This is a genomic window from Corynebacterium frankenforstense, from assembly GCF_030211955.1.
In the GTDB taxonomy this organism is placed as follows: domain Bacteria; phylum Actinomycetota; class Actinomycetes; order Mycobacteriales; family Mycobacteriaceae; genus Corynebacterium; species Corynebacterium frankenforstense_A.
In genome coordinates this window covers 1-56,047 of record NZ_JASODI010000012.1, presented here as the reverse complement: position 1 = coordinate 56,047, position 56,047 = coordinate 1, and the positions used below count along the sequence as shown (strand labels likewise).

Sequence of the window (56,047 nt, the reverse complement as noted above, 5' to 3'; positions counted from 1 at the left end):
GCTGCTCCCCGCTGGGCACGTTCTTCCGCGTGGTCATGCCGATGCTCAAGCCCACGGCAATCACGGTGGCCATCCTGAACGCGATGTGGGTGTGGAACGACTACCTGCTGCCGTACCTGGTGGTGGGCCTGTCCACGCCGTACCGCACCATCCCGGTGGTCATCCAGCAGTTCATCGGTTCCCAGGGCGACCGCGACCTCGGGGCGATGATGGCGATGCTGGTGCTCGCGATCATCCCGATCGTCATCTTCTACGCGGCCACCCAGAAGCACATCGTCGAGGGCGTCGCCGCCGGCGCCGTGAAGGGCTGAGCGGCGCGCCGTGCGACTGTTCAACCCGGACTCGCGGTTCATGGCCGTCTTCAGCCTGTTCGCCGACCTCGTCGTGGTCAACATGCTGATGGTGCTCAGCGCGTTGCCGGTGCTCACCGCCGGTGCGGCGCTGCGCGCCGGCAACGTCGTGATCGGCCAGATGGTCCGCGGTGTCGGCTCCGGTTACGGCGTGCGCTTCGTGCGCGAGCTGCCGCGGCGCTTCGCCGCCGTGACGGGGTACTGGCTGCTCGCGCTCCTGTTGGCCGCGGTGCTGGTCTACCAGCAGTGGGTGCTCTTCCGCGCCGGCGTCGAGGGGCCCGCGTTGACGGCCCTCCAGGTCCTCGCCCTGTCCGGCGCGCTTCTGATCGCCGGCGTCGCCGTGTGGTTTTTCGCCCTCGGCGCCGCCTCGCGGCGCGCGCTCGCCGACGCCGTCGTGCTCGCCGTGGCGCACCTGCCGTGCACGGTGGCGGCGCTGGCGCTGTGCCTGGGGGCCGTCGCCTGCGTGGTGTACCTGCCGGTGGCCTGGTCGGTGCCGCTGGTGTTCTTCCTCCTGCCGGCCTTCACCGTCTATCTGGTGCGCCTGGTGCTCGCCGGAGCGCTCGGGGAGCGCCTCGCCGCCGATTGACCGCTTCGTCGGGGGTGCCGCGGGCTGGGCGGTGGCGCAGGTCAGCGGGGCCTCGGGGGTGGCGTTCGTATTGGCTGTGAAGCTGTCTGTCCATTCACTATTCATAACGGCTGTGAACCGGGTAACTTCTAGCGGGCAAGCGTGGCGTGCGGCCCGGCGATCCGGGTCCTGGTGCCCCACCTGACGTCCACGCGCTGAGCTGACCACGCCGTGGGACCGGGTCCCCTCCGACGCGAGCCCGCGGCGCGACACAGAGAGGACACCCGCCATGAGCACCGCAGAGCCCACGGCCGTCGCGGAGCGCCCGGTACGCCGGGAACCGACGGCCGAAGACTTCCGAGAGGTACGCGCCGGAGCCCAGTTCCAGGAGCTGCGCAGCCGGTACCGCTCCTTCAACTTCCCGATGTCCGTCGCCTTCTTCCTCTGGTACGTCGCCTACGTCGTCGCGGCGACGTTCTTCCCCGAGCTGATGGCCCTCAACGTCTTCGGCAGCGTCAACCTGGGCATCGTGCTCGGCGTGCTCCAGTTCGTCACGACGTTCATCATCACCTGGGTGTACGTGCGCTACGCCAACAAGAACATCGAGCCGCGCGCGGCCGCGATCCGCACCAAGATGGAAGGGTAGGCCCCACCTCATGGACCCGTTGAACACCACCCATGTCCTGGCCCAGGAGTCGGGAGCTGACGTGGGCAACCCGATCCTGAACATCTCGGTCTTCGTCGCCTTCATCGTCGTGACCATGGCGATCGTCATGCGCGCCGGCAAGACCACCAAGGAGGCCTCGGACTTCTACACCGGCGGCGCCTCCTTCTCCGGCGCCCAGAACGGCCTGGCCATCTCGGGCGACTACCTGTCGGCCGCGTCGTTCCTCGGCATCGTCGGCGCCATCGCGCTGAGCGGCTACGACGGCTTCCTCTACTCGATCGGCTTCTTCGTCGCCTGGCTGGTGGCGCTGCTGCTGGTCGCCGAACCGATGCGTAACGTCGGCCGTTTCACCATGGCGGACGTGCTCTCCTTCCGCCTGCGCCAGAAGCCGGTGCGTACCGCGGCCGCCTTCGGCACGCTGTTCGTCTCGCTGTTCTACCTCATCGCCCAGATGGCCGGCGCCGGCTCGCTGGTCTCGGTGCTGCTGAACATCCACGACACCACCGTCCAGGCCGGCGTCGTCGGCGTGGTCGGCCTGGTCATGATCGCCTACGTTCTCATCGGCGGCATGAAGGGCACCACATACGTGCAGATGATCAAGGCCGTGCTGCTCATCGGCGCGGTGGTCATCATGACCGTGCTGGTCTTCGTCGCCGTGCGCGGCGGGGCCTCCGAGCTCTTCGACCGCGCCGTCGAGATGCACCGCGGCTCCGAGGCGCGCGCCGAGGCCGGCTACGCCGCCGAGGACGTGATGAAGCCGGGCCTGAAGTACGGCGCCGACGTCGTCAGCCAACTCGACTTCCTCTCCCTGGGCCTCTCGCTGGTCCTGGGTGTCGGCGGCCTGCCGCACGTGCTGATGCGCTTCTACACCGTGCCCACCGCCACCGAGGCGCGCAAGTCCGTGACCTGGGCGATCGTGCTGATCGGCTCCTTCTACCTGATCACCTTGATCCTGGGCTACGGCGCTGCCGCGCTCGTCGGCCCGGACAAGGTGCTCGCCGCGCCGGGCGGGGCGAACTCCGCCGCGCCGCTGCTGGCCCTGGAGCTGGCCGGCCCGCTGTTCATGGCCGTCGTCTCCGCGGTCGCCTTTGCCACGGTGCTCGCGGTGGTCGCGGGCCTGGCGATCACGGCCTCGGCCTCGATCGCGCACGACATCTACCATGCGGTCATCCGCGACGGTCAGGCCACCGAGGAGGAGCAGGTCCGCGTCTCGCGCATCACGGTGGTGGTGCTCGGCATCGTCGCGATCGTCCTGGGCATCCTGGCGATGCAGCAGAACGTCGCGTTCCTGGTCTCGCTGGCCTTCGCCATCGCGGCGAGCGCGAACCTGCCGACGATCCTGTTCTCGCTGTACTGGCGCCGCTTCAACACCACCGGCGCGGTCGCCTCGATGTACACCGGCCTGGGCAGCGCCCTGCTGCTGATCTTCTTCTCGCCGGCGGTCTCGGGCACCGAGACCTCGATGTTCTCGGGCGTCGACTTCTCCTGGTTCCCGCTGACCAGCCCCGGCCTGGTCTCGATCCCGCTGGGCTTCCTGGCCGCGATCATCGGCACCTACCTGGGCAAGCCGGACAACCTCGACGACCTCGCCGACGAAATGGAGGTCCGCTCCCTGACCGGCGTCGGCGTGGAGGCCCCGGTCAGCCACTGACCCGCGCTGTGCACCGAGATTTCCGAGGCCCGCCCCATCACCCGGGGCGGGCGTCGCCCGTCGGGTGACCCCTCGCCGTCCTGCGGCGCCGCGTGCGCGGCGCCGGTACTAGGATCTTGCGCATGTCTGAATCCTCCGGCCGTGACGGGCTGGCCACGGTCAACCGGGTCCTCGTCGGAATCTGCGCGGTGCTCGGCGTGGCGGTGCTCGTGCTCGTCATCGCCTTCGTCAGCCTCTCCCGCTCCGGTGGCGGGGAGCACGCCACGGGCGAGGGCGTGGTCGGCGACGGGGGAGTGGTTCAGGACGGGTTGCACGGCGGGCCGGTGGAGAACGCCACGGCCGCGCAGGTCAGCGTGATCCGGTTGAGCGACGGCAAACGCCGCGGCACGGCCTCGGAGCGCTACGCGCGCCCGGCGCTGAGCCTGGCGAAGCTCTACATCGCGGACTACGTGCTCGACCACGGCACCGTCTCGCAGCGGTGGGAGGCGATCAACATGATCTCGGACTCCTCGGACGCCGCGGCCGAGGACCTCTACACCGCCTACCCGGACTCGATCGACGCGACGGCGGAGAAGTACGGCCTCGAGTCGACCCGCTCGGGGGAGGACTGGGGCTACGCGCTGACCTCGACCTATGACGTGGCGACCTTCGTCGCGCGGGTGCTCGACGACGCCCCGACCTCGCCGATCCTCGTCGCGATGGCCCGGGCGGCCGACGTGGCCGCCGACGGCTACGAGCAGGACTGGGGCACGGCGCTGCTGCCGGGCACGATCGGCACGAAGTGGGGCTGGTCGAATGACAGGGACCTGCACTCCTCGGTCTCCTTCAGCGGGGACTTCGTCGTCGCCGCCGCGGTGACCGGCTCGAGCGAGGACCTCACCGAGCTCGTCGAGGACCGGATCAAGGGCATGGGTGCCTGGATCGGCGACGACGCGGTCGACCGCATCGACGCGGACACGTCGGAGGACGGCTCGGAGGACAAATCCGAAGATAAGTCCGGGGAGGAGTCGACGGAGAAGTCCGGTGACAGGTCCTCCGGGGAGTCCGGGAAGAAGTCCGGCGACAAGTCGGACGACAAGATGACCGACGAAAAGAAGTCCGACTCGAAGAAGTCCGGGGACGACAAGAAGCCGGAGGAGAAGTCGAATGACAGGTCCTCCGGCCGGTCCGGGGAGAAGAAGTCCCCGGAGAAGTCCTCCGCCGAGCCCTCGGCGAAGAAGGACGGGAAGTAGCCGCCGGCGGGAAGCGGCCGCCGGCGTCAGCCGTTAGCTGGACAGCCGGGCGGCCTGCTCGGCGATGGAGCGCAGCTGCCCGCCGTTGACGGAGATGCCGCCGGGCAGGTTGATGGTCACCTTGTCCAGGCTCGGCAGGGTGAAGTTCCCGGAGCTGCCCAGCGGCAGCCCGCCGCCCTGACCACCGTTGCCGCGGGTGCCGTTCTGGCCACCGCCGTTACCACCGTTTCCGCCGTTACCGGTGCCGCCGCCGTTACCGGTGCCGCCGTTCCCGTTCCCGCCGTTTCCGCCCGTTGACTCGGTGGTCGGGGTGCTCGGCTGCAGTGCCGGCAGGGAGGTGGTGCCCGGGGTCCACTGGCCCCAGTCGCGGGTGTAGACGTCGTTGATGTCGACCTCGACGCCGCCGACGCGGGCGGTGACGCCGGGACGCTGGTAGACGTTGGCGCGCGGGTGGATCTTGCCGTTGGATCCCCAGCCGTGCTGCCAGAAGTACTCGCCCATGCCGTCGGCGATCAACCAGTCTATGGTCGGGTAGTTGGCGTAGACGCCGGTCTTGAGCCCGGCGGCGGCCAGCGCGGCCGAGAAGCCCTTGAGGTACGGCTTGATCAGCGTCTCGTACTCGTTGCGGGTGGGGTTGTCGTCGATGGCGACGTAGATCGGCTTGCCGGTAGGCCCACCCGCGGCGGCGTGCAGGGCGATGGCCTTCGGCGCGTGCTTGGCCGCGCCGGCGGCACCCTCGCGCCAGTCGGCGGTCCGGTCCTTGCCGTACTGATAGACGGAGGCGGTGGCCAGGCCCGCGGCGGCCATGGCCTTCGTCTCCTCGATCTTGACCGGCTTACCCTTCATCCAGGCCGCGCGCGGCTCGGAGACGTAGCGCACGGCGCCGAGGTGGCCGGCGTTCTTGATCGCCTGGGCGCTCGGCACGCCGCCGGAGTAGTCGAGGACGGTGCCGAGCGAGCGGCCCTGCGCGTCGGCCTGCGGCAGCACGGCCGCGCCGGCGCCGAGGGCGAGGGTCGCGCCGGCGACGCGAAAGAGGGACCGGCGGCTGAGCGGGGAGTTCAGGTTCATGTGCGCTCCTAGGGAAGGTGGGTGCGTCTGGTCTCCGCTTGCCGACGCCGTCGTGGCGGCCGTGGCGCGGAACTGCGGCGCGGGTGCCACCGCGGCGCAGCAATACTAACTTCAGTCACATTGGCAACATCGGTAACTATAACAGGCCCGTCCACCGGCGCAGGTCCGCCGAGCCTCAGAGACACGGAAAACCCGGGCCACCGGAGAGTCGGTGGCCCGGGTTTTCACCGGGTGCCCCAGAAAGGATTCGAACCTTCGACACCCGCTTTAGGAGAGCGGTGCTCTATCCCCTGAGCTACTGGGGCGGGTGCCCGCCTCGGCGGGCACCAGACTAGGGTACCGCACCGGCGCGGGCGCCCGTAAACCCTCCCGGTCCTGCCGGGCCACAGGCCGGAAGGCCCCGCCCCGCAGCCGCCGGCCCTCAGGCCAGGCGCTTGCGCTCGTAGCTGAGGAACCGGTAGCGCAGCGGCATCTCGCTGACGCCCACGGTCAGGCGCCCGCGCTCGGAGACCAGCCAGCCGCTGTCGGAGACCTGCGAGAAGTCGTCGGGCACGTCCGGCGCGGAGACCGCACGTTCGCGCAGCACGGGGAGCAGCACGGCGTCAACAAGCGTCACCTCGATGCGGTCGACCACCTCGACCGCACGCGCGTAGAGGCGCGCGCCGCCGATGATCCAGCCGTCGTGACCCTCGCGCTGCTCGTGGCCGACCAGGCCCTGGCGGCCGACGCGGCCGGGCAGGCCGGTGAAGCCGGTCAGGCCCGGCGGGGAGCTGACCACCTCGGCGCCGGCGGACCACTCGCCGGGCCCGCGCGAGGAGACGACGATGTTCTCCCGGCCCGGCAGCGGGCGGTTCTTCGCCGGCAGCGACTCCCAGGTGCGCCGCCCCATGATCACGGGGTAGCGCAGGGTGGTCTCCTTGAAGTGGGCCAGGTCCTCGGGCAGGTGCCAGGGCATCGTCTCGCCGTCGCCGATGACCCCGTCGACCGACTGCGCCCAGATCGCGCCGAGCATCAGACCGCCACCGGGGCCTTGATCGTCGGGTGCGGGTCGTAGCCGACCAGCTCGACGTCGTCGAAGCCGTAGTCGAAGAGCGAGGCGACCTTGTGCAGCTTCAGCTGCGGGTACGGCCGCGGGGTGCGCGAGAGCTGCTCGGCGACCTGCTCGCGGTGGTTGTCGTAGACGTGGCAGTCGCCGCCGGTCCAGATGAACTCGCCGACCTTCAGCCCGACCTGCTGGGCGACCATGTGGGCAAGCAGCGAGTAGGAGGCGATGTTGAACGGCACGCCGAGGAACATGTCCGCGCTGCGCTGGTAGAGCTGCAGGCTGAGTTTGCCGTCGGCGACGTAGAACTGGAAGAGCAGGTGGCACGGCGGCAGCGCCATGTTCTCCAGCTCGCCGACGTTCCAGGCGCTGACGATGTTGCGCCGGGAGTCGGGGTCCTCGCGCAGAAGGTCGAGGGCGCGCTGCATCTGGTCGATGTGACGCCCGTCCGGGGTGGGCCAGCTGCGCCACTGCACCCCGTAGATGGGCCCGAGCTCGCCGTCCTCGCCGGCCCACTCGTTCCAGATCCTGATCCGGTTGTCCTGCAGCCAGTGCACGTTGGAGTCGCCGCGCAGGAACCACAGCAGCTCGCCGACCACCCCGCGGAAGTAGACCTTCTTGGTGGTCAACAGGGGGAAGGACTCGGCGAGGTCGAAGCGCATCTGTGCGCCGAACAGGCTGGTCGTGCCCGTTCCGGTGCGGTCGTCCTTGTGCGCGCCGGTCTCGATGATCCGGCGCAGCAGGTCCTCGTAGGGGGTCTCAACCGGTGCTGCACTCATGGGCGTCACCCTACCGCGGGGCCGGGCCACCGGGCGTCACAGGTGGCCGGACGTCACAGGTAGCTGCCGTTCTCCTCGAGGAAGGTCGCGGCGTGTTCCATGATCTCGTCGGCCAGCTCGGGGCGGCAGATCAGGATGTCCGGTAGGTAGGTGTCCTTGTGGTTGTACGTGGGCTCGCTGCCGTCGAGACGCGAGCAGTGTAGCCCGGCCGCGCGGCAGACACCGATCGGGGCGGCGGAGTCCCACTCGTACTGGCCGCCGGCGTGGATGTAGGCGTCCGAGTCGCCGAGCAGTACGTTCATGGCCTTCGCGCCGGCCGAGCCCAGCGGCACGGTGGTGCGGCCCATCTTCTCGGCGATGTACTCGGTCACGGCCGGCGGGCGGTTGTGCGAGATGGCGATCTTCATCGAGTAGGGGCCGGTGACCGCGCGGACGTCGCCGGTGTGGAAGACCACGCCGAGGTCGGGCAGGCCGACGGCGGCGTGGGTCGGGCGGCCGTTCTCGACCAGCGCGATGTGCACGGCCCAGTCCTGGCGGCCCGTGGCGAACTCCTTGGTGCCGTCGAGCGGGTCGATGATCCAGACCCGGTCCTTGCCCAGGCGCTCCGGGTTGTCCGCGGCCTCCTCGGAGAGGAAGCCGTCGTCGGGGCGGTGCTGCTCGAGCACGCGGGCGATCCAGCTCTGCGCGAGCTCGTCGCCGGCGTCGCCGAGGTTTCGTCCGCGCAGCAGGCCGACGTTGCGCACGCCCTTGAGAATTTCACCGGTGCCCTGTGCCAGCCTCTTGGTGAGGCGGGCGTCGGAAAGCTCAGCTGTCATGGTGACCACTCTATCCGTTTGGTTAGATCGAGGCATGGCCTCCCGCATCGTCGACGACTTCCGCCCGCAAGTGGCGCAGTGGTTCCGGGAGGTCTACGAGAAGCCCACGAAAGTGCAGGAAGAGGCCTGGGCGACCATCTCGAAGGGCGAAAACGCCCTGGTCGTCGCGCCCACGGGCTCCGGCAAGACGCTCGCGGCCTTCCTCTGGGCGCTCGACTCGCTGGTCGAACCGGCGGGTCAGGGGGTGCTCACGGCCCCGGGCGAGGGCGCGTGCGAGATGAGCGCGGCGGAGAAGGGCCACGGGGTCAAGGTGCTCTACATCTCCCCGCTGAAGGCCCTGGGCGTGGACGTGGAGCGCAACCTGCGCGCCCCGCTGACCGGCATTGCCCGCGTCGCCGAGCGCACCGGGCAGGCGGTGCCGAACATCACCGTCGGCGTGCGCTCGGGAGATACGCCACAGGCCGAGCGTGCCCGTCAGCTGCGCCGCCCGCCGGACATCCTGATCACCACGCCCGAGTCGGCCTACCTGATGCTCACCTCGAAGGCCGCCGGGATCCTCAGGGACGTCGACACCGTCATCGTCGACGAGATCCACGCCCTGGCCGGCACCAAGCGCGGCGCGCACCTCGCGCTCTCGCTCGAGCGGCTCTCCCGGCTGACCGGCCGCGACCCGCAGCGCATCGGGCTGTCGGCGACCGTGCGACCGCTGGACGCCGTCGCCGACTTCCTCGGCGGCGACCGCCCGGTGGAGATCATCGCCCCGGCCGCCCCGAAGCGCTGGGGCCTCAAGGTCCACGTGCCGGTGGAGGACATGGCGGACCTGCCGGTGCCCGAGGAGGGCTCGACCATCGGCGCGGCCGTCGTCGACGACACCGTGGGTGTGACCGGCGGGGTGCCCGAGGAGTCCGCCCTGCCGGCGCAGAAGTCCATCTGGCCGTTCATCGAGCGCGAGCTCTACGCCGAGATCACCGCCGCGCGCTCCACGCTCGTCTTCGTCAACTCCCGGCGCACCGCCGAGCGGCTGACCAGCAGGCTCAACGAGCTGTGGGCCGCCGAGCACGACCCGGAGTCCCTGGCCGCGCCCACCCGGCGCGACCCCGCGCAGCTGATGAAGTCGGTCGACACCGCCGGCTCCGCCGCGCCCGTCATCGCCCGTGCCCACCACGGCTCGGTGTCCAAGGATGAGCGCGCCGTCACCGAGCGGATGCTCAAGGAGGGCACGCTCAAGGCCGTGGTGGCCACCTCCTCGCTGGAGCTGGGCATCGACATGGGCGCCATCGAGCTCGTCGTCCAGGTCGAGTCGCCGCCCTCGGTCGCCTCCGGCCTGCAGCGCGTGGGCCGCGCCGGGCACACCGTCGGCGCGGTCTCCCACGGCTCCTTCTACCCGAAGCACCGCGCGGACCTGGTGCAGACGGCCGTGACGGTCGAGCGGATGCGCACCGGCTCGATCGAGGAGCTCCACCCGCCGAAGAACCCGCTGGACGTGCTCACCCAGCAGACCGTGGCCGCCGTGGCGGCCGCCGACCTCGACGTCGAGGACTGGTTCGCCACCGTGCGCCGCGCCCACCCCTACCGCGAGCTGCCGCGGGAGGTCTTCGACGCCGTGCTCGACCTGGTCAGCGGCGTCTACCCCTCGGCCGACTTCGCCGAGCTGAAGCCGCGGGTGGTCTACGACCGCACCACCGGCGTGCTCTCCGCCCGCCCCGGGGCGCGCCGGGTGGCCGTCACCAGCGGCGGGACCATCCCGGACCGCGGCATGTTCGGCGTCTTCCTGGAGGGCGGCGGCGAGAACGGGGCCCCGCGGCGCGTCGGCGAGCTCGACGAGGAGATGGTCTACGAGTCGCGCGTGGGCGACGTGTTCACCCTGGGTGCGACGAGCTGGCGCATCGAGGACATCACCCGTGACCAGGTCCTGGTCACTCCGGCGCCCGGCCACACCGGCCGGCTGCCCTTCTGGAACGGCGGCGCGGTGGGCCGTCCCGCCGAGCTGGGCCGCGCGCTCGGCGCCTTCCGCCGCGAGATCCTCGCCGAGGCCGACTCCGCGGACCCCGGCGCGGGCGCGGGTGCCGGCGTCGGCGTGGGCGGCGCCGAGGAGCGTCTGCGCACCGCCGGGCTTGACGACGACGCGCGGGCCAACCTGGTCGCGTACCTGCGCGACCAGCGCGACGCGACCGGCGTGGTGCCCGACGAGCGCACTCTGGTCCTCGAGCGCTTCCGCGACGAGCTCGGCGACTGGCGCGTGGTGCTGCACTCGCCCTTCGGCAGGGGAGTCAACGCCGCCTGGGCCCTGGCCGTCGGCGCGGCCGTCGAAGAGAACCTCGGCATGGACGCCCAGGCCGTCGCCGGCGAAGACGGCATCGTGCTGCGCCTGCCGGACGCCGACGCCGAGCCCTCCGGTGCCCTGTTCGCCCTCGACCCCGACGAGGTCGGCGAGACCGTGGCTGCCCGCGTCGGCGACTCGGCGCTCTTCGCCTCCCGCTTCCGCGAGTGCGCCGCCCGAGCCCTGCTGCTGCCGCGGCGCAACCCCGGTCGGCGCGCCCCGCTGTGGCAGCAGCGCCAGCGCGCCGAGCAGCTTCTCGACGTCGCGCGGCGCTACCCGTCCTTCCCGATCATCCTGGAGACCGTCCGCGAGTGCCTCCAGGACGTCTACGACCTGCCCGCCTTAGAGGAGGTGCTGCGGGCGGTCGCGCTGCGCCGCGTGCGCATCGCCGAGGTCACCACCGAGCAGCCCAGCCCCTTCGCCTCCTCGCTGCTGTTCAACTACACCGGCGCCTTCATGTACGAGGGCGACACCCCGGCCGCCGAGAAGCGCGCCGCCGCCCTCGCCCTGGACCCGGCGCTGCTGGCCAAGCTGCTGGGCACCGTCGAGCTGCGCGAGCTGCTCGACCCCGAGATCATCGCCGAGACCCACGCCCAGCTGCAGCGCACCGCCGACGGTCGCCGCGCGCGCGGGCCCGAGGAGCTCGCCGACGTGCTGCGCCTGCTCGGCCCCGTCCCCGTCGAGGAGCTGGGGGACCACTGCGACTTCGCCGACCCGGCCGGCGTCGCGCGCGCCGAGCTTTCCGGGCGCGTGATGTCCGTGCGGTTCGCCGGGCGCGAGCACCTCGCCCAGATTCCCGACGCCGCGTTGCTGCGCGACGGCCTGGGCGTGCCCGTCCCGCCGGGCGTGCCGGCCCAGGTGGACACCGTCGTCGACGCCCTCGATCAGCTGGTGGCCCGCTGGGCGCGCACCCGCGGGCCCTTCACCCTGCGCGACCTGGCCGGCGCCTTCGGGCTGTCGGTCTCGGCGGCGCACTCCGTGCTCGATACCGCCGCGCGGGCCGGCAAGGTCGTCGAGGGCCGCTTCCGTCAGGGCGTGGAGACCGCCGAGTACTGCGACGCCGAGGTCCTCGGCGTGATCCGGCGGCGCTGCCTGGCCGCCGCGCGCCGGGAGTCCCGCCCGGTCAGCCAGTCCGCCTTCGGCCGCTTCCTGCCCGAGTGGCAGCAGGTCGCCGCCGTCGGCGAGCGGCCGGGCCTGCACGGCGTCGACGGGGTCTTCGCCGTCGTCGAGCAGCTCGCCGGGGTGCGGCTTCCGGCCTCGGCGTGGGAGTCGCTGGTGCTGCCGGCGCGCGTCGACGGCTACGAGCCGCGCTGGCTCGACGAGCTGACCACCTCCGGCGAGGTGCTCATCCGGGGCGCCGGCACCGCCGGGGCCCGCGACCCGTGGATCACGCTGCTGCCCGCCGACTACGCCGCGCAACTGGCCGATGGCACCGACTTCGTCGGTGCCACGAGGCAGAAGGAGGGTGGCGACGGCGAAGCCGTCGCCACGTTCAGCGGGCTGCAGGAGTCCGTGCTCGGCGTGCTCGGCAGGGGAGGGGCGTTCCTGTTCACCGACCTGCTCGCCGAGGTCACCGGCGAGGACCTCGGCCTGGTCACCGGTCAGGTCACGCCTGAGGAGCTGCGCGAGGCGATCTGGGGCCTGGTCGAAGCCGGCCGGGTCGCCCCCGAGAGCTTCGCCCCGCTGCGCGCCCGGTTGGCCGCCTCCGGGCCGGCCTCCGGTTCGGCGCACCGCGCCAAGCGCACCCCGGGGCGCACCCGCCTGCGCATGGGGCGCACCAGCTTCGCGCAGTCCCAGCGCGCCGGGGCCTTCGGCAACTCCGGCGGCAGCCGCGTCCCGCCGGACATGCGCGGGCGCTGGGCGCTCGCGGTCGCCCCGACCGAGGACGCGACCACCCGCTCGGTGGCCCTCGGCGAGGCCTGGCTGGACCGCTACGGCGTGCTCACCCGCGGCAGCGTCGTCGACGAGGGGGTGGCCGGCGGCTTCGCGCTGGCCTACAAGGTGCTCTCCAGATTCGAGGAGAACGGCCGGGCCCTGCGCGGCTACCTCGTCGAGGGCCTGGGCGCCGCGCAGTTCTCCGCCCCGGCGATCATCGACCGCCTGCGCGGCTACGCCGACACCCCGGACCTGGAGGGCTGGCCCTCGGGGACCCGCGAGCCGAAGGTCCACGTGCTGGCCGCCTGCGACCCGGCCAACCCCTACGGCGCGGCCCTTCCCTGGCCGCGCAAGGGACCGACCCGCTCGGCCGGCGCGCTCGTCGTCCTCGTCGACGGCCTGCTGCTGGCGCACGTCACCCGCGGCGGGCGCCGGCTGAGCCTGTTCACCGGCAGCCTCCCGGTCGGCCTCGGCGTCGGCGAGGAGGAGCTCGCCGGACTCGTCGTGCGCGCCCTGGCCGAGCTCGTCGCCTCCGGGCGCGCCCGCGGCTTCGTCATCGAGCACGTCGACGGCGAACCGGCGCTCACCCATCCGCTCGCAAGCGCCATGCGCGCCGCAGGCGCGCGCGTCACCCCGCGGGGGCTGCGCGTGACCGCGCACGCGGGAGGGGCGGGACGTCGTCAATCGAGGGGGAGTGATCCCCGCCCGGAACGCCCCGCGCACGGCGGGCGCAGCCTCGGCGAGGCGCTCGAGGAGCTCAGCTTCGACGACGACGAACTGCCCTGGGGCGGCGAGCCCGACCCCACCGTCTGGGAGGGCGGCGAGGAACAACCCCCGCGTGGGGGTGGCTTCGGCCGCCCGCGCCGTGGCGGCAGGGGCGGATGGGGCCTACGTGGCGGCGGTGGCGGACGACGTGGCCGCTGACACATCTGCCCACCGCGGTGGGCGTATGCGTACGGGGGAACTGATTCGACCCCACTTATAGTTCGTGGTGCAGCGGGGCGAGGATGCGCCACCAGGGGATCCAGCTCCGTCGCCGACGGGAGTCGAACCACCGCGAGTCGACCCCGACCGCACGCCGCGGGACGGGTCGCCAGGGGGGAGCGCCCGCGGCCGCCTCCGGGGGACAACGGGGAGGCGGCGGGGGCGCGGGCGCGGCGGTCTCACGGCCTCACGGCGACGGCGTGGACCCCACCGGTGGGAGGGTTCAGGAGGCCCGGCAAGGGACGCCGGCACCGCAGGAGGGCGCCGCGGCGCCGCGTAGCATGAAGGGGTCATGCCCGAGGGAGACTCCGTATTCCAGCTGGCCCGCCGCCTGCAGTTCATGACCGGACGCACGGTCACCGAATCCTCGCTGCGGGTGCCCCGGCACGCCCTGGCGGACTTCACCGGCACCACCTGCCGGCGCGTGTGGCCCTACGGCAAGCACCTGTTCATGCTCTTCGACGACGACGTGCTGCACACCCACCTGAAGATGGAGGGCACCTGGTCCGTGCACCGCGCCGGCGAGCGCTGGCGCAAACCCGGCCACACCGCGCGCGTGGTGCTGCGGCTTGTCGACACCCCGGGCAACCCCGACATCGAGGTCGTCGGCCACTCGCTCGGGCTGGTCGAGGTCTTCCCGGCCCGCGAGTGGTCCGCACGCATGGGGCACTTGGGCCCCGACGTGCTCGGCGCGGACTGGTCGCGCGGCGGAGCACAGGAGGCGCGCCGCCGCCTGCTCGCCCGGCCCGACCGTCCCGTGGGCACCGCGATCCTGGACCAGAGGAACCTCGCCGGGGTGGGAAATGAGTACCGCGCCGAGATCTGTTTCCTGCTCGGCGTGCACCCGGCCACGCCCGTGCGCGCGGTGGACGTGGACAGACTGCTCGCGCTGACCCACCGGCTCATGCGCGCCAACCGAGACTCGCCGATCCGGGTGACCACCGGCGTGCGCCGGGCGGGGCAGAGCTCCTACGTCTTCGGTCGGGCGGGAAAGCCCTGCCGGCGCTGCGGCACCCCGATCCGCTCCGGCTGGCTCGGCGGGCCGCCGGCACCCGCGGGCGCCCCGGGCGGCGGGCGCCGCGACGAGCGGGGGCGCACGCGCACCCCGGGCGACGCCACGGAGCTCGAGCGCGTGATCTGGTGGTGTCCGCACTGCCAGCTGATGCTCGGCGGCGCCGGCCCCGCTAGCCTGGGGTCATGAAGCTTCTGCTCAACCTGATCTGGTTCTTCCTCGGCGGGCTGTGGTTGGCGATCGGCTACTTCGTCTTCGGCGTCATCGCCTGCATCTTCATCATCACCATCCCCGCCGGCGTGGCCAGCTTCCGCATGGCCAACTACGCCCTGTGGCCCTTCGGTCGCACCGTGGTGCGCGAGACCGGGCGCGTGCGTGCCCTGTCCGGGGTCACCAACGTCATCTGGTTCCTCATCGCCGGGCTGTGGCTGGCGATCGGGCATCTGACCACCGCAGCCGCGCAGGCGATCACCGTCGTCGGCATCCCGCTGGCCATCGCCAACGTCAAGATGATCCCGGTGACCTGCTTCCCCTTCGGCAAGCGCGTCGTCGACAGCGACCACGTCCCGTTCGGCTGGGAGCCGATGGTCCGGATGTGAGCCGGCGGGCCGGGCGCGCCGGGCGAACGTCCCGGGTGCCCGCTCAGCGGCCCATGGACCAGGTGTGCACCGGCTCCTCGGTGGCCTGGTGCTCCAGGTAGAGCCGGAGCATCTCCCGGATCGCCGCGGCGCGCTCGGGGGTGTCCGGCTTGGCACCGCGCGGGCTGAGCGCGTCGAGGGTGCGTACCTGCCAGTGCGCCCCGTTCTGCCGGGTGCGCGCCCGGCCCTCGATGATGCCGAGGTAGTGGTCGATGACGTCGCGGTCCGCGCCCAGGCGCTCCAGGCCGGCGCGGGCCTCCGGGAGCAGGTGCTCGCGCACCAGGTGGGCGACGTCGACGGTGCCCAGCGTGGGCCAGTGCATCCGCGCGGTCAGCCCGTTGCGCGCGGCGTTCATGAAGTTCTCCTCCGCCTGCGGGAAGGTCAGCCGCGACCAGACCGGCCGGTTCTCCTCGGTGAGGTGGTTGACCATGCCGTAGTAGAACGCGGCGTCGGCGATCGTGTCCGCCACGGTCGGCCCGGCGGGCAGGAGCCGATTTTCGACGCGCAGGTGGGCGCGTGGTGACCCGGGCGCGTAGATGGGCCGGTTCCAGCGCCACACGGTGCCGTTGTGCAGGTTGAGGTAGTGCACGGCCGGGGTGTCGCCCTGCATCATCGGGGTGCCGGAGGCCTGGCGGTCCTCGGGCAGCAGCGGGGAGAAGTAGCGCACGTTCTCCTCGAAGAGGTCGAAGACGCTGGTGATCCAGCGCTCGCCGAACCAGACGCGCGGGCGCACGCCCTGCGCCTCGAGCTCCGGGGTGCGGGTGTCGATGGCCTGGCGGAAGACCGGGATGCGGGACTCGGGCCAGACCTTGCGCCCGCAGAACAGCGGGGAGTTCGCGCCCAGGGCGACCTGGACGCCGGCGATGGCCTGCGAGGCGTTCCAGGCGTCGGCGAAGCGGTTCGGCGGGACCTGCAGGTGCAGCTGGACCGAGGTGCACGTCGACTCCGGGGCGATGTCCGCGAAGTCGTGGCCGTAGTGCTCCCGGCCGGTGAGATCGATGCGAACCATCTCGCCGCGGCTGGACATGATCGCGTTGTTGAGGCCGCGGAAGCGGTTCTCCGGGGTCATCCAGCCCGGCGACTCGAGGAACTCGGTGGTCAGCGTCGGCAGCGTGCCGATCATCGCGACCTTCGCCCCGGCCTCGGCCGCGGCGTCGCGCACCCGGTCCAGACGGCCCAGCACGCTGCGCTCGAGGTCGCGCAGGCCCTGGCCGGTCAGGTCGACCGCCGGGTTGTTCAGCTCGACGTTGTAGGCGCCGAGCTCCGGCTGGTACTCGTCGTCGAGGTGGGCCAGCACCTCGCGGTTGCAGGTGACCGGGTCCATGTCCTCGTCGACGAGGTTGAGCTCGAGCTCGAGGCCGACGGTGCCGGCGTCCTCGAACTCCGCGTGCTGGAGGTGCCGGTCGAAGATCTCGAGGTCGTGTGCCAGGGCCCGGCGGTACTCGGTGCGCTGGCGGGGAGTGTAGGTGTCTGTGGAGACGGCTTCGCCCATGGGGAAAAGATTAGCCGCGCGCGATCCCCGGGGCGGGGGATTCGCGCGCGGCGCAGATCACGCTTCGCGGATCAGACGGAGCGCCGGCCGGGCCCGTCGGACCGACGGGTTCACCGGCTCAGCAAGACCGGCTCAGCCTCAGCGGCCTAACCGCGGTGGGTGCGGTACCAGCCGATCAGGGAGTCGGTGGAGGCGTCGCCGGTGTCCGGCTCGACCTCGCCGCTGACGGCCGGGGCCAGGTCGTTGGCCTGCTGCTTGCCCAGCTCCACGCCCCACTGGTCGAAGGAGTTGATGTCCCAGACGGCACCCTCGACGAAGGTGATGTGCTCGTAGAGGGCGATCAGCGCGCCGAGGACGGCCGGGGTGAGCTCCTCGGCCAGGATCGTGGTGGTCGGGCGGTTGCCCGGCATGACCTTGTGCGGCACGATCGCCGGGTCGACGCCCTCGGCGGCGATCTCCTCGGCGGTCTTGCCGAAGGCGAGCACCTTGGTCTGGGCGAAGAAGTTGCCCATCAGCAGGTCGTGCATCGAGCCCTCGCCGGTGGCGGTGGGCAGGTCCTCCTTGGGACGGGCGAAGCCGATGAAGTCCGCCGGGATCAGGCGGGTGCCCTGGTGAATCAGCTGGTAGAAGGCGTGCTGGCCGTTGGTGCCGGGCTCGCCCCAGAAGATCTCGCCGGTGGAGTAGTCGACGCGCTCGCCGTCGCGGCGGGTCGATTTGCCGTTGGACTCCATGGTCAGCTGCTGCAGGTAGGCCGGGAAGCGGGAGAGGTCCTGCGAGTAGGGCAGCACCGCGTGGGTCTGGGCGCCGTGGAAGTTGGAGTACCAGACGTTGAGCAGGCCCATGAGCACCGGGATGTTCTCCGCGAACTTGGCGGTGCGGAAGTGGACGTCCATCGCGTGGAAGCCCTCGAGGAAGCGCATGAAGTCCATCGGCCCGATCACGCACATCAGGGAAAGCCCGATGGCGGAGTCGACGGAGTAGCGGCCGCCGACCCAGTCCCAGAAGCCGAACATGTTGTCCGTGTCGATGCCGAACTCGGCGACCTTCTCGGCGTTGGTGGACACCGCGACGAAGTGCTTGGCGATCGCGGCCTCCTCGCCGTCGAAGCGCTCGAGCAGCCAGCGCTTAGCGGCGTGCGCGTTGGCCAGGGTCTCCTGGGTGGTGAAGGTCTTCGAGGAGATGATGAACAGCGTCGACTCGGGGTCGAGGCGGTCCAGGGTGGCGGCCATGTCGGCTGGGTCGACGTTGGAGACGAACTCGCCGCTGATGCCGGCGGTGGCGTAGGCGCGCAGCGCCAGGGTGGCCATCTTCGGGCCCAGGTCCGAGCCGCCGATGCCGATGTTGACGACCTTCTTGATGGTGTGGCCGGTGTGGCCGAGCCACTCGCCGGAGCGCAGCTTGGAGGCGAAGTCGCGCATGCGGCCGAGCACCTCGTGCACGTCGGCGGCGACGTCCTGGCCGTCGACCTTCAGCTGCTCCTCGGCGGGCAGGCGCAGGGCGGTGTGCAGCACCGCGCGGTCCTCGGTGTTGTTGATGTGCTCGCCGGAGAACATCGCCTCGACGCGGTCCTTCAGCCCGATCTCCTCGGCCAGGGCGACCAGGGCGTCGCGGGTCTCCTCGTCGAGGAGGTTCTTCGACAGGTCGACGTGCAGTCCGGCGGCGTCGAAGGAGAAGTTCCCGGCCCGGTCGGGATCGGCGGCGAACAGCTCGCGCAGCGTCACCTCCCGGGTCGCCTCGTAGCGGTCCTCGAGGTTCTTCCAGGCGGTGGTGGCCGTGATGTCGGCGGTCATCTGCGCTCCTTATCTGGGAGGTTCGGTGGTACTCCACCACGATAGTTCGGCCCGGCGCCCGGCGCCGCGCACGTGAGCGGGCGCACGGCCGGCCTGCCTGCCCCGCCACACGGCGGCGTGGCGTCCCCGGCACCCGCCCTGGACAGTGGCGGAGGCCACGTCGCCGGGGGCATAGTGGGGTCATGGCCGATAACACCGAGAAGAACACCGAAAACACCTCCGCCGGCACCGCGCAGGCGTCCTCCGTGGACCCGCGGGAGCTGATCGAGAGGACCCCGAAGGGGCTGTTCATCGACGGCGGGTTCGTCGCCGCCGAGGACGGGGAGACCTTCGAGGTCTTCAACCCGGCCGACGGCTCCGTGCTCACCGAGGTCGCCGCCGGCTCCGAGGCCGACGCCCGCCGCGCGCTCGACTCGATCTGCGCCGCCCAGGACTCCTGGGCCGCGACCGCCCCGCGCGAGCGCTCCGAGATCCTGCGCCGCGCCTTCGAGCTGCTCGGCGAGCGCTCCGAGGAGCTGGCCCTGCTGCAGACCCTCGAGCTGGGCCGCGCGCTGAAGGACTCCGCGGCCGAGGTCGGTTACGGCGCCGAGTTCTTCCGCTGGTTCGCCGAGGAGGCCGTGCGCCCGCGCGGCGAGTACCGCGTCAGCCCCGACGGCAAGTCCCGCATCCTCGTCGCCGAGCAGCCCGTGGGCCCCTGCCTGGCGATCACGCCGTGGAACTTCCCGCTGGCCATGGGCGCGCGCAAGATCGCCCCGGCGCTGGCGGCCGGCTGCACCATGCTGGTCAAGCCGGCGTCCAAGACTCCGTTGACGATGCTCTACCTCGCCCAGGTGCTCAAGGAGGCCGGGCTTCCCGACGGCGTGCTGGCCGTGGTCCCGGCCAAGAAGGCGTCGAACGTCTCCGCGTTGCTTGACGACGCTCGCGTGCGCAAGTTCACGTTCACGGGTTCCACCGCCGTGGGCCAGCAGCTCGCGGCGGAGGCCGCGGGCCACTCCATGAAGGTCTCGCTGGAGCTGGGCGGCAACGCGCCCTACATCGTCGCCGCCGACGCGGACCTCGACACCGCCGCCCAGGCCGTCGCCGTGGCCAAGATGCGCGGCGCCGGCCAGGTCTGCATCGCCGCCAACCGCTTCCTGGTCCACGAGTCCGTGGCCGAGGAGTTCACCGCGAAGGTCGCCGAGCTGATGGGCTCGCTGACGATCGGCCCGGGCAACGGCGCGGGCGTGGACTACGGCCCGCTCTCGGGCACCGACCAGGTCGAGACCGTCTCCGGGCTCGTCGACGACGCCCTGGACAAGGGCGCGCGCCGCATCGTCGGCGGGGAGCTTCCCGAGGGGCTTCCCGAGGGCGGCTACTACTACCCGGCCACCGTGCTGACCGACCTGCCGGCGGACGCGGAGATCCTGCACAATGAGATCTTCGGCCCCGTGGTCGCGGTGGACACCTTCGCCACCGACGACGAGGCCGTCGAGAAGGCCAACTCCACGCCCTTCGGGCTGGCCGCCTACGTCTTCTCGGAGAACCTCACCCACGCCCTGGCGCTGGCCGAGCGCGTCGAGGCCGGCATGGTCGCCCTGAACAAGGGCGGGCTCTCCGACCCGGCCGCCCCCTTCGGCGGGGTCAAGGAATCCGGCCTGGGCCGCGAGGGCGGCTTCCAGGGCATTCACGAGTACCTCGAGGAGAAGTTCATCTCGGTGCCCCGCTAGATCAGCCCCTCCGCTGATCCGGTTCCGCCTGCCCCGGTTCCGCGGCGTAGGCCGCGGAACCTAGCCGAGGCGGCCGCGCCCGAGGCGCAGCAGGATGGCGGCGAGCTCCGGGCCCTCCTCGCCGAGCTCCCCGCGGAACTGGTTGATGATGGCCACCTCGCGGGTGTGCACCAGGCGGGTGCCGCCCGAGCCCATGCGAGCCTTGCCCACCGCCCGGGAAATCTGCGTGCGCCGCTTGACGGCGGCGAGGATCTCCTCGTCGAGCCGGTTGATCTCCGCGCGGTACTCCTGGATCTGAGCGTCCGAGAGCGGATCGTCGGTGCCGGTGGGGGAGAGGTCGGGTGCCGGGGAGTCAGACATGTCCATCATCATGCCACGCCCGCAGGTGAGCGGCCCCTCCGGTCCCGCCCCGGCCACCGGGTAGGTTGGGATCCATCATGGACAACCCGCAGCCGCAGCAGCCCCGAGCCCACGCCGCCGACAACCCTTTCGCCCGCGCCCGCGGGCGCGCCGACGCCCCCGCGCCGACCCGCACGTCCGCGCCGACGCGCACGGACGCGACGTCGGCAAGCGGGGCGGACCTGGTCGAGGGGCTCAACCCCGCCCAGCGCGCCGCCGTGGAGCACGCCGGCGGGCCGCTGCTCATCGTGGCGGGCGCGGGCTCCGGCAAGACCGCCGTGCTCACCCGGCGCATCGCCTACCTGATGCGCGTGCGCGGGGTGAACCCCTGGCAGGTGCTGGCCATCACCTTCACCAACAAGGCGGCCGCCGAGATGCGCGAGCGCGTGGCCGACCTGGTCGGCCCCGTCGCCGAGCGGATGTGGGTGGCCACCTTCCACTCGGTGTGCGTGCGCATCCTGCGCGCCCAGGCGCAGCTGGTCGAGGGGCTGAACTCGAACTTCACCATCTACGACTCGGACGACTCTCGCCGGCTGTTGACCATGATCGCCAAGGACATGCGGCTGGACCTGAAGAAGTTCACCGCGCGCACCCTGGCCAACCAGATCTCGAACCTGAAGAACGAGCTGGTCGACCCCGCCCAGGCCATCGAGGACGCGGGCAACACCCGCAACCCCTTCGAGTCCACCGTCGCCGCCGTCTACGCCGAGTACCAGGCGCGCCTGCGCCGGGCCAACGCCGTCGACTTCGACGACCTGATCGGCGAGGTCGTGCGCGTCTTCCGCGAGCACCCCGAGGTCACCGAGTACTACCGGCGCCGCTTCCGCCACGTGCTCATCGACGAGTACCAGGACACCAACCACGCCCAGTACGAGCTCGTCTCCACCCTCGTCGGCCGCGGCGAGGACGCCGGCGAGCTGTGCGTGGTCGGCGACTCCGACCAGTCCATCTACGCCTTCCGCGGGGCGACCATCCGCAACATCGAGGAGTTCGAGCGCGACTTCCCGCAGGCCGAGACGATCCTGCTCGAGCAGAACTACCGCTCCACGCAGACGATCCTGGACGCGGCGAACTCCGTGATCTCGCGCAACGAGCACCGCCGCGAGAAGAAGCTGTGGACCGCGCTCGGCGAGGGCGAGCGGATCACCGGCTACGTCGCCGACAACGAGCACGACGAGGCGCGCTACATCGCCGCCGAGATCGACTCGCTGGCCGAGCGCGGCACCGCCTACTCCGACATCGCCGTGATGTACCGGACCAACAACGCCTCGCGCGCGCTCGAGGACATCTTCATCCGCTCCGGCATCCCCTACAAGGTCGTCGGCGGCACCCGGTTCTACGAGCGTCGCGAGATCCGCGACCTCGTGGCCTACCTGCGCGTGCTGGACAACCCGGACGACACGGTCAGCCTGCGGCGCATCGTCAACACCCCCAAGCGCGGCGTGGGCGACCGGGCGCAGTCCTTCGTCGCCCTGCACGCCGAGAACGCCGGGATCTCCTTCGGCGAGGCGCTGCGCGACGCCGCCGAGGGCAAGATCTCCATGCTCGGCTCGCGCGGGCGCAACGCCATCGGCCGCTTCGTCGAGCTGATGGACGGCCTGCGCGCCGAGGCCGAGCAGCTGGTCGACCCGGACACCGGGCTGCCGGCCATCGGCGACCTGGTCGCCCGCATCCTCGACGCCACCGGATACAAGGCGGAGCTGGAGGCCTCCAACGACCCGCAGGACGGCGCGCGCCTGGACAACCTCAACGAGCTGGTCTCCGTGGCCCGCGAGTTCTCCTCCCAGGCCGCCAACGAGGCCGCCTACCAGGCCATGGACGGCTCGGCCGCCCCGGAGCTCGAGGAGGACGAGCCCACCCCGGGCAGCCTGCAGGCCTTCCTCGAGCGGGTCTCCCTGGTCGCCGACGCCGACCAGATCCCCGACGACGAGCAGGGCGTGGTCACTCTGATGACCCTGCACACCGCCAAGGGCCTGGAGTTCCCCGTGGTCTTCCTGACCGGCTGGGAGGACGGGCAGTTCCCGCACCTGCGCGCCCTGGGCGACCCGAAGGAGCTCGCCGAGGAGCGCCGCCTGGCCTACGTCGGCATCACCCGTGCCCGCCGCCGCCTCTACATCACCCGCGCGCTGGTGCGCAGCTCCTGGGGCAACCCGATGACTAACCCGTCGAGCCGATTCCTCGGCGAGATCCCCGACGAGCTGATCGACTGGGTGCGCGAGGAGCCCTCCGGCGGCTGGACCGAGCCGTCCTGGGGTTCCTCGGGGCTCGGCTACTACGGCGGTTCGCGCTCCGGTGCCGGAGGCCCGGGCCCGCGGTCCGGGTCGGGCGCCGGCTCCGGATCGGGCTCGGGCGGGCGCGCGCGGCGCAACCGCGAGCGCCAGCAGTCGATGAAGAACAACCACCTCACCCTGGCGGTGGGCGACCGGGTCAACCACGCCAAGTACGGGCTGGGCACGGTCACCGCGGCCGACGGCAGCGGTCCGCGCGCGACGGTGACCATCGACTTCGGCTCGGCCGGCACGGTGCGCCTGATGCTCATCGGCGGCGTGCCGATGGAGAAGCTGTAGGCAGAGGGGGCGGGGCCGGGGATCGGCCCCCAGATACGAGAAGGCCCCCGTCCCGAAAAGGGGCGGGGGAGAGGCCGGGAGCGGGGCCCGGCGGTGAGACCTGCTTAGAGCGTGATGCCGCGCTCGGCGAGCCAGGGCAGCGGGTCGATCGGGCCGCCGCCGGCGGGGTGCACCTCGAAGTGGAGGTGGGAGCCGGTGGAGAAGCCCTCGGAGCCCATGCCGGCGATCTTGGTGCCGGCGGTGACCTGCTGGCCGACGGTCACGTCGATGGTGGACATGTGGCCGTAGACGGTGATGGTGCCGTCCTCGTGCTTGATGCGCACCCAGTTGCCGAAGCCGGAGGCCGGGCCCGCGTCGATGACGACGCCGTCCATGGCGGCCACGATCGGGGTGCCCAGGGCGTTGGCGATGTCCACGCCGTTGTGGACGGTGCCCCAGCGCGCGCCGAAGCCGGAGGTGAAGGAGCCCACGGCGGGCTTGATGATCTGCGGCATGCGCGCGGCGGCGTCGGCGGCCATGCGCTCGTCGTTGAAGGCGACGGCCTTGCCCAGCTGGTCCTGGATGTCGGAGGCCGGCTTGAACTCGGAGATGTTGAGGATCTGCGGGGCAGCCTCGGCGGCGGTCGCGTCGTCGATGGTGGCCGCGTCGGCGGCCAGCTCATAGGAGTGCGCGTCCTGCTCGGCCGGGTTCTGCATCGTCGCGGCGGCCGCACCGCCGATGCCGGCGGTGGAGACCGTGCCGGCGGTGGCGGCGACGAGCGCGATACGACCCTTGGTCGTCTGGGCCGAGGTGATCTTGCGGTGCCTACCCAACGTTCCTACTTCCGTCTCACGTTCTTTCCGACTGCAGGCCTGGGATGTATCACATTCCGTGACCGCGTCGTGACCTTCTCGTTATCTACGCCGGATAACAATAGCGTCTCGATTTGAGGGGGGCAAGCCCGCTCGGGGGCGTGTGCGGAGAAGACCTATCGCACGCACTCCGGGGAATGTTACAGGACGGTGACCGGAACTGTCCCGGACCACCGGAGAAGCCGTGGTGAACGCCTCGCGCGGGCGCGCGCCGCCGCCACGGGGGCGCCCGGGCGTGGCACAGTAAAGGAGATGAACCGTCAGTCCAACCGCACGCCGCGCACCGCCGCCGGCCCCTGGGGTGCCCGGGGCGGCCCCGACGTGCGCGCCACAGCCCGTTCCGGCCGCACCGGCCGGGGTCGCCAGCGGCCCCGGCGCCGTCCGCGCACCCAACCCGTGCAGGAGGGGCGCCCGCCGCGCTCGGCGGAACGGGTGGGCACGCGTGCCGACGTCGCGACGGACACCGCCCGCACCGTCAGCGAGCGCTCCTGGCGCCTGCCGGTGCGCCTGCGTCGCAAGCTGCCGACGGCGATCCTGCCGCACATCGTGGCGGTGCTGCTGATCGTCGTGATCGCCGCGGTCACCCTGCTGGTGACCTCGACGCCGCTCTCGGCCCTGCCGGCGAGCGTGGGCAGCGCCTGGCTGGTGCTCAACGCCGCGCCGATCTCGCTTGACGGGGTGGCCCTCGGCGTGGTGCCGCTGGTGCCGGCGATCCTCTTCGCGTGGGTGATCTCGCGCAGGGTGCACCGCGCGGTGAAAGACCGCGTGAGCCTGGCGGACCTGGGCGTGCTCACCGCCGGGGTGGTCGGGCTGCCGCTCGGGCTCACCCTGATCGCGCTGTTCATGGTCTACGACGCCGCCTCCGTCTACCCGGTCGACCTGCCCCCGGTGGGCCACGCCGTGCTCGCCACGTTGCTCGTCCACCTCGGCGCTCTGGTCACCGGCATGCGCGCCCGCCTGTGGCGGGCGCTGGCGCACCGCTTCGGCTCCCCGGACTGGCTTGTCGACGCCGCGCGCACCGCGGCGAAGTTCCTCGGCCTCACCGCGGGCGCGGGGCTCGTGGCCTGGCTGCTGGGCCTGGCCCTGCACGGCGGCGAGGTCGCCGAGATCTTCGCCTCCGCGCACGGCGTCGGCGAGGCGCTGCTGATCGTGCTGATCACCCTGCTGTACCTGCCCAACGCGGTCATCTCCGCCGGCGCGGTGCTGCTCGGCTCCGAGGTGCACGCGGGCGCGGCCTCGGTCTCGCTGTTCTCGGTGCACCTGGTGCCGCTGCCGCCGCTGCCGGTCTTCTCCGCGGTGCCCGCCGAGATGCCCGCCTGGGCGATGGTCTTCCTGCTGCTGCCGGCCCTGGCCGGTGCGTGGCTGGCCTACCGGCGTCTGCCCGACTGGCGTGAGGCGCTCGCCGGGGCCGCCTTCGCCGGGGTCTTCGCGTGGGCGGCCTGCTACCTCGCCGGCGGCGAGATGGGCGTCTACGGTCCCACGGGCCCGATGGCCTGGCTGGCAGGTCTGCTCGCCGCCGTGTGGCTCGGCGTGGTCGGGCTCGTGGCCGCGGGCCTGGCCGAGATCCGGCGCCGCCGCCTGGCCGACACGCTCTCCGCGGACGCCCTCGCCGCCGACGAGCGCGCGGCGCAGGATGAAGAGGACGGGGACGAGGACGCGGAGCCGGTCGACGGTGAGGTCGTCGACGAGGCCGATGACGACACCGACGCCGAGGCCGATGAGGTCGAGGACGTCGAGGCCGACACCAACGCGGACGACGCCGACCCGGACGGGGACCCCGAGGACACCGCCACCGACACCGACGCCGCCCCGCGCGGCGAGGCCGTCCCGGTCAGTGAGCTCCTCGACTCCGACGCCGACGCCGACGCCGACTCCGAAACCGGCGCCGACGCCGAGTCCACCCCGGACACCGCGCCCGCCGAACCCACCGAACCTGCCGAGCCCGATTTCGAGGGCTTCTACGAGGACTTCCAGGAGGACACTCCCGTCGACTCCGACGGCGCGGACGCGGGCGAGGACCCGCAGTCCCCGCAGCCGCGCGACTGAGCGCCTGACCCGGCCGGGGGAGGGGACAGGCCGACGCGCTAGGCTGTGAGCCGTGACATTCAGGGATCCGCTGAACATCGTCGTACTCGTCTCCGGAACCGGCACGCTGCTGCAGTCGCTGATCGACCACCAGGGCACCGCCTACCGGATCGTCCGCGTCGTCGCGGACAAGGACTGCCCCGCGCTTCAGCGCGCCGGGCGTGCGGGGATAGAGGCCCTGACCGTCCCGCTCGAGGGGGACCGGGACGCCTGGAACGGCCGGCTCGCAGACACCGTCGAGGCCGCCGCGCCCGACTACGTGGTCTCCGCCGGATTCATGAAGATCCTCGGTGCGCCCTTCCTCGACCGCTTCGGCGGGCGCACCGTCAACACCCACCCCGCGCTGCTGCCCTCCTTCCCGGGCGCCCACGCCGTGCGCGACGCGCTGGCCTACGGGGTGAAGGTGACCGGATCGACCGTGCACTTCGTCGACGCCGGTGTGGACACCGGCCCGATCATCGCCCAGAAGCCCGTCGAAGTCGTCGACGGGGAGGACGAGGCCGAGCTGCACGAGCGCATCAAGAAGGTCGAGCGCCGCCTCATCGTCTCCGTCCTCGAGGGCTTCCACCGCGCCGGGGCCAGCCCCGACTGACCCGCGTGAGCGAGACGACCCCCACCCGAACGACCCAAGGAAGTGTCTGCCCCATGACCGAAGACCGCAAGCCCATCAAGCGCGCACTGATCAGCGTCTACGAGAAGACCGGCCTGGAGGACCTCGCCCGCGGCTTGGCCGAGGCCGGCGTCGAGATCGTCTCGACCGGCTCGACCGCCGCCCGCATCGCCGACGCCGGTGTGGACGTCACCCGCGTCGAGGAGCTCACCGGCTTCCCCGAGTGCCTCGAGGGCCGCGTGAAGACCCTGCACCCGAAGGTGCACGCCGGCATCCTCGCCGACACCCGCAAGCCGGAGCACCTCGCCCAGCTCGAGGAGCTCGGCGTCGAGGCCTTCCAGCTCGTGGTGGTCAACCTCTACCCGTTCGCCGAGACCGTCGCCTCGGGCGCCGGCTTCGACGACTGCGTCGAGAAGATCGACATCGGAGGCCCGTCCATGGTGCGCGCCGCCGCGAAGAACCACCCGTCGGTGGCCGTGGTCGTCGATCCGGCCCGCTACGGCGACGCCGTCGAGGCCGCCAAGGCCGGCGGCTTCACCCTCGCCGAGCGCACGGAGCTGGCCGCCGCGGCCTTCCGCCACACCGCCGAGTACGACGTCGCCGTCGCCGGCTGGCTGTCCGAGCAGACCCGCGGCGAGGACCAGGCCTTCCCGGGCTGGCGCGGCCAGGCCCACGAGCTGGTCCGCGAGCTGCGCTACGGCGAGAACCCGCACCAGGCCGCCGCGCTCTACCGCGACCCGGCCGGCGGCGGGCTGGCCGGCGCGAAGCAGTACCACGGCAAGGAGATGAGCTACAACAACTACCAGGACGCCGACGCCGCGTGGCGCGCGGCCTGGGACCACGAGGACGCCTGCGTGGCGGTGATCAAGCACGCCAACCCGTGCGGCATCGCCATCTCGGACGTCTCCATCGCAGACGCCCACAAGAAGGCCCACGCCTGCGACCCGATGAGCGCCTACGGCGGAGTCATCGCCGCCAACCGCACGGTCACCCTCGAAATGGCCGAGCAGGTCAAGCCGGTCTTCACCGAGGTCATCGTCGCCCCCGGCTACGAGCCGGAGGCCCGCGAGCTGCTCGAGACCAAGAAGAACCTGCGCATCATCGAGGCCGAGGCGCCCGAGCGCGCCGGCTTCGAGGTCAAGCAGATCTCCGGCGGCGCGCTCGTCCAGGAGCGCGACATCCTGCACGCCGACGGCGACGACCCGGCCAACTGGACCCTGGCCGCAGGCGAGCCCGCCGACGAGGCGACCCTGAAGGACCTCGCCTTCGCCTGGCACGCCGTGCGCGCGGTGAAGTCCAACGCCATCCTGCTGGCCCACGACGGTGCGACCGTCGGCGCCGGCATGGGCCAGGTCAACCGCGTCGACTCGGCCAAGCTTGCCGTCGAGCGCGCCAACACCCTCGGCGGCGAGGGCAACGAGCGCGCCCGCGGCTCCGTCGGCGCCTCGGACGCCTTCTTCCCGTTCGCGGACGGCTTCGAGGTGCTGGCCAACGCCGGTGTGAAGGCCGTCGTCCAGCCGGGCGGCTCGATCCGTGACGATGAGGTCATCGCCGCGGCCGAGAAGGCCGGCGTGACGATGTACCTGACCGGCGCGCGCCACTTCGCGCACTAGCGCGCCAGCCGCCGGCGCTAGTCGCCGGCGAACCCCTTCAGGAGGGCCACGGTGCGGGGACCGCGGCCCTCCGGCAGCTCGGTGTGCAGCACGTCGAGCGCCGCGTCGGCGAGTGTGACCGCGATCTGCGGCAGCTCGTCGGCCCCGGCGTCGGCGGCGGGGGTGCCCATGTTGTCGCGCATCTCGATCGCGCTCATCGCCAGGTGGAAGGGGAGCGTCAGGCGGGGGTCGTCCTCGCCGACCAGCTCGGCGGCCAGCGTCCGGAAGGACTCCGCCAGCTCCGCGCGCTGGGCGTGGTACTCGGCGAACTCCTCGGAGGCGGCCACGGGCAGCTGGTAGAGCCGCCCGACGTTCCACCGGGTGACCAGAAGCAGCCGCGCCTCGGCGGCCACCATCGCCCACAGCCGCAGCGGCGCGGGCTCGTCGGTGGCGGCCAGCTGCTCGGCCAGCTTCACCGAGGGCTCGATCGTGGACTTCAAGAGTGTCAGGAAGATCTCGGTCTTCGACGGGAAGTGGTAGTACAGCGAGGCCTGCCGGATGCCGACGGCGTCGGCGATCTGGTGGGTGGAGGTGGTGGCGAAGCCCTGGCGGGTGAACAGCTCACTGGCCGCGTCGAGGATCTCCTCGCGCGCCGTCGCTCCCCGGCGCCGCGGGCTCTGCTTGCGGGGGCGTCCCACCTGTCCTGCCACGCTCTTCTACCTCCTGATCGTCTTTTCGGCCGTCGTCCATGCTACCCACCCGGGCGGCGGGGTCACGCCGGCGCCGCGGGGTCGCCCGCCGGGTCGCCGGCCTCGACCTCCACGCGGGCGGCCACGGCGTCGATGACGGTCGCCAGCCCGCGCGCGGAGGCGCCGTAGGCGCTGCGCTGCACCGCGGAGAGGTCCTCGGCGGGCACCGGGCGGGTGCTCACGCGCTCGTCCCAGCGACGCAGCCGGATGCGCACGCCCGTGCGCCACGCCAGCTCGAGCTCCTCGGCCTCGGCGGGGGAGAGCACGCCACGGTCGGCGGCCACGGCCAGCCGACCCGAGGTCGTCATCGAGGGTGTGCCCGCGCTGTTGGCGGCCCAGCGGGCCACAGCGGCCACCGGCTCGACCAGGTCCCGCTCCACGTCCACGGTCACCGAGCGGTCCGGCAGTCCGTCGCGCACGCGCAGGCCCACCGGGCGGGCGGCCTCGAAGCAGGCCGCCAGCGGCGCCCAGGAGCGCTCGTCGAGCGTCTCACCCTCCGCGAGGGCGGAGTCGGCGGCGTCGGCCACCGTGGCCATGTCCGCCTGCTCCAGCGCGGCCTCGAGACGGGCGGCACGCTCGGCCTCCGTCACTGGCTCCCCGCCGGCCTCGGCCGGCACCTCGGCGTCGGCGAAGAGCGCCACCACGCGCCCCACCGCTTCCTTCGCGCCCGCGCCGGCCGACGCGGCGTCGTCAAGCACGGCGGCGAAGCGCAGCGGGCTGTCGGGCAGCACCTCACGGCGCGCGAGCGCGCCCAGCGGAACCAGCCGCACGCCGCCGGCGATCTCAGCCACGGCGGGGGAGGCCAGCACCGCCGCGAGCACCCGTGAGTACCAGTGCACCAGCTCGGACTCGTCGTCGGAGTGGGCCAGGGCGTTGCGCAGAAGCTCGTGGGACTCGGCGAGGACGCCGCGGGCCTGGGCGGCCGATCGGCAGTCGGGCGCGGCCTCCTCGAGGGCCCGCAGGGAAGCGTGCAGCATGAGTGTCTCTCTCACCATCCTGAAGAGGCGGTTTCGGTACCCCACGGAGCCTAGACGAAAAACCGCCCGCCCGGTTCCTCGTGGGAAACCGGGCGGGCGGTCATGGCCGTCACCGACGCGGGGTGAAACCAGCGGGATCAGGCCGCTGTTGCGTCCTAAGCGTCAGACGTCCTCAGTGCTGGTTTAGCGGCTGGTGAACGGCAGGAGCGCCATCTCGCGCGCGTTCTTCACGGCGGCGGCGACCTCGCGCTGCTGCTTCGGGGTCAGGCCCGTGACGCGGCGCGAACGGATCTTGTGACGGTCGGAGATGAACTGACGAAGAGTCGTCGTGTCCTTGTAGTCGACCTTCTCGATGCCCGCTGCCTTGAGCGGGTTCTTCTTGTTGCGGCGGCTGTGCTCGATGCGGCCGCGCTTGGCGTTGTTACGCTTCATGCTTTCTCAGAACTCCCTCTCACCAGCTCGACTTACGGACACCGGGCAGCTCGCCACGGTGGGCCATGTTGCGCATGCGGACACGCGACAGACCGAAGCGGCGGAGGTAGCCGCGCGGACGGCCGTCGTGGGAGTCGCGGTTGCGCACGCGCACCGGGGAGGCGTCACGCGGCTGGCGGTTCAGTTCGAACTGTGCCTCGAGACGGTCCTCGTCGGGGGTGTTCGGGTTCTTGATGATCTTCTTGAGCTCGGCGCGGCGCTCCGCGTAGCGGGCGACGATTTCCTTGCGCTGCTCGTTCTTGGCGATCTTGGACTTCTTGGCCATGAATTATCGCTCCTCGCGGAACTCGACGTGCTTGCGGACGACCGGGTCGTACTTCTTGATCGTGATGCGATCCGGGTTGTTGCGCTTGTTCTTCCGGGTCACGTAGGTGTAACCGGTGCCCGCGGTCGACTTCAGCTTGATGATCGGGCGGATGTCGTTGCGTGCCATTGGTTAAATCTTCTCCCCACGTGCTCGGATCTTCGCGACAACGGACTCGATGCCGTCGCGGTCGATGATCTTCAGGCCCTTGGTGGAAACGTTCAGGGTGATGGTCCGGCCCTCGGAGGGCAGGTAGAACCGCCGGCGCTGGACGTTGGGGTTCCAACGGCGCGAGGTGCGGCGGTGCGAGTGCGAGACTTGCTTGCCGAACTGCGGCTTGCGTCCCGTGACCTGGCAAATAGCCGACATGGTTGGGTCTTTCTCCTAGCCGCCCACGTCCGCTCCACGGCTGCGCCACGCCGGCCGGGGGCATCGAGAGGCGGCTCGATACGTGGTCGGGGCGCTGCCGTCGCCAGCGTACGGGGCGTAGACGATTATTTTCGACAACAGCAAGGGGACAGCATACACGGGCCCCGCCGCTGGACATAATCCCCGGTCGCAGGGTGTCTACGCCCCTGGCCGGGGCGATTTCGCCCGCGGCGCCCCCACGTGTACAGTGTCAGAGGTTCATCGAAGCCCAACTCAGGCACGATCCGTCCGGGCCGCGTGCAAGCGGTCCCGACCGGCGGAGACGACCTGAAGTTTCAACCCTGAGGGAATCGTATATGAAGAAGGACATCCACCCCGACTACCACATGGTGGTCTTCCGAGACGCGGGCACCGGTCACCAGTTCCTGACCCGCTCTACCGTCACCTCCGACCGCACCGTTGAGTGGGAGGACGGCAACGAGTACCCGCTCATCGTCGCCGACGTGACCGCTGAGTCCCACCCGTTCTGGACCGGTGCGCAGCGTCTCATGGACACCGCCGGCCGCGTCGAGAAGTTCCAGAAGCGTTTCGGCGGCATGGCCCGCCGCAAGAAGCGCACCACCAACAAGTAATAAAGAGGAGGGAAAGAGACCATGGCAACCCCGAAGTTCAGGAAGTCCCGCGCGAACACTCACATGCGTCGTTCGCAGTGGAAGGCCAACAACACCGCCCTCCAGGAGGTCCGCATCGACGGCCAGACGGTGCGCATCCCGCGCCGTCTGGTCAAGGCCGCCCAGCTCGGCCTCGTCGACGTCGAGGAGTTCTAGCTCCCCGCGTCACCGGACGCTTTCCGACGCCGCGCGCGCCTGACGACGCCGCGCCCGTCACCGCCGGCCCCGCCTGACGGCGTGGGCCGGTTTTTCACTGTCCGCTCCCTTTTGTTTGAGGTTGTTTCCTCAGGTGGCCCGCGACCGTCCCACGGCGTCCTCCGGGCGAACCGCTGGCCGGGTTCGGGACCCGCTCGCAGCGAACATACAGGCGGATGGGCCACAATGGTCGCCATGGAAAACTTCAATCCCCAGGATTCCCGTTACCCTTCCGCGCCGCAGCAGGGCAACGGACCGACGGCCGGGTGGGGCTCGCCGGAGCAGACGCAGGAGACCACGGCGCAGTTCCCCTCGGGGCAGGGGCCCGCTGAGGGCCTTTCGCAGGGCCGGCCGCAGGCCGGTCACGAGCGGGCCCGACGCGTCGTCGGCGCCGGCGCGGCCACGACGATGTGCCTGGTCGCCGCGCTCGTCGGCGGCGGCGTGACCGGCGTCGTCGTCTCGCAGACCTCCGGCCAGCAGCAGACCGCCGTGAGCGCCCTGGACAAGGAGCCCACCTCCGCCGACTCCGGCACCGGCTCCGGCGAGGGCCAGGGCGGCACCACCGGCGAGACCACCGGTGTCGAGCGCGTCGCAGACGCCGTGCTGCCCTCGGTGGTCTCCATCCAGGTCGCCACCGCCCGCGGGGGCGGCGAGGGTTCCGGCTCGATCATCTCCTCCGACGGCCTGGTGCTCACCAACGCCCACGTCGCCGCACCCGCCGCCGAGCCGGGCGCCCAGATGCAGGTCACGCTCAACGACGGTCAGACGCACCCGGCCGAGCTCGTCGCCGCGGACACCGCCACGGACATCGCGGTGGTCAAGATCCAGGGCGTCGACGGGCTGCCGGTGATGGAGTTCGGCGACTCCAGCCAGCTCAAGGTCGGCCAGCCCGTCGTCGCCGTCGGCTCCCCGCTGGGACTGTCCTCGACGGTGACCTCCGGCATCGTCTCCGCGCTCAACCGGCCGGTCCGCGCCTCCGCCGAGGGCGGCGAGTCCACCCTCATCGACGCCGTGCAGACCGACGCGGCGATCAACCCCGGCAACTCCGGCGGCCCGCTGGTCGACATGGACGGCCGGCTGATCGGCATGAACTCCGTGATCGCCTCGCTGTCCGCCGGCGGCTCCAGCGAGCAGTCCGGCTCCATCGGCCTGGGCTTCGCCATCCCCTCGAACTTCGCGCAGCGCGTGGCCAAGCAGCTGGTGGACACCGGTGAGGCCGAGCAGCCGATGCTCGGCCTGCAGGTCCGCGCGGACGACCGCGTCCAGGGCGCCGTGGTGGCCGCCGTGCCCGACGGCCCGGCCAAGGACGCCGGCATCGAGGAGGGCGACATCATCACCCAGGTCAACGACCGCCACGTCGACTCGGCGGACGCGCTCATCGCCGCGGTGCGCACCCACGACTTCGGCGAGACGGTCACCCTTCAGGTCCGCTCCGCCGACGAGCGCGAGACGCACCCGGTCGAGGTCACCCTCACCAGCGAGTAGCGCGGGCGCACTGCGCGGAAGTGCTGAGCGGAAGTGCTGACAGCGCAGGCGAGATGCATTAGTCTGCGAAAAGACATCGAGGTCCCCGGACCGCGCCCGCGGCGGGCCGGGGTAGGACAGGACACGAGATGACGGACGGGCCCGAGACGGAGGCGGACGTGGCCGAGAACTTCGACCCGGTGGACGCGGTCGACCCGATCGACGAGGTCGACGAGATGGACCGGCACTTCACGGCCGCGCACGGCGACCTTGCGGACCTGGGCGACCCGGATCCGGACTACCTGCTGGCCACCGAGCGCGAGCAGCCGGTGCACGCGCAGCGCAACGCGCTCGCGGTGATCGTCAGCGACCACCGCACCGAGGAGGTCGACGGCACCGGCTACCTGCTCACCGAGCTGCTCACCGAGGCCGGCTTCGCCGTCGACGGCGTGCTGCGCGTGGCCTCGAGCAAGTCGCAGATCCGGCAGGCCATCGAGACCGCCGTGGTCGGCGGCGTGGACCTGGTGGTCACCGTCGGCGGCACCGGGGTCAGCCCGCGCGACAAGACCCCCGAGGCCACCCGCGCCGTGCTCGACCAGGTGGTGCCGGGGGTCTCGCAGGCGCTGCGCTCCTCGGCGCTGCGCGGCGGGGCCATCGACGCCTGCACCTCGCGCGGCACCGCCGGCGTGTCGGGCCAGACCGTGGTGGTCAACCTCGCCGACTCCCGGGCCGCCGTCCGCGACGGCCTGGCCACGATCCCGCCGCTGGTGCACCACCTCATCGACGAGCTGCAGCGGGCGAGCATGGGCGACGTCGCGCCGCGCGACGAGGCGCACCGGTGACCGGGCGCAGGCGGCGCGCGCGACGTCAGCGCCGCGCGGTGCGCCGGCCCTCCACGGCGGAGAACATCGACCGGAGCGCAGACACGCCCCGCCACGGCTTCGGGCCGGGCGGGGCGTGGGATGAGTCAGCGGGGGACGCGGACGCCGCACGCGAGGTCCTGCTGGACCCCGAGGCGGACGACGAGCCGCACGGGCTCGAGTTCTTCCTCGAGCAGCGGCCCCCGCACTACGGCGGTTAGTTGACGCCGGTGCCGCGCTGCTCCTTGAGCAGGTCGCGGATCTCGGAGAGCAGGTTGGCCTCGATGGAGGCCTCCTGGCCCTCTTCCTCCGCGACGCCCTTGCGGCGCGCCTGGAGCTCGTTGAGCTTGTTCATCGGGGCGATCAGGATGAAGTAGACCACCGCGGCGATGATCAGGAAGTTGATCGCGGCGGTGATCACGGCACCGAAGTCCAGGAAGGTGGCCTCGTTGCCGGGGATGATGCTGAAGCCCAGGCCGGAGACGTCCGGGCCGCCGCCGATGGAGGCGATCAGCGGGTTGATGATGTGCTCCGAGAACGCGGTGACGATGGCCGTGAACGCGGTGCCGATGACGACGGCGACCGCGAGCTCGATGACGTTGCCGCGCAGGATGAAGTCGCGGAATCCCTTGAGCATTAATGCCCTCCACAAATCGGGTGTCTGATTTTGCCTACCGGATCCTAGTGCACGGAACCTAGCCCGCGGAGGGAGCGTCATCCGGGCAAGGGGAGGGGGCGTCGCCCCGGCCGGCTCGTTCGCCGGTGAGCACCACGGTCAAGGGCCGCTCGAGTGCCGCCGAGGCGACCGCCGCGGCCTCCTCCGGCGGCAGGGCCACCAGCAGGGCCCCGGGCTCCTCGTCCTCGCCGCCGGTGAGCACCACCCGCGCCCCGCGGGCGATCTCGCGGGGGCCGTGCTCCTCTTCCTCCGCGGTCAGCACCGAGACCTCGTCGCCGTGGCGCAGCAGCCCGGCCACGCCCGGGTCCGCCAGGGCCAGCGGCACGAGGTGGCGCGGGCCACCGCCGAAGGAGGCCACGCCCGCCGGGCCGAGCAACTTGACCTCGGTGGCGGTCTCCCCGGCGCCGAGGGTGGTCACGGTGATCTCGCCGGCGGCCTCCTCGAGACCCTCCCGGCCGGTCAGCGCGCCCTCGGGCACCAGGTGCGGGGGAGTGGCGCGCAGCTCGAGGTCGCCCTCGGTGATTGTGGTGCCGGCCGGCACCCGGTGGGTGAAGACGACGACCTCGACGTCGGCCTCGCCGCCGCGGGCGAGGTGGGCGACGAGCGCGAATAAAACCAGCGTCGCCGCGGCGACGCGGCGCAGCAGCACGGTGCGCCGCCAGCCGGGGGTGCCCAGCGCGCGCAGGGCCGGGGGAAGGGGTCTCATACCCGGTTAGACCCGCGCACCCGCCCGCGCGGTTCCGTCACCGCCCCGCCGGCTCAGTGCGTGCGGAAGGTGCCCCGGTCCGTGACCACCACGTCGACGGCGGCGTCGTGCTCCTCGACGGGCACCTCGCGCACGTCCTCGTCGTAGACGATCGCGATCGTGCGCGGGCGCCGGCGGCCCTCCCGGGCGGCCAGCTCGTCGAGCTCGGCGAGCGTGCGGTCGTAGTAGCCGCCGCCCTGGCCCAGGCGCCGCCCGGAGCGGTCGACGGCCAGCGCCGGCACGATCACGGCGGCGCAGTCGAGCAGCGCGGCGGTGTCCCGGTACGGCCCGGGCGGCTCCTGGGTGCCCAGCGGACCGGGGGTCATGCGCGCCCGGCCGCGGAAGACGCCCCAGCTCAACCGCCCGTTCTTCCCGGAGACGGGGAGCACGACGCGCTCGGCCTCGCCCTGCAGGACGTCGACAAGCATGCGCCCGCCGGGCTCGGAGCCCACGGGGAAGTAGGCCGCCACGGCGGCCGGCGGGCGGTCCATCGCGCGCAGCTCGGCGGCGAGGTGGGCCAGCAGCGCGGCGTCGAGGTCGCTGCGGCGCTCCGGGCCGATCTCCCCACGCGCGGCGCGGATGCGTCGGCGCAGCTCACGTTTCTCGGCGTGCAGCGGGTTGTCCGTCATGGACTCCAAGTTAGTCGTGCCACCTGCCGCTGTGTCGCCGTCCCACCCGGGCCTGCGGTGGGTAGGCTGAAAGATTATGACTAGACCCATCGCGCAGCATCCCCATGCGGTCAAGACGGTCGTCGTACCGGCCGCGGGGCTGGGGACGAGGTTCCTGCCGGCCACCAAGACGGTGCCCAAGGAGCTGCTCCCCGTCGTCGACACCCCCGGCATCGAGCTGATCGCCGACGAGGCCGCCGCCCTCGGGGCCTCCCGTCTGGCCGTGATCACCGCACCGGGCAAGGCCGGGGTGCTCGCGCACTTCGACGCCGCCCCGGAGCTCGAGGAGGTCCTCGAGGCGCGCGGCAAGACCGAGCAGCTGGACAAGGTCCGCCACTCCTCGCACATCATCGAGGCCTGCCCCGTCACCCAGGACAAGCCGCTGGGCCTCGGCCACGCCGTCGGCCTGGCCGAGTCGGTGCTCGACGAGGACGAGGACGTCGTCGCCGTCATGCTCCCCGACGACCTGGTGCTGCCGGTCGGCGTGATGGAGGAGATGGCGAAGGTGCGCCGCGAGCTCGGCGGCTCCGTGCTCTGCGCGGTGTGCGTGCCGGACGACGAGGTCTCCAACTACGGAGTCTTCGACGTCGCCGAGGTCGACGGCCGCGAGGACGTGCGCCGCGTGGTCGGCATGGTGGAGAAGCCCGCCCGCGAGGACGCCCCCTCCAACCTGGTGGCCACCGGCCGCTACCTGCTCGACCGCGACATCTTCGACGCGCTGCACCGCATCACCCCGGGCAAGGGCGGCGAGCTGCAGCTGACCGACGCCATCGAGCTGCTCATCTCCGAGGGCCACCCGGTGCACGTCGTCGTGCACCGCGGCCACCGCCACGACCTGGGCAACCCGGGCGGCTACATCCGTGCCTGCGTCGACTACGGGCTCTCGCACCCGACCTACGGGCCGGGCCTGCGCCGGGCGATCGACCAGATCCTCGCCGCGCACGACGCCGCGGCGGCCGGGGCCGCCGACCGCGCGGGGGACTAGACTCCGCAAGCGACAGCGCGCCCCCCGCCACGGGGTCGCGCGGAAGGAGGAACGCGCCGTGCGATCCGTCGAGGAACAGCTGGAACTGGTCACCGACGCCGCGCTGACGCCGGAGCCGGTGCGCGTGTCGATCGTCGACTCCCTCGGGCTGATGTGCGCCGAGGAGGTCCAGGCGACCCACGAGCTGCCCGGCTTCGCCCAGGCCGCCGTGGACGGGTACGCCGTGCGCGCCGTCGACGTCGGCGGTGAGCGCGCCCTGTCCGGCCGTTCGCGCCCGACCCGCGAGCACGGCGAGGAGACCGGCCCGTCCCGCCTGACCCCGCTCGAGCAGTCGCTGCCCGTGGTCGGCGAGGTCGCCGCCGGCTCCCAGCAGCCCCTGCGCCTGCAGCCGCGCCAGGCCGTGCGCGTGCACACCGGTGCCGCGCTGCCCGCGCTTGCCGACGCCGTGCTGCCCCTCGCGTGGTCGGACCGTGGCCGTCGGCGCGTGGTCGCCGCCCGCGCCGTGCGCTCCGGCGACTTCGTGCGCCGCCCCGGCGACGACATCGGGCGTGGCGACGTCGCGGTGACCTCCGGTGCCGTACTGGGCCCCGCCCAGGTGGGCCTTCTGGCCGCCGCCGGGCGGGCCAACGTGCTCGTCTACCCGCGGCCCAGGCTCTCCGTGATCTCGGTGGGCGCCGAGCTCGTCGACGTCAACCGCGAGCCCGGCCTCGGCCAAATCTACGACGTCGCCGGCTACGCGCTGGCCGCCGCGGCCAAGGAGGCCGGGGCGGACGTGCACCGCGTCGGCATCGCCGCCGGCGAGCCGCGCCGCCTGCGCGAGATCATCGAGTCGCAGCTGATGCGCTCGGAGATCCTCGTGATCACCGGCGCCGTCGGCGGCAGCGGGGCGCTGCGCGTCCAGGAGGTGCTGCGCGAGTTCGGCGACGTGGACACCACGCGCGTGGCCATGCACCCCGGTTCCGTGCAGGGCTTCGGCCTACTCGGCGACGAGCGCACCCCGGTCTTCCTGACCCCCTCCAACCCGGTCAGCTCCCTGGTCATCTTCGAGGTGCTCGCCCGCCCGCTCATCCGCCTCTCGCTGGGCAAGCGCAACGCGAAGCGGCGCATCGTGCGCGCCCGCGCCCTCGGCCAGGTCGCTTCGCGCCCGGGGCGCACCGGCTTCATCCGTGCGCGCCTCATGCGCGACGCCCACACCGGCGACTACCTGGTGGAAGGCCTCGGCGGGGCCACCGGCGCCCCGGCGCACCTGCTGGCCGGCCTCGCCCAGGCCAACGCCATGATCCGGGTGCCGGCCGACGCCGCGGAGATCCGCCCCGGCGACGTCGTCGACGTCATCTTCCTCTCCCAGGCGGGCTGACCGCGGGTGATCGACCTCTTCGGGCTGCGGCGCACGCGTCGGGCGCGCCCCGCCACCGGCGACCCGCACCCCGATCACCCCGGCTGGCCCGAGGTCACCGAGACGGTGCGGCTCACCGACGGCGGGCAGCTGCGCCTGCGCCCGATGACCAGCTCCGACGGCGACCCCTGGCGCGCGATGCGTATCGCCGACGAACGCTTCCTGCGCCCCGTCGAGCCGACGCTGCCCGGCGGCTGGGCCGAGGGCCACACCCCGGCGCAGTGGTGGGCGCACTTCATGGAGCTGCGTGCCGCGGCGAACGCGGGCACCGTCGTGCCATTGGCCATCGAACTCGACGGCCGCTTCGTCGGGCAGGTCACCCTGGGCAACATCCAGCACGGGCCCGTCTCGGAGTGCTGGATCGGCTACTGGGTCCACTCCGCCTGCACGGGCCGTGGCGTGGCCACGGCCGCCTGCGCCCTCGGCACCGACCACGCTTTCCGACGCGTGCGGCTGCACCGCGTCACCGCCACCTTCCTGCCGGCCAACCCCGCCTCCGGGCGGGTGCTGCACCACAACGGCTTCCACGACGAGGGCGTGCTGCGCGGCAACCTGCACATCAACGGCCGCTGGCAGGACCACAACTTCGTCGCCCAGCTCGCCGGCGAGCACCGCGGCACCTGTGTCGAGCGGCTGCGCGCCGCGCGCCGGATCGCCTGACGCCCGGCGTGGCGGGACGGGGGAGCGGTGCCCCACGGATAACCTGACAATGAACAACTGTCCCCGTCGTCCTGAAAGGTGATGGTCGCGGCCATGTCCGGTGGAATTGTCCTGGTGCTCGTCATCGTCCTCTGGCTCTTCGTGCTCGCTCCGCTGTGGCTGCGCGGCCAGAAGCCGATCCGCAAGGCCGGCGAGGCCTTCGACGAGACCCGCGTGGTCTACGAGGGCGGCACCGAACTGCCGCGGGCCGCCCGCGGCCCCCGCGTCGGCGCCGCCGACGTGCGCGAGGCGCGCGGGGAGGACGAGGCGGACTACGAGATCGTCTCGGCCGACGCCGCGGACGAGGAGAACGTCGACGACGTGCTCATCGACGAGCGTGAGGAGAGGGACGACCACGCCGCCTCCGAGGAGGTCATCGATGGCGACGTCGTCCGCGAGCTCGAGGCCGGGGACACGGTCACCGAGCCCGTCGCCGAGGCCGACGACGAGGAGCTCCCGGAGGCGGAGCCGGCCCCCGGCGACGAGGACACCTACGAGCTGGCGGAGACTTTCACCTCCCCGGAGGACCTGCTCTACCCGGACGCCACCCGCCGCACCCGCGGCGAGGCGATCCGCGTCGTGCGCGACGACGAGGCCGCCGGGGACGCGGTGGACTCCGACTCTGACGCCGAGGCTGATTCTGACTCTGAGGTCGCAGCCACCGCCACCGCCACCACCGCCACCGCCGAGGACACCGACCACGTCGAGGACGAGTCGAGCCTCGCCGACGCCGCGGAGGAGCTGACCGAGGAGGAGCTCGAGTTCGCCGCCAGCCGGCGTGGCCGCGGCGGCTGGGACCCCGAGGCCGACGAGCGTTACAGCCTGGACCGCTACCAGCGTCGCCGCCGCACCCTCTACGCCCTGGCCGGCGTCGTCGTGGCCACCCTGATCCTCGGTGTCATCGCCGGCGGCTGGGCCTGGCTGGCCCCGGTGCTCGCAGTGGCACTCACGGCCGCCTACCTGGTCGCCCTGCGCAGCCAGGTGCGCCAGGAGCAGGCGCTGCGTGCCCGCCGCATCCGCCAGCTGCGCCGTGCCCGCCTCGGCGTGCGCCACCGCGACGACGAGGCGCTGGCCATCCCGCGCGCACTGCGTCGCCCGGGCGCGATCGTCGTGGAGCTCGACGACGAGAGCCCGGACTTCTCCACCCTGCGCACCGTCGAGTCGCCCTTCGGCCACGGCGGTGACGACGAGCCGCGCGCCGGCTCCTACCGCGACCGCGTCGCGGGCTGAGCGGGCTCAAAAATCCCCTCACCTGCCGGTTAGGTGTTTGAGACACCGCCGACTATGGTGTTGGGGGTACCCAGCACTGGGGCTATAGCTCAGTTGGTAGAGCGTCGCGTTCGCAATGCGAAGGTCAGGGGTTCGATTCCCCTTAGCTCCACAGAAAGACAAGGCTTCGGCCGGAGAGTGATTCTCCGCCGGAGCCTTTTCGCTTGCCTGGCTCCCCTGGTCCCGCTTCTTCCCGTCCCCTCACCACCCGCGCAAGCCCGAACCGCGTTACTGTGTGGGCACCAAGCACGGAGAGGAAGCACGTGAGCGAGTTCTACTACAATGACCCCTTCAACGGCGGCAAGCGCCGCATCGAGGCCGCCGAGGGCAGCCGCTACGTCGTCGTGCGGCAGCGCACCGGCGGCCCGCTCGAGGCCCTGGAGTGCTTCGCGGACCACGACGCCGCCCGCGAGCTCGTCGTCGGCGAGCTCGAGCGCGCCGCGCGTAACGTCGACAAGCTCGGCTACGGCGAGGACGTGCGGGTCACCCACATGAACCTCAAGCCGATGCCCGTCTTCGACGCCTGACTAACGCTTCTTGAGCCGGTAGTAGACCTGCCGGCGGTGCCGGGCGATGACGGTGCCGGACTCGTCGACGGCCTCGGCCTCGAACCAGTGCAGGTACTTCGAGCCGTCCGCCGTCTTCTCCCGGATGACCTTCAGGTCCTCCTCGGTGACCTCGACGACGACGCGGATGCGCCCGTGGCCGGGCTTGAGGAACTGCACCTCGGCGGCGGTGTCCCAGACGTAGTAGCCGCCGCCGAGCTGCATCATCGAGCTGAGCATGAAGAACGGGTCGATCATCGACATCAGCGTGCCGCCGAATGCCGTCTTGACCGCGTTGCGCGTCAGGAAGTTCGGGCGGTGCTCGATGACGAAGCGCGAGCCGTCCTCGGCGGCCTCGGCCACCTTCACCCCGGCGCCCAGGAAGGGCGGCCAGAGCCACATGAAGCGGCGCAGGGCCGTCGCGTTGAAGATCTTCTTGTTCAGGGCCACCGGGTGGGCTCCAATCCGGGTCGGGGCAGTGACGTCCGCTACAGATTTAGCACGCCCGCCGGCCTAGCGGGGCCAGATTCCGGAGCAGCCCCTTCGGTGCGAGTCCATCAGGTGGGTGTCGACGACGCCGACGGCCTCCATCAGCGCGAACATCGTCGTCGGCCCGACGAAGCGGAAGCCCGCCTTCTTCAGGTCGCGCGCCAGCGCCTCGGACTCGGGGGAGACCGTGGGCACCTCCGACATCGTGCGCGGCTCCGGGGTGCGCTCCGGCCGGTGCGACCAGACCAGGTCCACCAGGCCGCCGTGGGCGCGCAGCGCCACGGTGGCCCGGGCGTTGCCCACCGCCGCGTCGATCTTTGCCGCATTGCGGATCAGCGCGGCGTCGGAAAGCAACTGCTGTCTGTCGCTCTCGTCGAAGGCGGCGACGACGTCGGGGACGAAGCCGGCGAAGGCCTCCCGAAACGCCGGGCGCTTGCGCAGCACCGTCGCCCAGGACAGGCCCGCCTGGAAGCCCTCGAGCACGATGCGCTCGAAGAGCCCCGTCTCGTCGCGCACGGGCACGCCCCACTCGGTGTCGTAGTACTCGCGCAGCAGGGGGTCGCTCGCCGCCCACGGCGGGCGGCGCAGGCCGTCGTCGCACAGCATGGTGCCGTCGTTCTCAGAATCTCTCATGTCAGGTATGACTCCCGGAGACCAGTCTACGGTTCCACGGAAGGTACCCTGGGCGTCATGGACAGGCCCGCGGTGAGAGACGCCATGCTGCTCATTCTGCGCGTCGTGCTCGGCGTCGTCTTCGTCGCCCACGGCTGGCGCATCCTGCTCATCGACGGGATCGCGGAGACGACCGGCCAGTTCAGCGCCTGGGGCGTGCCCCAGCCCGCGCTCTCGGCCTGGGTCGCCGCGCTCGGCCAGCTGCTCTGCGGCGCGCTGCTGTGCGTCGGCCTGCTGACCACGGCAGTGGCGGGGGTGCTCGCCGTCTTCGTCGCCGCCGCGGCCTACCTGGTGCACCTGGACCACGGGCTGTTCAACGTCGACGGCGGGCTCGAGTACCCGCTCGTGCTCATCGCCGCGCTGCTGGTCATCGTCGTCTTCGGCACCGGGCGCGCGAGCGTCGACGGGGTGTTGTCGCGATGATCGGCCACGAGGACATCCAGGACGAGCTCTCCGCGCGCCTCGACGGCGAGCCCGGGCGGCTGCCCGACGACGTCGTCGAGGCCCACCTGGCCGCCTGCGAGCGCTGCCGCGCCTTCTACGAGCGTGCCCGTTCCCTGAAGGACATGCTCGGCGCCGAGGAGCCCCACGATGCCGAGCCGCAGGCCGTCGCGCCGGACCTGACCGCCGAGATCCTCGCCGAGGTTGAGACCGAGTGGCGCCGTGCGGCCGGCACCCGCCAGGCGCTCCTGGCCACCTGCCGGGTCGTGCTGGTCGTCGCCGGGCTGCTCTTCGCCGTCTGGGCGGTGATGACGGTGGCCGCCAGCGGCGGGCTGACCGCCACCGACGCCGAGGCCGGGGTGCTCGCGCCGGACGCCCAGCCGGAGCTCGCGGCGATGCTCGGTCAGGCCGCCGCGGTGCGCCTGGCCACGGCCATCACCCTCTTCTTCGGTGCCTGGCGCCCGCGGATCCTGCCCGGCTTCCTGGTCTTTTTGTGCGCGTGCACCATGTTCAACCTGGGCTTCGCCATGCGCGACCTGGTCCTCGACCTCGCCGGTACCGTCCAGGTCGCAGGCCTCGTGCTCTACGCCGTGACCACCGTGGTCGCCGCCGTCGCCTGCTGGCTGTCCTGGGACGCCGGGCGCGCCGGCGGCTGGCGCATGCTCGGCGCCGGGCCCTCGGAGCTCGGCTGACTCAGTGGCCGGTGCCGCCGCTGCCGCCGCGGCTCAGTGCCAGCTCGGCAGCCACATGATCTGCTGGTACCAGAACTCGGGGATGAGCGTGCCGTAGAGGATCGGCCCGAAGTAGATGAACATCGCGACCACCAGGCCGAGGTAGCAGACCACGGCGAAGGTGCCCGTGCGCAGCGGCCGGCCCGCCAGCGCGGTGACGGCCCGCGAGTGCAGCGGGCGCCCGGCGCCGACGAGCCCCGCGGCCGCCAGCGCGATGAGCAGGACGATGAAGGGCGCCAGCGGCTCGGCGTAGAAGAAGTACATCTGGCGGTCGTAGGTGGCCAGCCATGGCAGAAAGCCCGCGGCGAAGCCGATCAGCGGCACCGCGAAGCGCGCGTCGCGGCGCACCAGAAGGCACCACAGACCCCACAGCAGCGCCGGGACGGTCAGCCACCAGATCGCCGGGGTGCCGAAGAGGAAGATCATCCGCCGGCACTCGCCGGCCGCGCAGTCCACCCCGTCCGCGGACAGGTAGAGGATGGGGCGGCCCGAGGCCAGCCAGGACCACGGCTTGGAGTCCCACGGGTGCGAGTGGCCCGAGGAGGTGGTCAGGCTGGCGTGGAAGTCCAGCACCGAGCGGTGGTAGTACAGCCATCCGGCCAGCCCGTCCGGCAGGAGGTTGAGCAGCGAGTCCGGCTCGATGCTGCCGTCCTCCGCCGCGTGCCGGTAGACCGAGGTCTCCGAGGCGAACCAGGCCCGCCAGGACCAGACGTAGACCAGCAACGGCACCAGAACCAGGGACGCCAGGGCAGGCGCGGCGTCGCGAAGCAACGCGCCCCACCAGGGGCTGCGCACGCCGTAGCGGCGGCGCAGCAGCGCGTCGGCGCCCACGGAGGCCAGCCCGAAGAAGGCGATGTAGTAGAGGCCGGACCACTTCACTCCGCACGCCAGGCCCAGCAGCACGCCGGCGGTGAAGCGCCACCAGCGGAAGCCCATCCGCGGCCCGAGCCTCCCGCCCGCCAGCGGAACGGCCGCCCACGCCGCGTGCAGGCGGGCGTGGACCTGCTTGTGGTCGTTGACCAGTGCCCAGGCGGCCAGCACGATGAAGAGGACCTGGAAGATGTCGAGCATGCCGAAGCGGGAGCCGACCAGCAGCACGCCGTCGAAGACGGCCAGCACACCCGCGATCAGCGCCACCCGCCGACTCGCGCTGAGCTGGCGGGCCAGGCCCATCGTCGCGAGCACCACGCCGACGCCGAAGGCCGCGCCGACCACGCGCCAGCCCCACGGCGAGTAGCCGAAGACGTGCTCGCCGAGCGCGATGAGCTGCTTGGCCACCGGCGGGTGCACCACGAGCCCGAAGCCCGGGTTCGACTCGATGCCGCCCGTGATCGGAGTGTCCCCGGAGAGCACCATGTCCCAGGCCTGGGGCACGTAGTGCTTCTCGTCGAAGACGGGCGTGCCCGAGGACGTCGAGCCGCCGAGGCCGACGAAGCGGGTCAGCGCCGCCAGCAGGCCGACGACGAGGAAGGACAGGGTGTCCGCGCGGCCCCAGGGCAGGGTCGCGGGCGGGCGCGGTGCGGGTCGCGCCACGCGGAGGGGGCGGTGGCTCGCGGTGGTGGTCACCCGGCTGATTGTAGGCCCGGAGGGCCTGTGGGATGCTGGCAGGCATGGACGAGCGTCAGGAAGAGTCAGGCGCCCCGGCACTGCCCCGGGGCGTGATCGTGGCGGCCACGCCGCTGGGCAACATCGACGACGCCTCCCCGCGCCTGCGCGCCGCGCTCGCGGGCGCCGACGTCGTCGCCGCCGAGGACACCCGGCGCACCCGGGCCCTGGCCGCGGCGCTGGGCGTGGAGATCCGCGGGCGCGTGGTCTCCAACTTCGACCACAACGAGGCGCACCGGGCGGAGACGCTTCTCGACGCCGCGCGCCACGGCACCGTGCTCGTGGTCACCGACGCCGGCATGCCCGTCGTCTCCGACCCGGGTCTCACCCTCGTCGACGCCGCGCTCGACGCCGGCGTGTCCGTGACCTGCTTCCCGGGACCGTCGGCCGTGCCCACGGCGCTGGCGCTCTCGGGGCTGTCGGTCGGCCGCTTCATCTTCGACGGCTTCGCGCCCCGCAAGTCCGGCCGGCGCCGCAGCTGGCTGGAGTCGCTGAAGGGGGAGCGGCGTGCGGTCTGCTTCTTCGAGTCCCCGCACCGGCTCGCCGAGACGCTTCACGACGCCGCGCAGGTGCTCGGCGCGCAGCGGCGCGCCGTGGTGTGCCGCGAGCTGACCAAGACCCACGAGGAGGTCGTGCGCGGCACCCTCGGCGAGCTGGCGGAGCGTGCCGACGCCGGCGTGCTCGGCGAGGTCACCGTGGTGCTCGACGGCTCCGACGGGGAGGAGGCGGACGTCGCCGGGCTCGTCGACGCGGTGCTCGAGCGGGTCTCCACCGGCGAGCGGCTCAAGGCCGTGTGCAAGGACGTCGCCGGGGCCGCCGGGGTCTCCTCGCGCGAGCTCTACGAGGCCGCTCTCGCCGCCCGCGGCTGAGATGGTCATGACAACTTCCGGTTAGCCAGCGGGACTTTCTCCGCGTACCCTGAAAAGACGGTGCAGAAAAAGTAATCAATCTGACAGGGAAGGACGTCATGACCGATCGAGAAAGAGAGACAGCGGCTTCCGCGCCGGCTCCCGACCCCGATGAGGCGGTCGTGGCCCGGCAGGTCCCCGAGGAATACGAGACCGTCGCCGAGCAGATGGACAAGCGCTCCGCGACCGCGCAGCTCGACGACATGCTGCACTCCCGCGAGGCGATCGAGGCCGAGCTCGCCAACCCGGAGAAGGTCGAGCTCGCCGCCGAGAGCGACTCGAACCGCATCAACTGGGTCGTCGTCGGCATCGCCGGCGCGATCGTCCTGGCCACCGTGCTGTGGGGCCTGCTCGGCGCCGACAGCTTCGCCGACTTCGCGGCCTCCGCGCTCGACGTCGTCGTCAACAACCTGGGCTGGGCCTTCGTGCTCTTCGGCACCGTCTTCGTCGTCTTCGTCATCGTCATCGCGCTCAGCCACTTCGGCACGATCCGGCTGGGGCAGGTGAACGAGGAACCGGAGTTCAACAGGGTCTCCTGGATCGCGATGATGTTCGCCGCCGGCATGGGCATCGGCCTGATGTTCTACGGCGCCAGCGAGCCGCTGAACTTCTACCGCGACGGTGTGCCCGGCCGCGGCACCGAGGACGTCTCCGCGTCCATGGCCTCCGCGATGTTCCACTGGACCCTGCACCCCTGGGCGATCTACGCGATCGTCGGCCTGGCCATCGCCTACTCCACGTTCCGCATCGGCCGTAAGCAGCTGATCTCCTCGGCCTTCGTGCCGCTGATCGGCGAGAAGAACGCCAACGGCTGGGTCGGCCAGCTCATCGACATCCTGGCCATCTTCGCCACCGTCTTCGGCACCGCCTGCTCCCTGGGCCTGGGCGCCCTGCAGATCGGCGCCGGCCTGACCGCCGCCGGCTTCGTCGACTCCGTGGGCAACCAGCTCATCATCGGCATCGTCGCCGTGCTGACCCTGGCCTTCCTGCTGTCCGCCATGTCGGGCGTGGGCAAGGGCATCCAGTACCTGTCCAACGCGAACATGGTGCTGGCCGCCATCATTGCCATCTTCGTCTTCGTCGTCGGCCCGACCCTGGCCGTGCTCAACCTGATCCCGGGCACCGTCGGCGCCTACCTGGCGGACTTCTTCGACATGGCCTCGCGCACCGCGACCAACTCCGACGGCGAGTGGCTGTCGAGCTGGACCATCTTCTACTGGTCCTGGTGGATCTCCTGGTCGCCGTTCGTCGGCATGTTCCTGGCCCGCATCTCGCGTGGCCGCACCATCCGCGAGTTCTGCCTCGGCGTGCTCTTCGTGCCCGCCGGCGTCTCCATTATCTGGTTCGCCATCTTCGGCGGCACCGCGATCACCATGGAGCGCGAGGGTGAGTCCATCTGGGGCGACGGCAGCGCCGAGACCCAGCTGTTCAACCTGCTGCACAACCTGCCCGCCGGTGAGATCGTCGGCGTGGTCGCCGTGATCCTGCTGGGCACCTTCTTCATCACCTCGGCAGACTCGGCCTCCACGGTGATGGGCTCGATGTCCATGTTCGGCCGCTCCGACGCCAACCCCTGGGTCTCCGCCTGCTGGGGCCTGGCCACCGCCCTGATCGGCATGACCCTGCTCGTCTCCGGCGGCGATGACGCTCTGAACAACGTCCAGAACGTCACCATCGTCGCGGCCGCGCCCTTCCTGGTGATCATCATCCTGCTGATGTTCGCCATCGTGAAGGACCTGAGCAGCGACGTCATCTACCGCGACTACGTTGAGGACGCGGACTTCAGCCGCCGCCTGTCCCGCGAGCGTCGCATCCGCGCCGCCCAGCTGCGCGCGCGGACGCTGACCGAGCGCTACTCCGAGCGCACCGGCCGCCCCCGCGGCACGGCCGCCCGCACCACGGAGGACTAGACCCCTCCCCGGTGCGCCGGGCCGGGCGCCCAGTAGAGTGTCACCCATGAACGACACTGTGCTTGTCTCGGTTGCCTGGCCCTACGCCAACGGCCCGCGCCACATCGGTCACGTGGCCGGCTTCGGCGTCCCCTCGGACGTCTTCGCCCGCTACCAGCGAATGCGTGGCGCGGACGTGCTGATGATCTCCGGCACCGACGAGCACGGAACCCCGCTGCTCGTCCAGGCCGACAAGGAGGGCGTCAGCGTCCAGGAGCTGGCGGACCGCTACAACCGCCAGATCGTCGAGGACCTCGCGGGCCTCGGCCTCTCCTACGACCTGTTCACCCGCACCAGCACCCGCAACCACTACGCGGTGGTCCAGGAGCTCTTCCGCGGCCTGCTGGACAACGGGTACATGATCCGCCAGAAGACCCTCGGCGCCGTCTCGCCGTCGACCGGGCGCACCCTGCCGGACCGCTACATCGAGGGCACCTGCCCGATCTGCGGCGCCGACGGCGCCCGCGGCGACCAGTGCGACAACTGCGGCAACCAGCTCGACCCCGTGGACCTGATCAAGCCGGTGAGCAAGATCAACGGCGAGGCCCCGGAGTTCGTCGAGACCGAGCACTTCCTGCTCGACCTGCCCGCGCTGGCCGGCGCCCTGGAGAAGTGGCTCAAGACCCGCGACTCCTGGCGCCCCAACGTGCTGAAGTTCTCGCTGAACCTCCTCGGCGACCTGCACCCGCGCGCGATGACCCGCGACATCGACTGGGGCATCCCGGTGCCGGTCGAGGGCTGGCAGGACAACAACGCCAAGAAGCTCTACGTCTGGTTCGACGCCGTCGTCGGCTACCTCTCGGCCTCCATCGAGTGGGCCTGGCGCAGCGGTGACCCGGAGGCCTGGAAGAAGTGGTGGCAGGACCCGGAGGCCACCAGCTACTACTTCATGGGCAAGGACAACATCACCTTCCACTCCCAGATCTGGCCCGGCGAGCTCCTCGGCTACGCCGGCAAGGGCGACAAGGGCGGCGAGGTCCACCGCTACGGCGAGCTGAACCTGCCCACCGAGGTCGTCTCCTCCGAGTTCCTGACGATGTCCGGCTCGAAGTTCTCCTCCTCGAAGGGCGTGGTCATCTACGTCAAGGACTTCCTGCGGGAGTTCGGCCCGGACCCGCTGCGCTACTTCATCGCGGTGGCCGGCCCGGAGAACAACGACACCGACTTCACCTGGGACGAGTTCGTCCGCCGCATCAACAACGAGCTGGCCAACGGCTGGGGTAACCTGGTCAACCGCACCGTGTCGATGGCGCACAAGAACTTCGGCCAGGTGCCCGCCCCGGCCGCGCTCGAGCCCGCCGACGAGGAGATCCTCGGCCTGGCCGAGCGCACCTTCGACGAGGCCGGCGAGCTGCTCGCCCAGTCGAAGTTCAAGACCGCCATCACCGCCGTGATGCACGTCGTCGGCGAGGCCAACGCCTACATCGCCGACCAGGAGCCCTGGAAGCTGGCCAAGGACGAGTCCGCCCGCGAGCGCCTGGCCACCGTGCTGTGGACCGCGCTGCAGGTCGTCAGCGACTGCAACACGATGCTCACCCCGTTCCTGCCGCACACCGCCCAGGCCGTCCACGAGACCCTCGGCCGCTCCGGCGTGTGGACCGCGGAGCCGCGCGTCGAGGAGGTCACCGACGACATGCCGGTCGACCTCGTCGGCGTCGGCCTGCCCGAGGAGGGGCGCACCTACCCGGTGATCATGGGCGACTACGCCGACGAGCAGGCCCGCTGGGCCCGCGTCGACGTCGAGCCGGGCACCCCGCTGGCCAAGCCGAAGCCCCTGATCGCCAAGCTCGCCCCCGAGCTCGCCGAGACCGGACCTGAATGGGCTCCCGTCATCGAGTAGGGCGCGTCACCGCCGCGCTGGCCTTCGTCGCGATCTTCCTCGCGGCGCTCAACCTGCGCGCCGGCATCGCCTCCGTCGGACCCGTCCTCGCCGACGTCCTCGCCTGGTACTCCGCCGGCGGGGCCCTGGCGGGCCTGGTCACGGCCATGCCCTGCTTCTTCTTCGGGGTGATGGGCCTGGCCGCCGTGCCGCTGGCCCGCCGCGTCGGGCTCTCCCGCGCGCTGCTCGGCGGCATGGTGCTGACCACGGTCGGGCTCGGGGTGCGCCCCTGGGTCGGCTCGGTGTGGGCCTTCCTCGTGCTCACCGCCTGCGTGGTGGCGGGCATCGCGCTGTCCAACGTGCTCATCCCCGCCTGGGTCAAGACCCACGGCGGGCGCAACATGGTCACGCTGATGACCGTCAACTCCTCGGTGCTCGGCCTCTCCGGCGCGCTCGGCCCGCTCTCCGCGGGCCTGGCCCACGAGCCCGGCGGCTGGCGCCACGCCCTGTTCATCTGGGTGTGGCTCTCGGTCGCACAGGTCCTCGCCTGGGTGATCGTCGCCTGGCGCACCGGCTACGACTTCCCGCGCAGCGGTGCCCGCGGTGCCGGCCCGGCCGTCCCGCTGCGCCGCTCGCCGACGGCCGTCGCACTCACCGCCTACTTCGGGCTGCAGTCCCTCCAGGCCTACACGCAGATGGGCTGGTTGCCGCAGATCCTCATCGACTCCGGCCAGTCCCGGGGGATCGGTTCGCTGGCGCTGTCGATCACCCTCGTGCTCGGCATCCTCGGCGGCCTGGTCATGCCCGCCGCCCTCGCCCGCGCCGAGTCGCCGCAGGTCTACCCGGTCCTCTTCGCCGCGCTGACCGCGCTCGGCTGGGTCGGCGTGCTCCTCGCCCCGTCCTGGTCGGTCCTCTGGGCCTTCGTCCTCGGCGTCGGCGGCTGGTCGTTCCCCACGGCGCTCAACCTCATCGTCGTGCGCGCCCGCGACCCCGAGGTCGCCGCCCGCCTGTCCGGCTTCGTCCAGCCGGTCGGCTACTTCCTGGCCATGCTCGCCCCGCTGGCCGTCGGCTTCGTCTACCGCCCGGAGATGGACTGGACCGTCGTCATCCTGGTCCTCGCCGGCCTCGCCGTGGCCAAGGGCGTGGTCGGCCGCCGCGCCGCCCGCCCGGTGCTCGTCGACGACGAACTCGCCGTCGCGCGCCCCTGTTAGGTTGGCGGACATGGACACCCGTACCTCCCGGGCCGCCGCCGAGGAGCTGCTGCGCGGCATCGCCGGCCCCGACGCCCGCCTGCGCGACGACCAGTGGCGCGCGATCGGCGCCCTCGTCAACGAGCACCGCCGCATGCTCGTCGTCCAGCGCACCGGCTGGGGCAAGTCCGCGGTCTACTTCATCGCCGCCAAGCTGCTGCGCGCCGCAGGCCGTGGCCCGACGCTGATCATCTCCCCGCTGCTCGCCCTCATGCGCAACCAGGTCGCCGCCGCCTCGGGCGCGGGCATCCGCGCCGAGACCCTCAACAGCTCGAACATGACCCGCTGGGACGCCGTCGAGGCCGCCATCGCCGCCGACGACGTCGACGTCCTGCTCATCTCGCCCGAGCGCCTGAACAACCCCTCCTTCCGCGACGAGGTCCTGCCGCATCTGGCCGCCGGGGTGGGCATGGTCGTCGTCGACGAGGCGCACTGCATATCCGACTGGGGCCACGACTTCCGCCCCGACTACCGCCGCATCCGCGACCTGCTCGCCGGCCTGCAGGCCGAGGTCCCCGTGCTGGCCACCACGGCCACCGCCAACGACCGCGTGGTCGCCGACGTCCAGGCCCAGCTCGGCGCCGACACCGGCGTGCTGCGCGGCGGGCTGGACCGCGAGTCGCTCTCACTGTCTGTGCTGCGCCTTAAGGACACCACCGAGCGCGCCGCCTGGCTGGCCGCCCACCTCGGCGAGCTGCCGGGCTCCGGCATCGTCTACTGCCTGACCGTCGCCGCCGCCGAGGACCTCGCCGGGGCGCTGGAGGCCGCCGGCTGGGACGTCGCCGCCTACACCGGCCGCACCCAGGTCGAGGAGCGCGAGCGCCTCGAGCACGCCCTGCTCGACAACGAGGTCAAGGCCCTGGTGGCCACCTCCGCGCTCGGCATGGGCTTCGACAAACCGGACCTTGGCTTCGTCGTCCACCTCGGCGCGCCGTCCTCGCCCGTGGCCTACTACCAGCAGGTAGGCCGAGCCGGCCGCGGCACCGAGCACGCCGAGGTCCTGCTGCTGCCCGGCGCCGAGGACGCCGGCATCTGGGCCTACTTCGCCTCAGTGTCCTTCCCGGACGAGGCCACCGTCCGCGAGCTCCTCGGTGTCCTCGAGGCCGTGGGCACGCTCTCGACGGCCAAGCTCGAAACCCGCGTCGACCTCTCGCGCTCCCGTCTCGAGCAGACCCTCAAGGTCCTCGACGTCGACGGTGCGGTGCGCCGCGTGCGCGGCGGCTGGGAGCCCACCGGGCAGCCCTGGACCTACGACGCCGAGCGCTACCACGGCCTGACGGTCGCCCGCCGCGCCGAGCAGCGCGCCATGGTCGACTACGAGACCACCGACGGCTGCCGCATGCTCTTCCTGCGCCGGCAGCTCGACGACCCGCTCGTCGACGCGGCCACGCCCGGCTGCGGTCGCTGCGACAACTGCACCGGCCGGCACTGGTCGCCCGAGATCGACGCCGAGGTCTCCACCACCGTCGGCGCGCGCCTCGCCGCACCCGGGGTGCGCGTCGCGCGGCGTCGGCAATGGCCCACCGGCATCGCCGTGCGCGGAAAGATCGCCGGAATTGGCGACGGTCGCGCGTTGGGACGCCTCAACGACATCGCGCGCGGGCCCGCGCTGAAAGAGCTTCTCGACGCCGCGTCGTGGCGCCCGGGTGCGAACTGGCGCGCGGACGAGTGGTTGCGGCGCCTGGTCGCCGTGCTCGCGGACTGGGACTGGGAGCGTAGGCCGGTCAGCGTCGTCGCGCTCGGCTCGACCGATCCGGTGCGCACGGAGATGGTGCTCGCCGCCGCCCGCGCGCTCGCCGAGGTCGGGCAGATGAGCTTCGCGGGGCTGCTGCCCGTGCGCGAGGGGCGCGGCGAGGTCGCCGCGCAGAACTCCGCCTACCGCGTCACCGCGCTGCTCGACCACTTCGACATCCAGGCGTGGTCCGCCGCCGGGCTCGTCGAGGGGCCGATCCTGCTGGTCACCGACCTCATAGACACCGGCTGGTCGGTCACCGTCGCCGGCTGGCGCCTGCACGAGGCCACCGGCGCCGAGGTGCTCCCGCTCGCCCTCGCGCTCAGGGGCTGACCGGCAGCACCGCCGCCGTGCGCGCCGGGAACCCCGAGGCCACCTCGGGCACCGGCCAGGTCGCCACGATCACCGCGCCCGTCGGTGGGACCCGCCGGAGGTCCTTCATCGACTCGATCATCCAGCCGTCGTGTTCGAGCCACCACCGCTGCGCGCGCAGGTCACCGGCCGAGACCCGCACGCCCGGGTCGGCGTCGCAGGTCTCGTGGCCGACGGCGACCACCCCGCGCGCGGCGAGCGCCTCAAGCGCCGAGACACCCCAGCCGGGGGAGTGGAAGACGCCCGCGGTGTCCGGGTTGTGCATCGCGTCGCCGGGCTCGTTCCAACGCCGCGACCACCCGGTGGCCAGCGCGACGAAGCTGCCCTCCGGGATGCGGCCGTGCTCCGCCTCGAAGGCGGTGATGTGCGCGGCGGTGACTTCGAGGTCCACGTCGCGCTGCGCGACGTCGGCAAGCGGGAGGACGACCAGGGGCAGTACGGTGTCACGAACCGGCAGTTCGGCGAGCGTGCGGCCGCCGGCGGCGAAGTGCGCGGGTGCGTCGACGTGCGTGCCCCACTGGCCGATCAGCCCGAAGCGCTGCACCCACGCGCCGTCGGCGACGGTGCTGACGGTCTCGACCGTCTCGTCGGGGTCGCCGGGGAAGCTCGGCTGGCCGGGTGCGAAGCGGTGGGCCAGGTCCACCCAGCGCGCGGCGCGCAGCCGGCGGGCGACCTCCCACAGGTTCCCGCCCACCGGGTCCCCGCCGCTCACCGGGCCCCCGGGCGGGTCGGCTCGGCGGCGGCCGCGAACATCGCGCGGGCGGGCGCGGCGTCGGTGCGCCCCGTGGTCAAGTGGTCGACCAGCAGGAACACCGAGTCCCAGCGGTGGTAGAGCCACGCGCGGTCGAGGATGCCGGGGTCGGCGGGGCCGGTGTAGCGGGCGAGGACGCGGTCGGCGAGGTCGTCGGCGACGTCGGTCAGGTTGGCGAAGTCGACGGCCGGGTCGCCGACGTTCATGTCCGAGAGGTCGATGACCCCGACGCGGTCGTCGTCGACGAGCACGTGGCCGACGGCCAGGTCACCGTGGATGGGGCGGGTGGCGCGCGCTGGGTCGAGCAGGCTGCGTGCGTCGGTGAGGATGCCGCGGGCGACGTCGAGTTCGGCCGGGTCCAGCGCGTCGGGCAGCGCCTCGGCGGCGCGGGCGGCGAGGAGGTCCATCTTCGCCGGCAGGCTGCGCGGGTGGTCATTGGGCCGGCCGTCGCGGAACCAGGGCACCACGCCCTCGGCGGGCTCGGCGGTGTGCAGAACGGTGAGGAAGTCGGCGAGCTGGGCGACGACGCGCTCGCGCCGGTCCCCGGGCAGGTTCGTCCAGAGCTGTGCGTCCAGCGGGACGCCGGGTACGCGCCGCTGGAGGGTGAGCCGACCGTCGGCGGTGGTGCGCAGCGGGCGGGGCAGGGCGACGGTGGTGCGGTCGGCCAGTTGGTCGACGACGCGCGCCTCGACGCGGGCCTGCTCCCGGTAGGTGTCGGTGAGCGGGCGGCGGGCGACGACGGAGTCGAAGACGACGACCGCGTGGTCGAGTCCCTGCTGCGGTACGATCACCGTGCCGAGGTCCCCGAGACCGGGCCAGGTCTCGGCGACCATCTTGACGAGTCGATCCGGATCCATGGTTCCGCAATTCTAGTTGCGGGGCCCGGCACTCCCGTCGTCCGTCTCTGCCTGGGTGTTCTCGGGTTCGGGTTCGGGTTCCGGGGGCTCGCCGGTCTCGAGGCGCTCGATGAGGTCCGGGTCCGTGATCGCGGGGAACTCGGTGGTCTGCGGCCACAGGGACTGGTGGGGGACGGTGAACTCGCCGGTCGGTGTGGGCTCCTCGCCCGGCCCGGGCTGCGCCTCGAAACTGCCGGTCGCGTCGATCACGGGCTCCGCGACGGTCCCGTCCTGCCCGGGCTGCACTGGCTGGCCCGGCGCCGGTTGCGCGGGCATGGCACCCGTCGTCGGCGCGGCCGTCGCGGCGGTGACGGGGTCGGTGGTCGGGTTGACGGGCTCGCCGGGCACCCAGCCCATGCCGCGCAGGCGGCGCAGGGTGCGCGGGCGTGCCCAGGACAGGCGCGGCCGCGGCACGGAGAGCGTCTGCGGTTCGGGCAGGGTCCAGCGGCGCCAGCGCGAGAGCACGCCGAGCACCGGGCAGAGCACGATGCACATCGGCATGGCGATCGTCGGCTGGTCGAGCACCCCGATCACGGTCGCAGCGAGCGCAGAGCTCAGGATCGCGATGGTCGCGTAGAGGACACTGCCGCCGAAGATCGACGGGATGCGGTTGAGCAGCACGTCGCGGAGCATGCCGCCGCCGACGGCGGTGACCACGCCCATCGCGACGGCCGGCAGCCAGCCGAGCCCGAGGCTCAGCGCCTTGGTGACGCCGGTGGCGGTCCAGCAGCCCATGCCGAAGAAGTCGATGAGCACGAGCGCGCGGTTGGTCCACTTGCCCGAGAGGTCGATGAAGAACGCGACGGCCGCGGCGATCAGCGCGCCGAGGAGGTAGGCCCGGTCGGTCAGCATGACGGGGAAGCCGTGCCCCAGGAGCACGTCACGGATCATGCCGCCGCCCATGCCGGTCACGACGGCGAGCAGGATGAATCCGATCATGTCGAAGCGGAACGCGCGGGCGGCGACACCGCCGAGCAGCCCGTTGGCCACCACGCCCGCGACGTCGACTAACCGGAACAACGAATCCGAGTCAAACTCCACGGCTACCATCCTAGCGGTCGCAAATGCGCTGTACACAGGGGTCCTTTACCCCTCCTTTCGCACCGCTTGCCGACGTCCCTTCGGTCGCCGTCGGCGACCGACCCCACGGTCGCGCGGTGCTTCCCCTCAGCCGGCCGCAGACGCCGCCGGGCAGGGGCCCTTGGAACGGGATCGGCTCAGAACGGCACAGGTGCTTCCGGGTCGTAACCGATCTCCTCGTTATAGGCCGCCCGATTC

At 72.0% G+C, this 56,047-nt stretch carries 53 protein-coding genes and 2 tRNA genes (1 of these 55 cut by a window edge); 31 read left to right on the top strand and 24 right to left on the bottom strand.

What is annotated here, in order from left to right; genetic code table 11:
- The 5 genes from QP119_RS07555 to QP119_RS07535 all read left to right on the top strand — a co-directional run.
- Positions 1-311, top strand: partial view of a carbohydrate ABC transporter permease gene (locus QP119_RS07555; protein WP_284775014.1) — the 3' portion only. The gene continues 571 nt to the left of window position 1, outside the view; the window shows 311 of its 882 coding nt (coding positions 572-882); its start codon lies off the left edge, out of view; the stop codon is at positions 309-311.
- Between the two features lie 10 nt (positions 312-321).
- Positions 322-936 (top strand): hypothetical protein, encoded by a 615-nt coding sequence (locus tag QP119_RS07550; RefSeq protein WP_284774959.1) that lies wholly within the window; start codon positions 322-324, stop codon positions 934-936.
- A gap of 268 nt (positions 937-1,204) precedes the next feature.
- Complete coding sequence (locus QP119_RS07545) at positions 1,205-1,561, top strand: DUF485 domain-containing protein (protein ID WP_284774956.1); 357 nt, start codon at positions 1,205-1,207, stop codon at positions 1,559-1,561.
- A 10-nt stretch (positions 1,562-1,571) separates the two neighbouring features.
- Entirely contained in the window at positions 1,572-3,233 is a 1,662-nt protein-coding gene (locus QP119_RS07540; RefSeq protein ID WP_284774955.1) for a solute symporter family protein, read from the top strand.
- 122 nt (positions 3,234-3,355) lie between these two features.
- Entirely contained in the window at positions 3,356-4,465 is a 1,110-nt protein-coding gene (locus QP119_RS07535) for a hypothetical protein (RefSeq protein ID WP_284774953.1), read from the top strand.
- 33 nt (positions 4,466-4,498) lie between these two features.
- On the opposite strand, the gene QP119_RS07530 is transcribed toward QP119_RS07535, so the two are convergent.
- The 5 genes from QP119_RS07530 to QP119_RS07510 form a co-directional block, all read right to left on the bottom strand.
- Positions 4,499-5,533, bottom strand: a complete 1,035-nt coding sequence (locus QP119_RS07530) for a DUF1906 domain-containing protein (RefSeq protein WP_284774951.1) — start codon at positions 5,531-5,533, stop codon at positions 4,499-4,501.
- A 232-nt stretch (positions 5,534-5,765) separates the two neighbouring features.
- Positions 5,766-5,838, bottom strand: a tRNA-Arg gene (locus QP119_RS07525).
- A gap of 116 nt (positions 5,839-5,954) precedes the next feature.
- A complete protein-coding gene (locus QP119_RS07520; protein ID WP_284774950.1) occupies positions 5,955-6,545 on the bottom strand; it encodes a dihydrofolate reductase in 591 nt (196 codons plus the stop codon).
- Positions 6,545-7,354: a thymidylate synthase gene (locus QP119_RS07515; RefSeq protein ID WP_284774948.1), complete on the bottom strand. Its 810-nt coding sequence runs from the start codon at positions 7,352-7,354 to the stop codon at positions 6,545-6,547. Before QP119_RS07515 ends, QP119_RS07520 begins: the two co-directional genes overlap by 1 nt.
- Positions 7,355-7,407: 53 nt before the next feature.
- Positions 7,408-8,169, bottom strand: a complete 762-nt coding sequence (locus QP119_RS07510; RefSeq protein ID WP_284774946.1) for a 3'(2'),5'-bisphosphate nucleotidase CysQ — start codon at positions 8,167-8,169, stop codon at positions 7,408-7,410.
- Between the two features lie 34 nt (positions 8,170-8,203).
- Between QP119_RS07510 and QP119_RS07505 the strand changes: the two genes are divergently transcribed.
- The 3 genes from QP119_RS07505 (at position 8,204) to QP119_RS07495 (ending at position 14,959) form a co-directional block, all read left to right on the top strand.
- The gene (locus tag QP119_RS07505; protein WP_284774944.1) at positions 8,204-13,288 is read left to right on the top strand and encodes an ATP-dependent helicase; all 5,085 of its coding nucleotides are present in this window, start codon (positions 8,204-8,206) and stop codon (positions 13,286-13,288) included.
- A gap of 352 nt (positions 13,289-13,640) precedes the next feature.
- Complete coding sequence (locus QP119_RS07500) at positions 13,641-14,549, top strand: DNA-formamidopyrimidine glycosylase family protein (RefSeq protein ID WP_284774943.1); 909 nt, start codon at positions 13,641-13,643, stop codon at positions 14,547-14,549.
- Positions 14,546-14,959 carry a YccF domain-containing protein gene (locus QP119_RS07495; RefSeq protein WP_284774942.1) on the top strand — a complete coding sequence of 138 codons (414 nt, stop codon included), beginning with the start codon at positions 14,546-14,548 and terminating at the stop codon, positions 14,957-14,959. Before QP119_RS07500 ends, QP119_RS07495 begins: the two co-directional genes overlap by 4 nt.
- 43 nt (positions 14,960-15,002) lie before the next feature.
- Here QP119_RS07495 and QP119_RS07490 read toward each other — a convergent pair whose 3' ends face one another.
- Positions 15,003-16,490, bottom strand: coding sequence for a glutamate--cysteine ligase (locus QP119_RS07490; RefSeq protein ID WP_284774940.1), 1,488 nt, complete (start codon positions 16,488-16,490; stop codon positions 15,003-15,005).
- A 146-nt stretch (positions 16,491-16,636) separates the two neighbouring features.
- The gene (gene pgi / locus QP119_RS07485; RefSeq protein ID WP_284774938.1) at positions 16,637-18,280 is read right to left on the bottom strand and encodes a glucose-6-phosphate isomerase; all 1,644 of its coding nucleotides are present in this window, start codon (positions 18,278-18,280) and stop codon (positions 16,637-16,639) included.
- Positions 18,281-18,462: 182 nt separating this feature from the next.
- Here pgi and QP119_RS07480 point away from each other — a divergent pair, with 182 nt between their 5' ends.
- Positions 18,463-19,986 carry an NAD-dependent succinate-semialdehyde dehydrogenase gene (locus tag QP119_RS07480; RefSeq protein ID WP_284774936.1) on the top strand — a complete coding sequence of 508 codons (1,524 nt, stop codon included), beginning with the start codon at positions 18,463-18,465 and terminating at the stop codon, positions 19,984-19,986.
- Positions 19,987-20,046: 60 nt separating this feature from the next.
- On the opposite strand, the gene QP119_RS07475 is transcribed toward QP119_RS07480, so the two are convergent.
- Positions 20,047-20,346 (bottom strand): chorismate mutase, encoded by a 300-nt coding sequence (locus QP119_RS07475; protein WP_284774934.1) that lies wholly within the window; start codon positions 20,344-20,346, stop codon positions 20,047-20,049.
- 77 nt (positions 20,347-20,423) lie between these two features.
- Between QP119_RS07475 and QP119_RS07470 the strand changes: the two genes are divergently transcribed.
- Positions 20,424-22,952 carry a UvrD-helicase domain-containing protein gene (locus QP119_RS07470; RefSeq protein ID WP_423777775.1) on the top strand — a complete coding sequence of 843 codons (2,529 nt, stop codon included), beginning with the start codon at positions 20,424-20,426 and terminating at the stop codon, positions 22,950-22,952.
- Between the two features lie 104 nt (positions 22,953-23,056).
- Here QP119_RS07470 and QP119_RS07465 read toward each other — a convergent pair whose 3' ends face one another.
- Positions 23,057-23,764, bottom strand: a complete 708-nt coding sequence (locus tag QP119_RS07465; RefSeq protein ID WP_284774932.1) for a M23 family metallopeptidase — start codon at positions 23,762-23,764, stop codon at positions 23,057-23,059.
- Between the two features lie 291 nt (positions 23,765-24,055).
- Between QP119_RS07465 and QP119_RS07460 the strand changes: the two genes are divergently transcribed.
- From QP119_RS07460 to purH, 3 genes are read left to right on the top strand one after another with little or no spacing between them, the layout of a single operon-like run.
- Positions 24,056-25,849 carry a DUF6350 family protein gene (locus tag QP119_RS07460; protein ID WP_284774930.1) on the top strand — a complete coding sequence of 598 codons (1,794 nt, stop codon included), beginning with the start codon at positions 24,056-24,058 and terminating at the stop codon, positions 25,847-25,849.
- A 52-nt stretch (positions 25,850-25,901) separates the two neighbouring features.
- On the top strand, positions 25,902-26,480 hold the full coding sequence (gene purN, locus QP119_RS07455) for a phosphoribosylglycinamide formyltransferase (protein WP_284774928.1): 579 nt from the start codon (positions 25,902-25,904) through the stop codon (positions 26,478-26,480).
- A gap of 53 nt (positions 26,481-26,533) precedes the next feature.
- The gene (purH, locus tag QP119_RS07450) at positions 26,534-28,111 is read left to right on the top strand and encodes a bifunctional phosphoribosylaminoimidazolecarboxamide formyltransferase/IMP cyclohydrolase (RefSeq protein ID WP_284774926.1); all 1,578 of its coding nucleotides are present in this window, start codon (positions 26,534-26,536) and stop codon (positions 28,109-28,111) included.
- Between the two features lie 17 nt (positions 28,112-28,128).
- Here the strand turns inward: purH and QP119_RS07445 are convergent, their stop codons facing one another.
- The 6 genes from QP119_RS07445 to rpmB form a co-directional block, all read right to left on the bottom strand.
- Complete coding sequence (locus QP119_RS07445; protein ID WP_284774925.1) at positions 28,129-28,800, bottom strand: TetR/AcrR family transcriptional regulator; 672 nt, start codon at positions 28,798-28,800, stop codon at positions 28,129-28,131.
- Between the two features lie 62 nt (positions 28,801-28,862).
- Positions 28,863-29,816: a putative nucleotidyltransferase substrate binding domain-containing protein gene (locus QP119_RS07440; protein ID WP_284774924.1), complete on the bottom strand. Its 954-nt coding sequence runs from the start codon at positions 29,814-29,816 to the stop codon at positions 28,863-28,865.
- A gap of 183 nt (positions 29,817-29,999) precedes the next feature.
- Positions 30,000-30,248, bottom strand: coding sequence for a 30S ribosomal protein S18 (rpsR, locus tag QP119_RS07435; RefSeq protein WP_284774923.1), 249 nt, complete (start codon positions 30,246-30,248; stop codon positions 30,000-30,002).
- A 19-nt stretch (positions 30,249-30,267) separates the two neighbouring features.
- Positions 30,268-30,573, bottom strand: coding sequence for a 30S ribosomal protein S14 (gene rpsN / locus QP119_RS07430; RefSeq protein WP_075663478.1), 306 nt, complete (start codon positions 30,571-30,573; stop codon positions 30,268-30,270).
- Positions 30,574-30,576: 3 nt separating this feature from the next.
- Positions 30,577-30,741 (bottom strand): 50S ribosomal protein L33, encoded by a 165-nt coding sequence (rpmG, locus tag QP119_RS07425; protein WP_075663479.1) that lies wholly within the window; start codon positions 30,739-30,741, stop codon positions 30,577-30,579.
- Between the two features lie 3 nt (positions 30,742-30,744).
- Positions 30,745-30,981, bottom strand: a complete 237-nt coding sequence (gene rpmB / locus QP119_RS07420; RefSeq protein ID WP_075663480.1) for a 50S ribosomal protein L28 — start codon at positions 30,979-30,981, stop codon at positions 30,745-30,747.
- Positions 30,982-31,337: 356 nt separating this feature from the next.
- Between rpmB and QP119_RS07415 the strand changes: the two genes are divergently transcribed.
- The 5 genes from QP119_RS07415 (at position 31,338) to QP119_RS07395 (ending at position 34,392) form a co-directional block, all read left to right on the top strand.
- Positions 31,338-31,613: a type B 50S ribosomal protein L31 gene (locus tag QP119_RS07415; RefSeq protein WP_284774921.1), complete on the top strand. Its 276-nt coding sequence runs from the start codon at positions 31,338-31,340 to the stop codon at positions 31,611-31,613.
- 21 nt (positions 31,614-31,634) lie between these two features.
- The gene (gene rpmF / locus QP119_RS07410) at positions 31,635-31,808 is read left to right on the top strand and encodes a 50S ribosomal protein L32 (RefSeq protein ID WP_075663482.1); all 174 of its coding nucleotides are present in this window, start codon (positions 31,635-31,637) and stop codon (positions 31,806-31,808) included.
- A gap of 234 nt (positions 31,809-32,042) precedes the next feature.
- Positions 32,043-33,332, top strand: a complete 1,290-nt coding sequence (locus QP119_RS07405; protein ID WP_284774919.1) for a S1C family serine protease — start codon at positions 32,043-32,045, stop codon at positions 33,330-33,332.
- A gap of 215 nt (positions 33,333-33,547) precedes the next feature.
- A complete protein-coding gene (locus tag QP119_RS07400; protein ID WP_284775011.1) occupies positions 33,548-34,153 on the top strand; it encodes a MogA/MoaB family molybdenum cofactor biosynthesis protein in 606 nt (201 codons plus the stop codon).
- Positions 34,150-34,392: a hypothetical protein gene (locus QP119_RS07395; protein ID WP_284774917.1), complete on the top strand. Its 243-nt coding sequence runs from the start codon at positions 34,150-34,152 to the stop codon at positions 34,390-34,392. The genes QP119_RS07400 and QP119_RS07395 overlap by 4 nt, the downstream gene beginning before the upstream one ends.
- Here QP119_RS07395 and mscL read toward each other — a convergent pair.
- From mscL to QP119_RS07380, 3 genes are read right to left on the bottom strand one after another with little or no spacing between them, the layout of a single operon-like run.
- A complete protein-coding gene (mscL, locus tag QP119_RS07390) occupies positions 34,389-34,808 on the bottom strand; it encodes a large conductance mechanosensitive channel protein MscL (RefSeq protein ID WP_284774915.1) in 420 nt (139 codons plus the stop codon). The two genes, QP119_RS07395 and mscL, sit on opposite strands and share 4 nt — an antisense overlap.
- 58 nt (positions 34,809-34,866) lie before the next feature.
- Positions 34,867-35,553 (bottom strand): SAF domain-containing protein, encoded by a 687-nt coding sequence (locus tag QP119_RS07385; RefSeq protein ID WP_284774913.1) that lies wholly within the window; start codon positions 35,551-35,553, stop codon positions 34,867-34,869.
- Positions 35,554-35,606: 53 nt separating this feature from the next.
- The gene (locus tag QP119_RS07380) at positions 35,607-36,221 is read right to left on the bottom strand and encodes a 5-formyltetrahydrofolate cyclo-ligase (RefSeq protein ID WP_284774912.1); all 615 of its coding nucleotides are present in this window, start codon (positions 36,219-36,221) and stop codon (positions 35,607-35,609) included.
- 76 nt (positions 36,222-36,297) lie between these two features.
- Between QP119_RS07380 and QP119_RS07375 the strand changes: the two genes are divergently transcribed.
- The 6 genes from QP119_RS07375 (at position 36,298) to QP119_RS07350 (ending at position 41,136) form a co-directional block, all read left to right on the top strand.
- The gene (locus tag QP119_RS07375) at positions 36,298-37,245 is read left to right on the top strand and encodes a UTP--glucose-1-phosphate uridylyltransferase (RefSeq protein ID WP_284774911.1); all 948 of its coding nucleotides are present in this window, start codon (positions 36,298-36,300) and stop codon (positions 37,243-37,245) included.
- Positions 37,246-37,303: 58 nt separating this feature from the next.
- Positions 37,304-38,602, top strand: a complete 1,299-nt coding sequence (glp, locus tag QP119_RS07370) for a gephyrin-like molybdotransferase Glp (RefSeq protein ID WP_284774910.1) — start codon at positions 37,304-37,306, stop codon at positions 38,600-38,602.
- A gap of 6 nt (positions 38,603-38,608) precedes the next feature.
- On the top strand, positions 38,609-39,301 hold the full coding sequence (locus QP119_RS07365; RefSeq protein ID WP_284774909.1) for a GNAT family N-acetyltransferase: 693 nt from the start codon (positions 38,609-38,611) through the stop codon (positions 39,299-39,301).
- 93 nt (positions 39,302-39,394) lie between these two features.
- Positions 39,395-40,570 carry a gephyrin-like molybdotransferase receptor GlpR gene (glpR, locus tag QP119_RS07360; RefSeq protein WP_284774906.1) on the top strand — a complete coding sequence of 392 codons (1,176 nt, stop codon included), beginning with the start codon at positions 39,395-39,397 and terminating at the stop codon, positions 40,568-40,570.
- Between the two features lie 78 nt (positions 40,571-40,648).
- Positions 40,649-40,721 (top strand) — tRNA-Ala (locus QP119_RS07355).
- A gap of 151 nt (positions 40,722-40,872) precedes the next feature.
- Positions 40,873-41,136 (top strand): hypothetical protein, encoded by a 264-nt coding sequence (locus QP119_RS07350; protein ID WP_284774904.1) that lies wholly within the window; start codon positions 40,873-40,875, stop codon positions 41,134-41,136.
- On the opposite strand, the gene QP119_RS07345 is transcribed toward QP119_RS07350, so the two are convergent.
- Together QP119_RS07345 and QP119_RS07340 are read right to left on the bottom strand one after the other, a co-directional pair.
- The gene (locus QP119_RS07345; RefSeq protein ID WP_284774903.1) at positions 41,137-41,604 is read right to left on the bottom strand and encodes a DUF4442 domain-containing protein; all 468 of its coding nucleotides are present in this window, start codon (positions 41,602-41,604) and stop codon (positions 41,137-41,139) included.
- 63 nt (positions 41,605-41,667) lie between these two features.
- On the bottom strand, positions 41,668-42,276 hold the full coding sequence (locus QP119_RS07340; protein WP_284774901.1) for a DNA-3-methyladenine glycosylase I: 609 nt from the start codon (positions 42,274-42,276) through the stop codon (positions 41,668-41,670).
- A 57-nt stretch (positions 42,277-42,333) separates the two neighbouring features.
- Here QP119_RS07340 and QP119_RS07335 point away from each other — a divergent pair, with 57 nt between their 5' ends.
- Positions 42,334-42,738 carry a DoxX family protein gene (locus QP119_RS07335; protein WP_284774899.1) on the top strand — a complete coding sequence of 135 codons (405 nt, stop codon included), beginning with the start codon at positions 42,334-42,336 and terminating at the stop codon, positions 42,736-42,738.
- Entirely contained in the window at positions 42,735-43,448 is a 714-nt protein-coding gene (locus QP119_RS07330; protein WP_284774897.1) for a zf-HC2 domain-containing protein, read from the top strand. The genes QP119_RS07335 and QP119_RS07330 overlap by 4 nt, the downstream gene beginning before the upstream one ends.
- Positions 43,449-43,481: 33 nt before the next feature.
- Here QP119_RS07330 and QP119_RS07325 read toward each other — a convergent pair whose 3' ends face one another.
- Positions 43,482-45,053 carry a dolichyl-phosphate-mannose--protein mannosyltransferase gene (locus QP119_RS07325; protein ID WP_423777774.1) on the bottom strand — a complete coding sequence of 524 codons (1,572 nt, stop codon included), beginning with the start codon at positions 45,051-45,053 and terminating at the stop codon, positions 43,482-43,484.
- Positions 45,054-45,097: 44 nt separating this feature from the next.
- Between QP119_RS07325 and rsmI the strand changes: the two genes are divergently transcribed.
- From rsmI to QP119_RS07300, 5 genes are all read left to right on the top strand, one after another.
- Positions 45,098-45,961, top strand: coding sequence for a 16S rRNA (cytidine(1402)-2'-O)-methyltransferase (gene rsmI / locus QP119_RS07320; RefSeq protein WP_284774895.1), 864 nt, complete (start codon positions 45,098-45,100; stop codon positions 45,959-45,961).
- A gap of 206 nt (positions 45,962-46,167) precedes the next feature.
- Positions 46,168-47,910 (top strand): BCCT family transporter, encoded by a 1,743-nt coding sequence (locus tag QP119_RS07315; protein ID WP_284775007.1) that lies wholly within the window; start codon positions 46,168-46,170, stop codon positions 47,908-47,910.
- Between the two features lie 46 nt (positions 47,911-47,956).
- Positions 47,957-49,789, top strand: coding sequence for a methionine--tRNA ligase (gene metG / locus QP119_RS07310; protein ID WP_284774893.1), 1,833 nt, complete (start codon positions 47,957-47,959; stop codon positions 49,787-49,789).
- Positions 49,768-50,979, top strand: a complete 1,212-nt coding sequence (locus QP119_RS07305; RefSeq protein ID WP_284774892.1) for an MFS transporter — start codon at positions 49,768-49,770, stop codon at positions 50,977-50,979. The genes metG and QP119_RS07305 overlap by 22 nt, the downstream gene beginning before the upstream one ends.
- Positions 50,980-50,989: 10 nt before the next feature.
- Entirely contained in the window at positions 50,990-53,083 is a 2,094-nt protein-coding gene (locus QP119_RS07300; protein WP_284774890.1) for a RecQ family ATP-dependent DNA helicase, read from the top strand.
- Here QP119_RS07300 and QP119_RS07295 read toward each other — a convergent pair.
- Genes QP119_RS07295 through QP119_RS07285 form a run of 3 tightly spaced genes read right to left on the bottom strand, consistent with a single transcriptional unit; the run spans position 53,073 to position 55,810 of the window.
- Positions 53,073-53,816, bottom strand: a complete 744-nt coding sequence (locus QP119_RS07295; RefSeq protein ID WP_284774888.1) for a cyclase family protein — start codon at positions 53,814-53,816, stop codon at positions 53,073-53,075. The two genes, QP119_RS07300 and QP119_RS07295, sit on opposite strands and share 11 nt — an antisense overlap.
- A 14-nt stretch (positions 53,817-53,830) precedes the next feature.
- Positions 53,831-54,706 carry a phosphotransferase family protein gene (locus QP119_RS07290; RefSeq protein WP_423777777.1) on the bottom strand — a complete coding sequence of 292 codons (876 nt, stop codon included), beginning with the start codon at positions 54,704-54,706 and terminating at the stop codon, positions 53,831-53,833.
- Between the two features lie 36 nt (positions 54,707-54,742).
- Entirely contained in the window at positions 54,743-55,810 is a 1,068-nt protein-coding gene (locus QP119_RS07285) for a trimeric intracellular cation channel family protein (RefSeq protein ID WP_284774885.1), read from the bottom strand.
- Positions 55,811-56,047 lie beyond the last annotated feature (237 nt).

Coding starts and splice junctions, on each gene's coding strand:
- QP119_RS07545 (WP_284774956.1), top strand. CDS start 1,205: ATGAGCACCGCAGAGCCCACGGCCGTCGCGGAGCGCCCGGTACGCCGG.
- QP119_RS07540 (WP_284774955.1), top strand. CDS start 1,572: ATGGACCCGTTGAACACCACCCATGTCCTGGCCCAGGAGTCGGGAGCT.
- QP119_RS07535 (WP_284774953.1), top strand. CDS start 3,356: ATGTCTGAATCCTCCGGCCGTGACGGGCTGGCCACGGTCAACCGGGTC.
- QP119_RS07530 (WP_284774951.1), bottom strand. CDS start 5,533: ATGAACCTGAACTCCCCGCTCAGCCGCCGGTCCCTCTTTCGCGTCGCC.
- QP119_RS07520 (WP_284774950.1), bottom strand. CDS start 6,545: ATGCTCGGCGCGATCTGGGCGCAGTCGGTCGACGGGGTCATCGGCGAC.
- QP119_RS07515 (WP_284774948.1), bottom strand. CDS start 7,354: ATGAGTGCAGCACCGGTTGAGACCCCCTACGAGGACCTGCTGCGCCGG.
- QP119_RS07510 (WP_284774946.1), bottom strand. CDS start 8,169: ATGACAGCTGAGCTTTCCGACGCCCGCCTCACCAAGAGGCTGGCACAG.
- QP119_RS07505 (WP_284774944.1), top strand. CDS start 8,204: ATGGCCTCCCGCATCGTCGACGACTTCCGCCCGCAAGTGGCGCAGTGG.
- QP119_RS07500 (WP_284774943.1), top strand. CDS start 13,641: ATGCCCGAGGGAGACTCCGTATTCCAGCTGGCCCGCCGCCTGCAGTTC.
- QP119_RS07495 (WP_284774942.1), top strand. CDS start 14,546: ATGAAGCTTCTGCTCAACCTGATCTGGTTCTTCCTCGGCGGGCTGTGG.
- QP119_RS07490 (WP_284774940.1), bottom strand. CDS start 16,490: ATGGGCGAAGCCGTCTCCACAGACACCTACACTCCCCGCCAGCGCACC.
- pgi (WP_284774938.1), bottom strand. CDS start 18,280: ATGACCGCCGACATCACGGCCACCACCGCCTGGAAGAACCTCGAGGAC.
- QP119_RS07480 (WP_284774936.1), top strand. CDS start 18,463: ATGGCCGATAACACCGAGAAGAACACCGAAAACACCTCCGCCGGCACC.
- QP119_RS07475 (WP_284774934.1), bottom strand. CDS start 20,346: ATGTCTGACTCCCCGGCACCCGACCTCTCCCCCACCGGCACCGACGAT.
- QP119_RS07470 (WP_423777775.1), top strand. CDS start 20,424: ATGGACAACCCGCAGCCGCAGCAGCCCCGAGCCCACGCCGCCGACAAC.
- QP119_RS07460 (WP_284774930.1), top strand. CDS start 24,056: ATGAACCGTCAGTCCAACCGCACGCCGCGCACCGCCGCCGGCCCCTGG.
- purH (WP_284774926.1), top strand. CDS start 26,534: ATGACCGAAGACCGCAAGCCCATCAAGCGCGCACTGATCAGCGTCTAC.
- QP119_RS07440 (WP_284774924.1), bottom strand. CDS start 29,816: ATGCTGCACGCTTCCCTGCGGGCCCTCGAGGAGGCCGCGCCCGACTGC.
- rpsR (WP_284774923.1), bottom strand. CDS start 30,248: ATGAAGCGTAACAACGCCAAGCGCGGCCGCATCGAGCACAGCCGCCGC.
- rpsN (WP_075663478.1), bottom strand. CDS start 30,573: ATGGCCAAGAAGTCCAAGATCGCCAAGAACGAGCAGCGCAAGGAAATC.
- rpmG (WP_075663479.1), bottom strand. CDS start 30,741: ATGGCACGCAACGACATCCGCCCGATCATCAAGCTGAAGTCGACCGCG.
- rpmB (WP_075663480.1), bottom strand. CDS start 30,981: ATGTCGGCTATTTGCCAGGTCACGGGACGCAAGCCGCAGTTCGGCAAG.
- QP119_RS07415 (WP_284774921.1), top strand. CDS start 31,338: ATGAAGAAGGACATCCACCCCGACTACCACATGGTGGTCTTCCGAGAC.
- rpmF (WP_075663482.1), top strand. CDS start 31,635: ATGGCAACCCCGAAGTTCAGGAAGTCCCGCGCGAACACTCACATGCGT.
- QP119_RS07405 (WP_284774919.1), top strand. CDS start 32,043: ATGGAAAACTTCAATCCCCAGGATTCCCGTTACCCTTCCGCGCCGCAG.
- QP119_RS07400 (WP_284775011.1), top strand. CDS start 33,548: ATGGACCGGCACTTCACGGCCGCGCACGGCGACCTTGCGGACCTGGGC.
- mscL (WP_284774915.1), bottom strand. CDS start 34,808: ATGCTCAAGGGATTCCGCGACTTCATCCTGCGCGGCAACGTCATCGAG.
- QP119_RS07385 (WP_284774913.1), bottom strand. CDS start 35,553: ATGAGACCCCTTCCCCCGGCCCTGCGCGCGCTGGGCACCCCCGGCTGG.
- QP119_RS07380 (WP_284774912.1), bottom strand. CDS start 36,221: ATGACGGACAACCCGCTGCACGCCGAGAAACGTGAGCTGCGCCGACGC.
- QP119_RS07375 (WP_284774911.1), top strand. CDS start 36,298: ATGACTAGACCCATCGCGCAGCATCCCCATGCGGTCAAGACGGTCGTC.
- glpR (WP_284774906.1), top strand. CDS start 39,395: ATGTCCGGTGGAATTGTCCTGGTGCTCGTCATCGTCCTCTGGCTCTTC.
- QP119_RS07340 (WP_284774901.1), bottom strand. CDS start 42,276: ATGAGAGATTCTGAGAACGACGGCACCATGCTGTGCGACGACGGCCTG.
- QP119_RS07335 (WP_284774899.1), top strand. CDS start 42,334: ATGGACAGGCCCGCGGTGAGAGACGCCATGCTGCTCATTCTGCGCGTC.
- QP119_RS07330 (WP_284774897.1), top strand. CDS start 42,735: ATGATCGGCCACGAGGACATCCAGGACGAGCTCTCCGCGCGCCTCGAC.
- rsmI (WP_284774895.1), top strand. CDS start 45,098: ATGGACGAGCGTCAGGAAGAGTCAGGCGCCCCGGCACTGCCCCGGGGC.
- QP119_RS07315 (WP_284775007.1), top strand. CDS start 46,168: ATGGACAAGCGCTCCGCGACCGCGCAGCTCGACGACATGCTGCACTCC.
- metG (WP_284774893.1), top strand. CDS start 47,957: ATGAACGACACTGTGCTTGTCTCGGTTGCCTGGCCCTACGCCAACGGC.
- QP119_RS07305 (WP_284774892.1), top strand. CDS start 49,768: ATGGGCTCCCGTCATCGAGTAGGGCGCGTCACCGCCGCGCTGGCCTTC.
- QP119_RS07300 (WP_284774890.1), top strand. CDS start 50,990: ATGGACACCCGTACCTCCCGGGCCGCCGCCGAGGAGCTGCTGCGCGGC.
- QP119_RS07290 (WP_423777777.1), bottom strand. CDS start 54,706: ATGGTCGCCGAGACCTGGCCCGGTCTCGGGGACCTCGGCACGGTGATC.